The sequence below is a fragment of the Actinomadura napierensis genome (genome assembly GCF_039529375.1).
GTDB lineage: Bacteria > Actinomycetota > Actinomycetes > Streptosporangiales > Streptosporangiaceae > Spirillospora > Spirillospora napierensis.
Map to the genome: position 1 here is coordinate 1 of NZ_BAAAMR010000053.1, position 55,036 is coordinate 55,036.

The 55,036-nt window shown below is 70.8% G+C and carries 63 protein-coding genes (1 of these 63 cut by a window edge); 26 read left to right on the top strand and 37 right to left on the bottom strand.

The annotated features are described in order from the left end of the window. Positions 1–94: 94 nt before the first annotated feature. The 9 genes from ABD296_RS26645 (at position 95) to ABD296_RS26685 (ending at position 9,509) form a co-directional block, all read left to right on the top strand. On the top strand, positions 95–559 hold the full coding sequence (locus tag ABD296_RS26645) for a hypothetical protein (RefSeq protein WP_344272613.1): 465 nt from the start codon (positions 95–97) through the stop codon (positions 557–559). Positions 560–2,016: 1,457 nt separating this feature from the next. Then, entirely contained in the window at positions 2,017–3,213 is a 1,197-nt protein-coding gene (locus tag ABD296_RS26650; protein ID WP_344272616.1) for a S8 family serine peptidase, read from the top strand. Positions 3,214–3,283: 70 nt separating this feature from the next. Next, positions 3,284–3,823 carry a hypothetical protein gene (locus tag ABD296_RS26655; RefSeq protein WP_344272619.1) on the top strand — a complete coding sequence of 180 codons (540 nt, stop codon included), beginning with the start codon at positions 3,284–3,286 and terminating at the stop codon, positions 3,821–3,823. Next, complete coding sequence (locus tag ABD296_RS26660; RefSeq protein ID WP_344272622.1) at positions 3,820–4,179, top strand: DUF6317 family protein; 360 nt, start codon at positions 3,820–3,822, stop codon at positions 4,177–4,179. Before ABD296_RS26655 ends, ABD296_RS26660 begins: the two co-directional genes overlap by 4 nt. A 119-nt stretch (positions 4,180–4,298) precedes the next feature. Continuing rightward, a complete protein-coding gene (locus ABD296_RS26665; RefSeq protein WP_344272625.1) occupies positions 4,299–5,090 on the top strand; it encodes a WXG100 family type VII secretion target in 792 nt (263 codons plus the stop codon). 114 nt (positions 5,091–5,204) lie between these two features. Continuing rightward, positions 5,205–5,876 (top strand): hypothetical protein, encoded by a 672-nt coding sequence (locus ABD296_RS26670; protein WP_344272628.1) that lies wholly within the window; start codon positions 5,205–5,207, stop codon positions 5,874–5,876. A 539-nt stretch (positions 5,877–6,415) separates the two neighbouring features. After that, positions 6,416–6,703 (top strand): hypothetical protein, encoded by a 288-nt coding sequence (locus tag ABD296_RS26675; protein WP_344272631.1) that lies wholly within the window; start codon positions 6,416–6,418, stop codon positions 6,701–6,703. Between the two features lie 401 nt (positions 6,704–7,104). Continuing rightward, positions 7,105–8,235 (top strand): glycosyltransferase family 4 protein, encoded by a 1,131-nt coding sequence (locus tag ABD296_RS26680; protein WP_344272634.1) that lies wholly within the window; start codon positions 7,105–7,107, stop codon positions 8,233–8,235. Continuing rightward, positions 8,214–9,509, top strand: coding sequence for an MFS transporter (locus tag ABD296_RS26685; RefSeq protein WP_344272637.1), 1,296 nt, complete (start codon positions 8,214–8,216; stop codon positions 9,507–9,509). The genes ABD296_RS26680 and ABD296_RS26685 overlap by 22 nt, the downstream gene beginning before the upstream one ends. Here ABD296_RS26685 and ABD296_RS26690 read toward each other — a convergent pair. Further along, positions 9,502–10,974 carry an MFS transporter gene (locus ABD296_RS26690; RefSeq protein ID WP_344272640.1) on the bottom strand — a complete coding sequence of 491 codons (1,473 nt, stop codon included), beginning with the start codon at positions 10,972–10,974 and terminating at the stop codon, positions 9,502–9,504. The genes ABD296_RS26685 and ABD296_RS26690 overlap by 8 nt on opposite strands. Before the next feature lie 15 nt (positions 10,975–10,989). Beyond that, positions 10,990–11,646, bottom strand: a complete 657-nt coding sequence (locus ABD296_RS26695) for a hemerythrin domain-containing protein (protein WP_344272643.1) — start codon at positions 11,644–11,646, stop codon at positions 10,990–10,992. Between the two features lie 177 nt (positions 11,647–11,823). On the opposite strand from ABD296_RS26695, the gene sigJ reads away from it, so the two are divergent. Beyond that, on the top strand, positions 11,824–12,777 hold the full coding sequence (gene sigJ, locus ABD296_RS26700; protein ID WP_344272645.1) for an RNA polymerase sigma factor SigJ: 954 nt from the start codon (positions 11,824–11,826) through the stop codon (positions 12,775–12,777). A 70-nt stretch (positions 12,778–12,847) separates the two neighbouring features. On the opposite strand, the gene ABD296_RS26705 is transcribed toward sigJ, so the two are convergent. Continuing rightward, on the bottom strand, positions 12,848–14,197 hold the full coding sequence (locus ABD296_RS26705) for a hypothetical protein (RefSeq protein ID WP_344272648.1): 1,350 nt from the start codon (positions 14,195–14,197) through the stop codon (positions 12,848–12,850). A 220-nt stretch (positions 14,198–14,417) separates the two neighbouring features. On the opposite strand from ABD296_RS26705, the gene ABD296_RS26710 reads away from it, so the two are divergent. Then, the gene (locus tag ABD296_RS26710) at positions 14,418–15,293 is read left to right on the top strand and encodes a DMT family transporter (RefSeq protein ID WP_344272651.1); all 876 of its coding nucleotides are present in this window, start codon (positions 14,418–14,420) and stop codon (positions 15,291–15,293) included. 31 nt (positions 15,294–15,324) lie between these two features. Continuing rightward, complete coding sequence (locus ABD296_RS26715; RefSeq protein ID WP_344272654.1) at positions 15,325–16,221, top strand: DMT family transporter; 897 nt, start codon at positions 15,325–15,327, stop codon at positions 16,219–16,221. Here the strand turns inward: ABD296_RS26715 and ABD296_RS26720 are convergent. Then, positions 16,175–17,239, bottom strand: a complete 1,065-nt coding sequence (locus tag ABD296_RS26720) for an MGDG synthase family glycosyltransferase (RefSeq protein ID WP_344272657.1) — start codon at positions 17,237–17,239, stop codon at positions 16,175–16,177. The genes ABD296_RS26715 and ABD296_RS26720 overlap by 47 nt on opposite strands. A 64-nt stretch (positions 17,240–17,303) precedes the next feature. On the opposite strand from ABD296_RS26720, the gene ABD296_RS26725 reads away from it, so the two are divergent. The 3 genes from ABD296_RS26725 to ABD296_RS26735 all read left to right on the top strand — a co-directional run bounded on the left by ABD296_RS26725 (position 17,304) and on the right by ABD296_RS26735 (position 19,470). Continuing rightward, positions 17,304–18,050, top strand: a complete 747-nt coding sequence (locus ABD296_RS26725) for a polysaccharide deacetylase family protein (RefSeq protein WP_344272660.1) — start codon at positions 17,304–17,306, stop codon at positions 18,048–18,050. A gap of 196 nt (positions 18,051–18,246) precedes the next feature. Beyond that, entirely contained in the window at positions 18,247–19,131 is an 885-nt protein-coding gene (locus tag ABD296_RS26730) for an acetate uptake transporter family protein (protein WP_344272663.1), read from the top strand. Positions 19,132–19,278: 147 nt separating this feature from the next. Beyond that, positions 19,279–19,470 carry a hypothetical protein gene (locus ABD296_RS26735; RefSeq protein WP_344272666.1) on the top strand — a complete coding sequence of 64 codons (192 nt, stop codon included), beginning with the start codon at positions 19,279–19,281 and terminating at the stop codon, positions 19,468–19,470. A 13-nt stretch (positions 19,471–19,483) separates the two neighbouring features. On the opposite strand, the gene ABD296_RS26740 is transcribed toward ABD296_RS26735, so the two are convergent. The 5 genes from ABD296_RS26740 to ABD296_RS26760 all read right to left on the bottom strand — a co-directional run bounded on the left by ABD296_RS26740 (position 19,484) and on the right by ABD296_RS26760 (position 23,031). Continuing rightward, on the bottom strand, positions 19,484–20,470 hold the full coding sequence (locus tag ABD296_RS26740) for an NAD(P)-dependent alcohol dehydrogenase (RefSeq protein WP_344272668.1): 987 nt from the start codon (positions 20,468–20,470) through the stop codon (positions 19,484–19,486). Between the two features lie 110 nt (positions 20,471–20,580). Next, the gene (locus ABD296_RS26745; protein ID WP_344272671.1) at positions 20,581–21,288 is read right to left on the bottom strand and encodes a TetR/AcrR family transcriptional regulator C-terminal domain-containing protein; all 708 of its coding nucleotides are present in this window, start codon (positions 21,286–21,288) and stop codon (positions 20,581–20,583) included. Between the two features lie 60 nt (positions 21,289–21,348). Continuing rightward, positions 21,349–22,215 carry an alpha/beta fold hydrolase gene (locus tag ABD296_RS26750; RefSeq protein WP_344272674.1) on the bottom strand — a complete coding sequence of 289 codons (867 nt, stop codon included), beginning with the start codon at positions 22,213–22,215 and terminating at the stop codon, positions 21,349–21,351. Positions 22,216–22,304: 89 nt separating this feature from the next. Then, the gene (locus ABD296_RS26755; protein WP_344272677.1) at positions 22,305–22,778 is read right to left on the bottom strand and encodes a GNAT family N-acetyltransferase; all 474 of its coding nucleotides are present in this window, start codon (positions 22,776–22,778) and stop codon (positions 22,305–22,307) included. A 73-nt stretch (positions 22,779–22,851) separates the two neighbouring features. Next, positions 22,852–23,031, bottom strand: a complete 180-nt coding sequence (locus tag ABD296_RS26760; RefSeq protein ID WP_344272680.1) for a hypothetical protein — start codon at positions 23,029–23,031, stop codon at positions 22,852–22,854. Positions 23,032–23,216: 185 nt separating this feature from the next. Here ABD296_RS26760 and ABD296_RS26765 point away from each other — a divergent pair, with 185 nt between their 5' ends. From ABD296_RS26765 to ABD296_RS26780, 4 genes are all read left to right on the top strand, one after another. Then, positions 23,217–23,549, top strand: a complete 333-nt coding sequence (locus ABD296_RS26765; RefSeq protein WP_344272683.1) for a hypothetical protein — start codon at positions 23,217–23,219, stop codon at positions 23,547–23,549. Next, positions 23,549–25,153, top strand: a complete 1,605-nt coding sequence (locus ABD296_RS26770) for an alpha/beta hydrolase (RefSeq protein ID WP_344272686.1) — start codon at positions 23,549–23,551, stop codon at positions 25,151–25,153. The genes ABD296_RS26765 and ABD296_RS26770 overlap by 1 nt, the downstream gene beginning before the upstream one ends. 20 nt (positions 25,154–25,173) lie before the next feature. Next, entirely contained in the window at positions 25,174–25,674 is a 501-nt protein-coding gene (locus ABD296_RS26775; protein WP_344272689.1) for a hypothetical protein, read from the top strand. 107 nt (positions 25,675–25,781) lie between these two features. Next, complete coding sequence (locus ABD296_RS26780; protein ID WP_344272692.1) at positions 25,782–26,237, top strand: hypothetical protein; 456 nt, start codon at positions 25,782–25,784, stop codon at positions 26,235–26,237. Between the two features lie 312 nt (positions 26,238–26,549). Here ABD296_RS26780 and ABD296_RS26785 read toward each other — a convergent pair whose 3' ends face one another. Then, positions 26,550–26,756 carry a DUF397 domain-containing protein gene (locus ABD296_RS26785; RefSeq protein WP_344272695.1) on the bottom strand — a complete coding sequence of 69 codons (207 nt, stop codon included), beginning with the start codon at positions 26,754–26,756 and terminating at the stop codon, positions 26,550–26,552. Continuing rightward, a complete protein-coding gene (locus ABD296_RS26790; RefSeq protein ID WP_344272698.1) occupies positions 26,753–27,565 on the bottom strand; it encodes a helix-turn-helix domain-containing protein in 813 nt (270 codons plus the stop codon). The genes ABD296_RS26785 and ABD296_RS26790 overlap by 4 nt, the downstream gene beginning before the upstream one ends. A gap of 223 nt (positions 27,566–27,788) precedes the next feature. On the opposite strand from ABD296_RS26790, the gene ABD296_RS26795 reads away from it, so the two are divergent. From ABD296_RS26795 to ABD296_RS26810, 4 genes are all read left to right on the top strand, one after another. Further along, positions 27,789–27,923: a hypothetical protein gene (locus ABD296_RS26795; RefSeq protein WP_344272700.1), complete on the top strand. Its 135-nt coding sequence runs from the start codon at positions 27,789–27,791 to the stop codon at positions 27,921–27,923. After that, positions 27,920–28,201 (top strand): hypothetical protein, encoded by a 282-nt coding sequence (locus tag ABD296_RS26800; protein WP_344272703.1) that lies wholly within the window; start codon positions 27,920–27,922, stop codon positions 28,199–28,201. Before ABD296_RS26795 ends, ABD296_RS26800 begins: the two co-directional genes overlap by 4 nt. A 167-nt stretch (positions 28,202–28,368) precedes the next feature. Continuing rightward, the gene (locus tag ABD296_RS26805; RefSeq protein ID WP_344272706.1) at positions 28,369–29,187 is read left to right on the top strand and encodes a hypothetical protein; all 819 of its coding nucleotides are present in this window, start codon (positions 28,369–28,371) and stop codon (positions 29,185–29,187) included. Between the two features lie 468 nt (positions 29,188–29,655). Beyond that, positions 29,656–30,078, top strand: coding sequence for a hypothetical protein (locus ABD296_RS26810; RefSeq protein WP_344272709.1), 423 nt, complete (start codon positions 29,656–29,658; stop codon positions 30,076–30,078). A gap of 44 nt (positions 30,079–30,122) precedes the next feature. Here ABD296_RS26810 and ABD296_RS26815 read toward each other — a convergent pair whose 3' ends face one another. Next, on the bottom strand, positions 30,123–31,064 hold the full coding sequence (locus tag ABD296_RS26815) for a hypothetical protein (protein WP_344272712.1): 942 nt from the start codon (positions 31,062–31,064) through the stop codon (positions 30,123–30,125). Between the two features lie 38 nt (positions 31,065–31,102). Continuing rightward, positions 31,103–31,465, bottom strand: coding sequence for a hypothetical protein (locus ABD296_RS26820; protein WP_344272714.1), 363 nt, complete (start codon positions 31,463–31,465; stop codon positions 31,103–31,105). Positions 31,466–31,636: 171 nt separating this feature from the next. Between ABD296_RS26820 and ABD296_RS26825 the strand changes: the two genes are divergently transcribed. Next, entirely contained in the window at positions 31,637–32,080 is a 444-nt protein-coding gene (locus ABD296_RS26825) for a YbaB/EbfC family nucleoid-associated protein (protein ID WP_344272716.1), read from the top strand. Between the two features lie 20 nt (positions 32,081–32,100). On the opposite strand, the gene ABD296_RS26830 is transcribed toward ABD296_RS26825, so the two are convergent. Both ABD296_RS26830 and ABD296_RS26835 read right to left on the bottom strand, forming a co-directional pair. After that, positions 32,101–32,673 carry a TetR/AcrR family transcriptional regulator gene (locus ABD296_RS26830; protein WP_344272719.1) on the bottom strand — a complete coding sequence of 191 codons (573 nt, stop codon included), beginning with the start codon at positions 32,671–32,673 and terminating at the stop codon, positions 32,101–32,103. A 19-nt stretch (positions 32,674–32,692) separates the two neighbouring features. Continuing rightward, positions 32,693–34,228 carry a family 20 glycosylhydrolase gene (locus tag ABD296_RS26835; RefSeq protein ID WP_344272722.1) on the bottom strand — a complete coding sequence of 512 codons (1,536 nt, stop codon included), beginning with the start codon at positions 34,226–34,228 and terminating at the stop codon, positions 32,693–32,695. A gap of 118 nt (positions 34,229–34,346) precedes the next feature. On the opposite strand from ABD296_RS26835, the gene ABD296_RS26840 reads away from it, so the two are divergent. Further along, a complete protein-coding gene (locus tag ABD296_RS26840) occupies positions 34,347–35,534 on the top strand; it encodes a glycoside hydrolase family 1 protein (RefSeq protein ID WP_344272725.1) in 1,188 nt (395 codons plus the stop codon). A gap of 12 nt (positions 35,535–35,546) precedes the next feature. On the opposite strand, the gene ABD296_RS26845 is transcribed toward ABD296_RS26840, so the two are convergent. The 7 genes from ABD296_RS26845 to ABD296_RS26875 all read right to left on the bottom strand — a co-directional run bounded on the left by ABD296_RS26845 (position 35,547) and on the right by ABD296_RS26875 (position 42,835). Continuing rightward, entirely contained in the window at positions 35,547–36,206 is a 660-nt protein-coding gene (locus ABD296_RS26845) for a response regulator transcription factor (RefSeq protein WP_344272727.1), read from the bottom strand. 554 nt (positions 36,207–36,760) lie between these two features. Then, complete coding sequence (locus tag ABD296_RS26850; RefSeq protein WP_344272730.1) at positions 36,761–37,813, bottom strand: methyltransferase; 1,053 nt, start codon at positions 37,811–37,813, stop codon at positions 36,761–36,763. Between the two features lie 16 nt (positions 37,814–37,829). Continuing rightward, entirely contained in the window at positions 37,830–39,323 is a 1,494-nt protein-coding gene (locus ABD296_RS26855) for an MFS transporter (RefSeq protein WP_344272734.1), read from the bottom strand. After that, complete coding sequence (locus ABD296_RS26860) at positions 39,320–40,201, bottom strand: SDR family NAD(P)-dependent oxidoreductase (protein WP_344272737.1); 882 nt, start codon at positions 40,199–40,201, stop codon at positions 39,320–39,322. Before ABD296_RS26860 ends, ABD296_RS26855 begins: the two co-directional genes overlap by 4 nt. Before the next feature lie 14 nt (positions 40,202–40,215). Next, positions 40,216–41,043 carry an ABC transporter permease gene (locus ABD296_RS26865; RefSeq protein ID WP_344272740.1) on the bottom strand — a complete coding sequence of 276 codons (828 nt, stop codon included), beginning with the start codon at positions 41,041–41,043 and terminating at the stop codon, positions 40,216–40,218. Further along, positions 41,040–41,816 (bottom strand): ABC transporter permease, encoded by a 777-nt coding sequence (locus ABD296_RS26870; RefSeq protein ID WP_344272743.1) that lies wholly within the window; start codon positions 41,814–41,816, stop codon positions 41,040–41,042. The genes ABD296_RS26865 and ABD296_RS26870 overlap by 4 nt, the downstream gene beginning before the upstream one ends. Beyond that, positions 41,813–42,835 carry an ATP-binding cassette domain-containing protein gene (locus ABD296_RS26875; RefSeq protein ID WP_344272745.1) on the bottom strand — a complete coding sequence of 341 codons (1,023 nt, stop codon included), beginning with the start codon at positions 42,833–42,835 and terminating at the stop codon, positions 41,813–41,815. Before ABD296_RS26875 ends, ABD296_RS26870 begins: the two co-directional genes overlap by 4 nt. A gap of 124 nt (positions 42,836–42,959) precedes the next feature. Here ABD296_RS26875 and ABD296_RS26880 point away from each other — a divergent pair, with 124 nt between their 5' ends. Further along, a complete protein-coding gene (locus tag ABD296_RS26880; protein ID WP_344272747.1) occupies positions 42,960–43,418 on the top strand; it encodes a MarR family winged helix-turn-helix transcriptional regulator in 459 nt (152 codons plus the stop codon). 45 nt (positions 43,419–43,463) lie between these two features. Here the strand turns inward: ABD296_RS26880 and ABD296_RS26885 are convergent, their stop codons facing one another. From ABD296_RS26885 to ABD296_RS26955, 15 genes are all read right to left on the bottom strand, one after another. After that, the gene (locus tag ABD296_RS26885) at positions 43,464–44,627 is read right to left on the bottom strand and encodes an FAD-dependent monooxygenase (RefSeq protein WP_344272750.1); all 1,164 of its coding nucleotides are present in this window, start codon (positions 44,625–44,627) and stop codon (positions 43,464–43,466) included. Positions 44,628–44,727: 100 nt separating this feature from the next. Beyond that, on the bottom strand, positions 44,728–45,075 hold the full coding sequence (locus ABD296_RS26890) for an antibiotic biosynthesis monooxygenase family protein (protein WP_344272753.1): 348 nt from the start codon (positions 45,073–45,075) through the stop codon (positions 44,728–44,730). Further along, positions 45,072–46,037 (bottom strand): amidohydrolase family protein, encoded by a 966-nt coding sequence (locus tag ABD296_RS26895; RefSeq protein ID WP_344272755.1) that lies wholly within the window; start codon positions 46,035–46,037, stop codon positions 45,072–45,074. The genes ABD296_RS26890 and ABD296_RS26895 overlap by 4 nt, the downstream gene beginning before the upstream one ends. Further along, the gene (locus tag ABD296_RS26900) at positions 46,027–46,902 is read right to left on the bottom strand and encodes an NAD(P)-dependent oxidoreductase (protein ID WP_344272758.1); all 876 of its coding nucleotides are present in this window, start codon (positions 46,900–46,902) and stop codon (positions 46,027–46,029) included. Before ABD296_RS26900 ends, ABD296_RS26895 begins: the two co-directional genes overlap by 11 nt. Further along, positions 46,899–47,597 (bottom strand): SchA/CurD-like domain-containing protein, encoded by a 699-nt coding sequence (locus tag ABD296_RS26905; RefSeq protein WP_344272761.1) that lies wholly within the window; start codon positions 47,595–47,597, stop codon positions 46,899–46,901. The genes ABD296_RS26900 and ABD296_RS26905 overlap by 4 nt, the downstream gene beginning before the upstream one ends. After that, entirely contained in the window at positions 47,539–47,820 is a 282-nt protein-coding gene (locus ABD296_RS26910; protein WP_344272764.1) for a hypothetical protein, read from the bottom strand. Before ABD296_RS26910 ends, ABD296_RS26905 begins: the two co-directional genes overlap by 59 nt. Further along, complete coding sequence (locus tag ABD296_RS26915) at positions 47,817–49,043, bottom strand: beta-ketoacyl synthase N-terminal-like domain-containing protein (protein ID WP_344272767.1); 1,227 nt, start codon at positions 49,041–49,043, stop codon at positions 47,817–47,819. Before ABD296_RS26915 ends, ABD296_RS26910 begins: the two co-directional genes overlap by 4 nt. After that, positions 49,040–50,317 carry a beta-ketoacyl-[acyl-carrier-protein] synthase family protein gene (locus ABD296_RS26920; RefSeq protein WP_344272770.1) on the bottom strand — a complete coding sequence of 426 codons (1,278 nt, stop codon included), beginning with the start codon at positions 50,315–50,317 and terminating at the stop codon, positions 49,040–49,042. Before ABD296_RS26920 ends, ABD296_RS26915 begins: the two co-directional genes overlap by 4 nt. After that, a complete protein-coding gene (locus ABD296_RS26925) occupies positions 50,314–50,706 on the bottom strand; it encodes a cupin domain-containing protein (RefSeq protein ID WP_344272773.1) in 393 nt (130 codons plus the stop codon). The genes ABD296_RS26920 and ABD296_RS26925 overlap by 4 nt, the downstream gene beginning before the upstream one ends. A 22-nt stretch (positions 50,707–50,728) precedes the next feature. Then, on the bottom strand, positions 50,729–51,658 hold the full coding sequence (locus tag ABD296_RS26930; protein WP_344272776.1) for an ACP S-malonyltransferase: 930 nt from the start codon (positions 51,656–51,658) through the stop codon (positions 50,729–50,731). Further along, positions 51,655–52,119, bottom strand: coding sequence for an SRPBCC family protein (locus ABD296_RS26935; protein ID WP_344272779.1), 465 nt, complete (start codon positions 52,117–52,119; stop codon positions 51,655–51,657). Before ABD296_RS26935 ends, ABD296_RS26930 begins: the two co-directional genes overlap by 4 nt. Continuing rightward, positions 52,116–52,367: an acyl carrier protein gene (locus ABD296_RS26940; RefSeq protein ID WP_344272782.1), complete on the bottom strand. Its 252-nt coding sequence runs from the start codon at positions 52,365–52,367 to the stop codon at positions 52,116–52,118. Before ABD296_RS26940 ends, ABD296_RS26935 begins: the two co-directional genes overlap by 4 nt. Before the next feature lie 22 nt (positions 52,368–52,389). Then, a complete protein-coding gene (locus ABD296_RS26945) occupies positions 52,390–53,760 on the bottom strand; it encodes an acetyl-CoA carboxylase biotin carboxylase subunit (RefSeq protein WP_344272785.1) in 1,371 nt (456 codons plus the stop codon). A 1-nt stretch (position 53,761) separates the two neighbouring features. Then, positions 53,762–54,229 (bottom strand): acetyl-CoA carboxylase biotin carboxyl carrier protein, encoded by a 468-nt coding sequence (gene accB / locus ABD296_RS26950; RefSeq protein ID WP_344272788.1) that lies wholly within the window; start codon positions 54,227–54,229, stop codon positions 53,762–53,764. After that, on the bottom strand, positions 54,222–55,036 hold the final stretch of the coding sequence (locus tag ABD296_RS26955) for an acetyl-CoA carboxylase carboxyltransferase subunit alpha (protein WP_344272791.1). 862 nt of this gene lie beyond the right edge of the window; 815 of the gene's 1,677 nt are visible here — the last part of the coding sequence; the start codon falls outside the window, past its right edge; it ends in the stop codon at positions 54,222–54,224. Before ABD296_RS26955 ends, accB begins: the two co-directional genes overlap by 8 nt.

The following is a 55,036-nucleotide window of genomic DNA, read 5'->3' on the forward strand; positions in this document are numbered from 1 at the left end:
GCAAGGTCATCGGCGAATCCCACGACATCCACCTCGGCGCCGAACGCCAGAACACCGCCATGTGGGGCAGCTGAACCACACCGAAGGACCGCCCATGCCTCCCCAGGACCCGTCCAACGACCTGAACCAGCTCCTGTTCCCCAAGGGCTTCCCCACCGGAACGCCCGCCGCTCCCCCAAAACCCACTCCCCAACAACCCCCGACCCAGCCCACGGCCGGCACTCGCCCGTCCCGAGGAGCCGGCAAGTACGAGGTCCGCCGCCGCGAACTCCTCAAGGTCGCCGACGAGATGCGCAACGACATCAAGGCCGTGGAGCAGGCCGTCCAAGCCCTCAAGATCCAGGTCCACGAGGTCGGCGGCTGGGACGTGGCCCAACAACTCGCCTCCAAAGTCAACACCGCCCACACCAACATGCTCGACGTCCTCGACCAATACGTGCAGGTCGCCAAAGCGATAGCCAGCCGGGTCGAGAACTCCGCGAAGACCTACGGCAAGGCGGAAGAAGGAGCGAAGGCGGCTTCTCGGACCCCGACGCCGACGAACGTGGCTCCTTGGTAGCCGTGACACCGTATCGAGCGACCGCTGTAACGACAGGAGGCCGGCGGCTTTGACACTCCATCCGTACGAGCCTGGCATCCGGCCCGGCTCCCTCGGCCACGGTGACCCGGCACAGTACGACTACCTGACCATCAAGTCCTTCTTCGCGAACGCCAAACCGGCCGACCTCGAAGGGCTCCAGCAGGCGTACATCAGCCTGCAAAGCGCCCTCCAGGACCTCGAACAGCGCCTCGGCCAGCACACGAAACGTCTGAACCAGATCTGGGACGGGGACGCCCAGCAGGCCGGCACGTCCGAGGTCAAGCAGCTCACCGAGAACGCCGCCACACTCGCCAAGGCGAGCGGGCAGTTCGGAACCGCCATGTCCAGTGGCGCCGCCGCTCTCCGAAACCCGCCCCGGATCCCGCCGCCGACCGGCCCGGCAGCCTCCGTACCAGGCCTTCTCGGCGAGGCCGCAGCCACCCCCGCCGACAACAAGGCGGCTCAGGAAGCCTTGGCAAAGACCAACGCGTCCCTCGCCTCAGCCTTCGACCAGATCCCCTCCGCCCTCGCTCTCAGCCAGGATCTTGATCTCGGAGATACTCCCTACCTCAGCGGCGGATCCGGAACCGGAGCGCCCGGGATGACGTCGGCAGCCGGTGGGGGGAACGCCCGCGCTGGCGTCCCCGCCGGCGGCACATCGACATCTAGCAACGGAGGCAGCGCGTCTGCATCACCGTCGATGTCGAGCCCAGAGCGCCTCACAGACCCACGACCGATAAGACTGCTACCCGGAGACGGACCGAGAACACCGGTCCCGACTCCCTCGCATGGCAGCCCCACGAACTTGGCGGGCTCCATGCCTGGCGTTGGCCAGAACCCCGGAGTGGCCCCAGGAGCGCCCGCGACAACACCGCCCGTCGGCGACGGCGGCGCCGCACCAGGCCTGGGCCAGGTGCCTCCGGCCGGAGGGGGGCAGGCGGGGCCCCTGCCCAGCAAGGGCGCTCAGCCACGTCCGACTTCTGAAGCGCAAACCGGAGTAGGACGACCACGACTTTCCACACCCACGGATTCGCCAGAATCCCAGATAGGACGGCCAGTCCTGGGAGGAGCGAGCCGACTCTCGCCAGGCGGGGTCATAGGCGGTAAGGGTTTCAATGGGATGGGAGGTATCGGTCAGGAGTCGCTCGAACCATACGGCGCAGCAGGCGGGCCGAAACAAGTAGGGGCAGATGGAGTGCTTCGCAACAGCGCCCTGCGACCGGCCGCTGGGAGCGCCGGGATGCCAACGGCGGAGGCGCGACCGGGATCTGCCGGAACTGGATTTCCTATGACCGGAGGCATGGGAGGTGGAGCAAGAGAAGTTGAAAGGTCAAGAAACACTTCCATGCTGGAGGACGACGATCTCTGGAGGGACGAAACAGAGGTCTCGCCGAGAGTCCTCGGTAAATTCGATCAGTCCATGAGGAACCCGGAACATGGCAGTTGAATTCTCCGAACGCTTGCCTTCCCGAACAAGAACAGCTTCGGCCGCAGCGATGGCTTTCGCCCTGCTTCTTTCCCTCTGCCCTCCGGCATTGGCAGCACCGAGTCCACGTTCCGAAGAATGGTGGTTCGAAGCCTGGCAGATAACCCAAAAGGTATGGCCAGTCGCCCAGGGAGAGGGCATCACCATCGGATTAATCGATTCCGGCGTGGAGGCGAAACTTCCGGACCTCGCAGGTGTGGTGCTCTCGGGAGAGGGAGACGCTGGCTCAGCGAGCCGTGATGGCCGGGCCGACTCGGATACGAAGTTGGGCGGACACGGTACCGGAATGGCCGCCCTTATTGCAAGCCAAGGCTCGGGCACTGGCATGGTCGGAATCGCCCCAAGAAGTCACATTCTCCCTATTGTCGAACCACCCACTGATTTTAACAAATCGATTTACTATGCCGTGAATCACGGGGCGAAGGTGATCAACATCTCGCAGGGCGTGCCGGCCACCACATGCCCGGGCGACCTGCGGGCCGCAGTCCTCTACGCCGTCCACCATGACGTGATCATCGTTGCAGCAGCCGGGAACAAGCCCTTCTATGAGTCGTCATACGCACCCGCCAACTGTCCCGGGGTGCTTGCAGTAGGTGCACTTGACGCGCACTTGGCGCCATGGCAGAAATCAACTCCGGGAGCCAATGTCATGCTCGCCGCCCCGGGCGTCTCCGTAGGATCGATAGGTAAGGAAGGAATATTCACTCCTGGAGTCAATGGAACCAGTTCCGCAGCAGCGCTCACCTCAGGGGTGGTAGCCCTGATGAGATCCCGTTTCCCCAACATGTCCGGCCGCGAGGTCGTCCAACGCATGCTGGCCACGGCGAGGGACCTAGGCCCCAAGGGCTGGGACAAAAAGACCGGCTACGGCGCCCTAGTCCCCTACAAAGCCTTAACCGCTCGCGTGGCGAGTGACTTTCCGAATCCCGTGTACGACAAAGTAGGCATCGCCACATCAAGCAATGGCGACATTCGAGAAAGAAAGTCTTCAGCAAACAATACGCCGCCTGTAAATCGACCTAGAGTAACAGCACACGGGAACTCCGGGTCCACGGTTTGGAAAGCAACCGGGGCCGCAACTGCCTTTTTCGCACTCATCTTCGTCACAGCAGTCGGAATACTCGCCAAGAAGAGAAAGTCTACGTAAGCCTTACACTAGAATGTAATAGCGGACAGAATAATGACGAGTTCACCGAGACAGTGAGCCACGGGCCGCGGTGATCGTCCCCTTCAACATAGCCACTGGCAGCCATCAGTCGAGACGAGAGTTCGTTAAATTGCCAATCAACAATGAGCGGCCGCTACGAAAGCTCCTAAATGAAAGCACTCCTGCTGCGCCTGCCACCCCTGAGGAAGTGAAGGAACGCATGCATTCACTCGAGCCCGGGGAAGAACAAGACAGGATCAAGCGACAAGGAGATAGTCCGACGCGGGGACTCGCCGCGCCAATCACAAATAGCATTGGCCTGGACGTATTTGTCCCGATCGGCTCAGACGAAACAACACAAGCCGGCGACCAAGAGGTTTACTACGAAGTGCGCAGCCTTTCCGGGGGCGGGCCTGTACTGCCGATATACACTAGCGAATCTATACTTTCAACCACACTCGGCGAAGAACAGAGATTTGCGCAAACTGATATCATAGAACTCCTTCGACAAGTCGAAGGTCGCGTTCCATTGGTGGTAAATCCGGTCTTGGCTGCTCAGGTTAATTCACCGGACCTTCAGGCGGCACAGTACCGAGAGGATGGAAAATGACCGGTTACAATGTTCACGCCGATGCACTGATTTATGCCGGCGCCAATTTCAAACGCGTCGCCGTCGACTACAAGGGAGGTATGCCGCAAGAAGGATTGGGAAAGCCCAGCAGCGGCGGTGGTCAACTCGATGAAATAATGCATAACACGCTGCAGATGCTCACCTTGCTCCACGGACTGGTGGCGGACGCTACATGGCAACATGGCGCAAAGCTCCAGTGGGTGGCAGAGAACTACCAGGCCAAAGAGGCCGTCATGACAGAGCTCCTCCAGGTCGCCATAAGCGTTGTTGCCAAACCTGGAACTGTGCCTGTACCTGGAACTGCACCTGCACCTGGAGGGGGGCAAGGACATTGACGCCAAATCCGGATCCACGAGCCAAGCCGCTGGGGAACTTCCCTGAAGCGACCATTCCACAGGTGCGGCAATCACTTCCGCCTACTTGGATGCACTATATACGGGGCGATTATGCCGGTATGTACCAATTGGCGGGTCAGCTGTACGCGCTCGCGAAAGCCGGCAACCCAGCTGTGGCTCGGATCACGAAACAGGTCAATGACCTTATTGGCCAAGACCATGATAAGTGGTCGGGACAAGCAGCAGACGCTTTCAAGAACAGTTATGGACAGGACGCGGCGATCATGACCGCGGTCAACCGCATCGCAAGTGCAGTCGGAGGAGTGATGGACAATCTCGCGTGCAGACTCGCGGAGATCGAACATGGCATCGACCAACAACTGGAGATAGGTTTCGCGGCCGGCTACTTCGTCCAGGACGATGCCTTTCGGAGGACCAACTACCCCTCGCCTCCACCCGGGCCGAGCCAGTACACCGAGATGGCAAAAGCTTTTAATGACTACCTCGCAAAAGCATACAAGGACGCGGACGAAGCGCGAAAACTGGCTGCCACCGAATTGGCGACGTTGGCCGGCACCCTCGAGGAGGGACTCAAATATTACGAAGGGAAGTCGCCCCTCTCCGGGTCCCTGGACCCTGGCGGGCTCCTCAATCAAGGGGAGCATAATTGGTATAATCCGAAAATTGAAAAGGTAAGCAAAGCATATGACGAGCAGATGAAGAAGCTGAAGAGCTCGGGAACCGACCTGAAGTCGGCCATCAGCGACATGCAGAAGATTGGAGATGGCGCGCAACAGGTGGGGGACGTGATAAGTCAAATAAAGCCTATAGAAAAATACGGCACCACAATAAGTGAGATCGGCTCGATCATTTCACAGATAGGCGGATTTGCGAAGGTCCCCGCCAGTTGATGTACCGTTGCCGTTCTACGCTCGGCTTCATAGGAAGTTCTGATGACAAGTTTTGCTAGGATCTTCTGGCATAACAGAAGGCTCCGATACTCCCTGGTCGTTGGAATTCTGGTCTTGGCGATCTTTCTTGCCTTGATTCTAAATCGTAGGACGCCCTCCCATGAGTCAGACCTCAGTGCGCCACATCGGGCCAGTTCTCCGGCCCCGGTCATCGTTGATTCTGACGGACTTGTGACGCAACTTCCGGACGTCGGCCACATGCTTGACGAACATCTGCCCACGGGCGCGGCCGGCTTGAAGATGCAAGCTGACTTCTTCAATGACAGGAGTGATCAACTCAACTACAGTTGGCAATCATTCGACACGGGTGGGGGCCGCCTTCTATCCGTCCGAATACGTCGTTTGACGAATACGAAAGAGGCCAAAGAGGCCTTTTCCTCCAAGTTTCGCGATCTACAGAATAATCACTCTAAGGACAAAGACGACGGAGGGGCCGACACAGGCTCGGCCACGACTCTGTCAAACGCCGGGGACGCGGCTTTTTCTCTGCCGATAGCACAGAGATTGACCAGGTCCAACAGTTATGGCGTCCAGAAGTACAACGTCCATGGTGCCTATTCGTACTGCCGCTTCAAGAATGTTGTCATTGAGGTGTTCTGGGAGGGCTCACTATCCTCAGATAGAACCTCCTCACAAGGAGCGTCAAAAGTCGACACCTTCGGTTACGCTCAAACCTCTGGCGATGCACGGAACATCGTTGTTTCCGTCGTTTCCGCTTTAACGTGAATTTCGTGTAGCGCCAAGTTGGTGCCTGTCCCGACCAACAGGAAGCGGACAGCGCCGTGGCCTTCGATGTTGAGGGCGCCTTGACGTTTGAACACCGAGTAAGCGGCGAGTCGAGGCTGAGAAGGCGGCCTCATCCGGGCGGAGCACGGCAGTGCAGGCGCCCGGGTCCCACTAGGGGTTGGCCGGTCCGCTACAGGTTCGAGGACGTCGGCGGTGTTCAGGACGCAGAACAACGACAACACCGCCTACAGGGACGGGCGCTGGCCAACGCCGACGCAGAGCCTGACCACAGGTCAGTTCTGGCAAAGGTAACGGTCCCAAAGCCCTTGAGGTCTCAGCGGGTGATGGTCATCAGGAAAGCTCCCGCTGGATTCGCGCTCGGCGTCGCGTCGTCCGCGCTCGCCGTTTTTCTTGGCGAAGGTACGGTTGGATTATCCCAGCGCATACGTGCCGTCAATTTTTGACTTCCCTGCCGACTCCTCCGCTTCACGACACGACTCGCAGCCTCTGCGCCTTCCGGCGAGAGGGCGAGTACCACGGTGATCACGCTCAAGGTCGGCGGGGTCGCCGGCGCCCGCCTGCTTGAGCGCTACTACGAGACATCCACGTCGTCCTTCAGCCATGACGAGAGGACCGTCGGCGGAGCCCGGTGCGCGGATCCGTCCGTCTACATGCCCGAGCTCGTGTGTGCGAAGGGGCCGCTGTTGTTCTCCATCTCTGGCCGGAGCGGCGCGGTGTTCGAGGGGATGGACGCACCCTATCCATGGGTGTGGCGGGACCGGGTACTTCCGGAATTCGTGAAGCTGATCGCAGCGAAGATCGTCTGACATCGGTCACGGTGCGATGTAGGCGGAGCGCGGCAAGGTGGGCGGCTGAGCTCGTCGGCGGGTGGGTGGTTTTCTGGGTTGTCGGCGGGCTTTGCGGTGTGGCGTGATGGAGGGTGTCGGCGGGAAGTGGCCGGCGCGGCTTGTCGGGAAGGCAGCGTCGGGGCTTTGCGGGTTTGGGGTTGTGGTGCTGGCGGTGCGGGGCACCAGTAGGGCTTTCCGGGAGTGCTTGGGACGGCATGGCCGCCGAGGTCAGGGGCATTGGGGGCCGTGGGTGGGGGTTGCGGGGGGTCGGGGTGGAGGGGTGGGGGTTGGTTGGGGGGCGGGTTGGGGGGAATTCGGGGGGGATGGAGATGCCGCGGACTCTGGTTCTGAGTGGGCACTTTCCGCCGGAGTCGGGCGGTGTGCAGACGTTCACGTGGGAGCTGGTGCGGCGGCTGCCAGCCGACCGGGTGGTCGTCGTGGCGCCCGCGTCGCCGGGGGCGGCGGACTTCGATGCGGGGCTTGAGTTTCCGGTGGTGAGGCGGCGCGGGTACCTGTTGTTCCGGGGGTTGCGGCGGCTGGTGGCGCGGCAGGGGACGGAGGCGGCGTGGATCACGGCGGTGGCGCCGTTCGGGCTGTACGCGCCGCTGGTGCGGGCGGCGGGGGTGCGGCGGCTGGTCGGGTCGACGCACGGGCAGGAGCTCGGGTGGTTCCGGGCGCCGCCGACGCGGGCGGCGTTAAGGGCGGTGGTGCGGTCGTTCGACGTGGTCACTCATCTGAGCGCGGGCACGCTGCCGGAGTTGCAGGAGGCCGTGCGCGATCGGACGCGGTTGGTGCAGCTGGCGGGCGCGGTGGACACCGGCCGGTTCCGGCCAGGGTTGGACGGGGCGCAGGTCCGGCGGCGGCATGGGCTGGGCAGGGGGCCGGTGGTACTGAGCGTGGCGCGGCTGGTGCGCCGCAAGGGGCATGACGTGCTGCTGCGGGCGTGGGGGGACGTGGTGCGCAGGCATCCGGACGCGCGGCTGGTCATCGTCGGGGACGGCCCGATGCGGCGGCGGCTCGCCGAGCTGGCGGCGCAGGCGCCGCCGGGCACGGTCACGCTGGCCGGTCCCATAACGCCCGCCGACCTGCCGTACTACTATGCGGCGGCCGACGTCTTCACGCTGCCGTGCCGGGACGATCGGTGCGGCCTGCAGACGGAGGGGCTCGGGCTGTCGGTGCTGGAGGCGTCCGCGACGGGGGTGCCGGTGGTGGTCGGCCGGTCCGGCGGCAGCCCGGAGGCTCTCATGGACGGGCGGACGGGCCTGCTCGTCGACGCAGGCGGCCCGGACGAGCTGGCTTTGGCGTTGCATCGGCTGCTGGCAGATCCCGGACGGGCCGCGGCGATGGGCGCGGCCGGGCGGGCGTGGGCCCGGGAGCGGTGGAGCTGGGACGCCGCGGCGGTCCGGCTGGCGGCGCTGCTCAGCGGAAATGATCGTCCCAGCGGCACTCCCCTCGGCGCGCGGCGCCGGACACCGTGGATGGAACCTGTATGGCCCTCAAGGAGCAGCTGACCCAGCCGGATTTCCGGCGGCTCATCATCGGGCAGACGGTGTCGGCGCTCGGCGACTGGATGGGCACGCTCGCGCTGATGTACTTCGTGCTGGAGCTGAGCGGTTCCACCACGGCGGTCGGCGGGGTGCTGGTGCTGCGGCTGCTGCCGTCCGCGCTGGGCGCCCCGGTGGCGGCGCGGGTGGTGACCCGGTGGCGGCGGCGGAGCGTGATGCTGACGTCCGACCTGATCAGGGTGGGCATGGCGCTGGCGCTGCCGATCGTGCCGTGGCTGTGGTGGGTGTACGTCTGGGCGTTCATGATCGAGGTGGTCGGGCTGATGTTCCTGCCCGCCCGGGACGCGGCGATCCCGTTCCTGATCGGCGACGACCGGGAGGAGGGCAAGGACGACCACGACACCGGGACGCTGGAGATGGCGAACGGGATCACGATGGCCACCTCGTACGGGATGATCCCGCTGGGCGCGGGGGCGTTCGGGCTGATCCTGTGGCTGTCGAACCAGGCCGGCTGGGAGGGCCACTGGCGGTACGTGGTGGTGTTCTGGCTGGACGCGCTGACGTATCTCGGGTCGTGGCTGGCGGTGCGGGCGATCCCGGATCTCGGTCCGGGGCCGGGCGAGAAGCTGGCCATGGAGCGCGACGAGCAGGAGGCCGGGGAGAAGCACGGGTTCATCAACGCGCTGAAGCTGCGGGTGGTGCGGGGTGTGCTGCCGGGGATCGCGGTGGTGGCGCTGGGTCTCGGCGCGCTGTTCTCGCTGGGCGTGGTGTTCGTGAAGAGCGTGATCAATGCGGGGCAGATCGGGTTCGGGGCGCTGGTGGTGTGCTTCGGCGTGGGCGCGATCGTGGGGCTGTTGGTGCTGCACCGCAAGACCGGGAGCCTGCTGACGCAGGTGCGGATCGCGACCGCCGTGCAGGGCGTGGTGATCGCGTCGATGGGCGGGCTCGCGTCCAAGCCGTGGTCGTTCGTCGGCGCGGTCCTGTTCGGTGCCGCCGCGACGAGCGCGCTGGTCGGCGGGATCACCTACCTGCAGGAGAGCCTCGGCGGGGTCGACCGCAACCTGGCGCTCACCGCGTTCCACTCGGTGCTGCGGTTCGGGCTGGCGCTGGCGGCGCTGCTGGCGGGCGGCGCCGCCGACCTCCTGAAGGAGGCCGGCGGCGAGCCGCTGGGCATGGCTCCCGCCCAGTTCGTCCTGATGATGTCGGGTCTGGTGGTGCTGGCCGGCACCTTCCTGATCCGGTCGCCCCGCGGGGGGCGGCCGGAGCCCGCGCCTACCTGACCGGGACGGCCTCGGCCGGCGCCGCGTCCGCGGGCTGTTCGGCCTCGCCGCGGGTGTTGGCGGCGCGCAGCGCGACGATCGCCGCGGCGGCGATGAAGATGCTGCCGGTCAGCAGGGCCCGGGAGAACCCGGAGGTGAGCGCCTCGTTCCTGGGCTTGTGCTCGGCCAACAGGTCGTTGGCGTGGGCGGTGGACACGGCCGAAAGGATGGCCAGGCCGAGTGCGCCGCCGAGTTGCTGCGAGGCGTTGAGCAGCGCCGCCGCGATGCCCGCCCTGTCCGGCGGGACGTTGGCGTTGGCGGCGGCGGTGATCGACACGAACGCCAGGCCGAGCCCGAATGAGGTGACCATCAGGCCGGGCAGGAGGTCGGTGAGGTACTCGCCGTCCACCGGGATGCGCGAGAGCCAGAAGATGCCCACGGCCGCCAGCAGCAGCCCGACGACCATCAGCGGCCGGGACCCGGTCCTGGGCAGCAGCTTGGAGGCGATCCCGGCGGCCATCCCGACGCCGAAGCACAGCGGCAGGTACGCCGAGCCGGTCTGCATCGGCGAGTATCCGAGGACGTTCTCCATGTACAGGCTGAGGAAGTAGAACATCGACAGGAAGCCGGCGAGGGCGACGAGCTGGGTGACGTCCGCGGCGGCGAGCCCGCGGATCCGCAGCAGCGACAGCGGCATCAGCGCGTGGCGGCTGCGCTGCTCGTTCACCAGGAACGCCAGCAGGATCACCGCGGCGCCGGCGAGGCCGCCGACGGTGCGGGCCGCGCCCCAGCCGACGTCCGGCGCCTTGACGATCGTGTAGACGAGCAGCAGCATCCCGCCGGTGACGAGGATCGCGCCGAGGGCGTCGAAGTTCGCCAGCTTCGCGCTCCGCCGGTCGCCCTCGACCAGCAGGAACAGCCCGGCGATCACGATGAGGCAGACGGGGGCGTTCACCAGCATCACCCAGCGCCAGCCGGGCCCGTCGGTGAGCAGTCCGCCGAGCAGCACCCCGGCGGCGGACGCGCCGCCGGCGACGCCGCCCCACACGCCGAGCGCCTTGCCGCGGTCGCCGCCCTCCTTGAACGTCGTGGTGAGGATGGACAGGGTGCCGGGCAGCATCAGCGAGGCGCCGATGCCCTGCGCGAACCGGGCGCCGACCAGCATCCCGGAGCTCTGGGCGAGGCCGCCGGCGATCGACGACAGCGAGAACAGGACGGTGCCCGCGAGGACGACGCGGCGGCGGCCGAGCAGGTCGGCGAGCCGCCCGCCGAGCAGCATGAACCCGCCGTAGGTGAGCAGGTATCCGGACGGCACCCACTGCAGGTCCTGGACGGAGAAGTCCAGGTCCTTGCGCATCGCGGGCAGTGCCACGTTGACGATCGAGGCGTCGATGAAGTCCAGGAACGCGATCGCGCACAGCAGCGTCAGGGTGATCTTGCCGCGGCCGGTCGCGAGGAAGGACGCCGGGGCGTCCGGGGTTGCCATGATCTGTCTCCCGATTCAGGCGCTCGCCGGCATCTGCCAGCGGGGCGCGCGTTCGTAGCGGGGCCGCCAGACGGCCCGGTACAGCAGCCGGACGGGCGGCGGGACGATGCCGAGGACCGTGCGGCGCGTGGCGTCCTCCGCGCCGTCCAGCAGCCAGGGGAAGAAGGACGCGGCGCCGCTCATGCCGAGCTTGCTGCGCTGCTCGTTGCCGAAGGCGTTCCACTCCTTGCGGGTCAGCAGCTTCTGGACCAGCGGGAGCGCCAGCTCCTCCTCGTTGTCGCAGTGCTCGGTGAGGCCCTGCGCCAGTTCGCCGGCGCGGGCGGCGAGGACGTTCGCCGGGCCGGGGATCGCCGTCTCGACGGCGTCGAGCAGGTGGTCGAGGGCGTTGTGCTCGGCCTCCATCCGGTCGAGGACGGCGGTGTCGGAGACCCGGCCGCGCAGGACGGGCCACAGGTGCGTGTCCTCGGCGGTGTGGTGGACGGCGATGAACGTGGTGAACCGGTCCCAGCCGGCGCGGAGCGCGGGGCCGGAGACGTCCCCGGCGTCGGCCATGGCGATCAGCCGGTCGAGGTCGCGCTGGAAGGCGTCGTGGACGGCGTACATGAACGAGACGTCGACCCGGTCCGTCGCGCCGGTGGGCGCGCCGGTGCCGGGCTCCGTGGTGCGGCTCATGGAGGACCCCCTTGTGTCGAGCCGGGATTGCCCCGTTTTCGCGACCAAAGAGGGGCGGCGGGCCGGCGAGTGTGACACCGCGCCGCCGGGGTGAGGCGCACATCACATCCGGCGGCGGGATGTCACACTTCGGGTGGGCGCGGCCCTCTAGGGGGTGAGCGCACAGGAGGTCGACCCATGCCCGAAGGCACCGCCGAGGACACCGCGACGCGGGTGTTCGCCGATCACCGGGAGCTGCTGTTCTCGGTCGTCTACAACATGCTCGGCAGCGTCGCCGACACCGAGGACGTCCTGCAGGACGCGTGGCTGGCGTGGGCCGCCCGGCACGGCGCGGGCGGCGCGGAGGAGATCGGGAACCCGCGGGCGTACCTGGTGCGGATCGCGGTGAACACCGCGCTCGCCCGGCAGGCGGTGATCAACCGCCGCCGGGAGACGTACGTGGGGCCGTGGCTGCCCGAGCCGCTGGTCAGCGATGCCGGGGCGGACGAGTCGGCGGAGCGGACCGAGGCGGTGTCGATGGCGCTGCTGGTCGTCCTGGAGACGCTGACGCCGCTGGAGCGGGCCGTGTTCGTGCTGCACGAGGTGTTCGGGTACGCGCACACCGAGATCGCGGCGATCCTGGACCGCAGCCCGTCCGCGGTCCGGCAGCTGGCGCACCGGGCCCGCGAGCACGTGCACGCGCGCCGTCCCCGCTACCAGGCGGACCCGAAGGTGCAGCGGCAGGTCACCGAGCGGTTCCTGCGGGCGGCGCTGGGCGGCGACATCCAGGACCTGATGGAGATGCTGGCGCCGGACGTGACGCTGTGGACCGACGGCGGCGGCAAGGCGCGGCCGGCGGCGCTGCGCCCGATCCACGGCGCCGACCGGGTGGCGCGCACGATCACCGGCGGCGTCGGGAGGGAGCGGTGGCCGCTGGACGTCCGGTACCGCACGGTCAACGGCGACCCGTCCGCGCTGCTCTTCGACAACGACGACGCCCCGTTCGGCGTCATGGTCCTCGACCTGGCCCCGGACGGCGACCGGATCCGCGGCATCTACGCGGTGACCAATCCGGACAAGCTCACCCACATCGACGAGGTCCGCCCAGAAGAGCCGCGCCCAGAGGAGCCGCGCCAGGAGCAGGCGCGCTGACGGGACGCCCGCGCCGGGCCGTCGTCGCGGGGGCCGGGCGACGACGGCCCGACGCGGGCCGGTAGCGGGGTCAGCGGGCGGGGCAGGGCGGGAACAGGCGGCGGGTGCCGGTGCCGGCGGCGTAGGCGGCGGGGTCGCTGAACCGGCACCCGTAGTCGGGACGGGCGACCACGGACGGCTTCGTCGTGACGTCGCCGGCGGGGCGCCGGCCGGTGCCGATCCAGCGGATCAGGTCGTCCCAGGCGGCGCCGGCCTCGGCGTCGGAGAACTCGCAGTGCTGGACGGTGCGGACGGCCCGCTGGACGAGCAGCCCCGACCGGTGGTTCCGGGCGGTCTCGGCGGCGTAGGCCTCCTCCATGGAGAACGGGACGAACATGTCGCCGAGCCCGTGCAGGGACAGGACGGGGACGTTCGGGCGCCCGTCGATCAGCGGGACCTGCGACAGCCGGTGCGAGAGCCGGGCGGCCGGGTTCGCCACGGGCACCCGCTGGACGGTGCCGTTGACGTCGACCGGGGTGTTCGGCGTGTAGCGGGTGAACCGGTTGGTGGCGAGCTGCCCCGGGTCCTCCGCGAGCGTGGCGCCGGGCGCGGGCGGGGTGGCGAGGGTGAAGGGGAAGTCCTTCCAGTACGCGAACGCCTGCTCGGCGCCGGGCCGCGCGCCGCCGGTCCGGCCGATCAGGATCGAGCGGAACTGCTTGCCGCGCGCGTTGGTGGTGTCGGGGCCGCCCGGGGTCAGCCCGGTGAGGCCGAGGGCCTGCTCGATCTTCGGCACGGTCGTGGTCTGGTAGCCGGCGGTCACGGGGTACTCGCGGATGCCGGACAGGTCCTGCGCGACGACGTTGTAGTCGAGGAAGTAGTCGAACAGGGCGTCGTCGCCGAGGACGCCGCACATCGGCAGCGCGCCCGCGTAGTAGCCGGGGTACTGCTCGATCGAGCGGCCGACGATGTGCCCGCCCATGGAGGCGCCGACGATGATCCGCTGCCGGGGCCGTCCGACCTTGGCGGCGAACAGGTCGGCGAGGTCGCGGGTGCCGACCACGCCCGCCCGCACGTCGTAGCCGTTGTCGTAGTAGGACGAGGCGGCCCACGCGTAGCCCTGGTCGAGCATCCGCTGGCGCAGTCCGAACGGCGGCGGGCCGACCGCCAGCACCTTGCCCTGCCCCGCGTAGCCGTGCGCGAACATCGCCAGCCGGCCGTTCCAGTGCGGCGGCACCTCGATGTCGTAGGCGGCGTGCCGGTACACGCCCTGCATGACGCGGGACGGGGCGCCGTGCACCTGGACGGGCGCGAGCGGCGGGTTCTGGATGCTGTAGCCGGGCAGCGGCTGGTCGCCGGGCGTCGTGTCGGCGCGGGTCGTACCGGCGGGCAGCAGTGTGGCGAGCGCGGTCGCGGTGAGGGCGGCGAGGGCACGGATGCGCATGGGACTCCCACGGTCGAACGTGCCGGTAGTACATACCGGCCGGTCGGTTTGTGGAATGGCCGTGACCGGATCCGGCCGGGCCGCGGGCCCGGCCGGTGCCCCGCGGCACGCGCCGAAGAATCCGATTCGTGCAGGCCGGCGTGGGTAGGGGGTCCATCGTGATCTTCGCGGCCCGGAGCCGCCGGGCGCGGATCTACCGATCCTTATGAGCCTTTTCGGGATGATCTTCGCCGTGGCGGCGGCCGCGTTCACCGGACTCGGCTTCGTCGCCCAGCAGCATGCCGCCTACCGCGAGCCGCTGGAGGAGATGCTGCACCCCCGGCTGCTGCTGCACCTGCTGCGCAGCCGGCTCTGGCTGGCCGGCATCGGCACGATGATCATCGGGCAGGTGCTGTTCGCGGTGGCGCTGAACATGGCCGACATCGCCGAGGTCGAACCGCTGCTGGCGAGCAACCTGATCTTCGCGCTGGTCGCCGCGCACCTGATCTACCGGGAGCGGCTCGGCCGCGCCGAGTGGCAGGGCGCGGTGCTGTTCACCGCGGGCGTCGCGCTGTTCCTGACGATCGGCGAGCCGCACGGGGGCATCGAGCCGAGCACGACGTCGCCGCGCTGGATCGCGGGCGCGGTCGTACTCGGCCTCGTCGGCCTGCTGACGATCGCCGGCCAGCACCGCGACCTGCGGGTCCGCGCGATCACGCTGGCCAGCGCCGCCGGGCTGCTGTACGGGCTGCAGGACGGCCTGACCCGCAGCGTGCTGCTGCTGTTCGACCACGGCCTGAAGCGCGCCCTCATGGACTGGCAGCCCTACAGCCTGGTGCTGATCGGGGCGCTCGCGCTGCTGTTCTCGCAGAGCGCGTTCGACGCGGCGCCGCTGCGGATCTCGCTGCCCGCGACCACGGCGGCCGAGCCGCTGACCGGCATCGCGCTCAGCATCGTGATCTTCGGGGAGCGGCTGCGGCTGTCGATCGGCAGCCTGGCGCTGGAGGCGCTCGGGCTGGCGGCGATGGTCGCCGGGATCGTCGTGCTGGGCCGGTCGCCGTACCTGGGTAAACCGGGTGAGCGGGAGGACGCGCGCACGAACGGGGTGGAGTGCTGAACGGAGTGGGTGCCAACGGGGTGGGGTGCTGATGCTCTCGGTGCTGTTCGCGGTCCTGGCCGCCGCCGCCAACGCGCTGGCCTCGGTGCTGCAGCGGCAGGTCGCCAAGGGCGCGCCCGACGAGCACACGTTCCGGCCCTCGCTGATCGCCGACCTGCTGCGCAAGCCGGAGTGGCTCGGCGGGATCGCCGCGCTGATCGCCGCGTTCCTGCTGCAGGCCGCCGCGCTGGACCGGGCGGGGCTGGCGCTGGTCCAGCCGCTGCTGGCGGCCGAGCTGCCGTTCACCATGCTGCTGCTCGGCTGGCTGGTGCCCGGCGCGTTCGGCAGGGTGCCGTGGCCGGCGGTCGGCGCGCTCACCGCCGGGCTGGCCGCGCTGCTCGTCGCCGCCAGCCCGTCGGAGGGCCCGGGCAGGCCGGGCCCGCTCGGATGGACGATCGCCAGCTCCGTGACGGTGGGTCTCGGCGCCGGGCTGATCCTGGCGGCGTGGGCCGTCAGCGGCCCGCTGCGCGCCGTGTTGCTGGGCGTGACGACGTCGCTGGGGTTCGCGCTGACCGCCGCGTACATGAAGACGGCGACGCAGATCATCACCGACAGCGGGCTCGGCGCCGCCTTCACGTCCTGGGAGCTCTACGCGATGGTCGCGACGGGCATCGCCAGCCTGGTGCTGCTGCAGATGGCGCTGGCCAGCGGCACCCTGGTCGTCGTGCAGCCCGCGCTCACGGTGACCGACCCCGTGGCGAGCATCTGCCTCGGCGTCGGCCTGTTCGACGAGCACGTCCGGGGCGGCGGGTGGATCGCGATGGAGCTGGTCGGCGTCGCGTTGATCCTGGTCGGCAGCATCGGGATCGCCCGCTCCCCCGTGCTGCACGAGCAGCACACCGTCAGCCGATCGCCGCACACACCGCGCTCTCGGCGGGTTCGGCGCTGAACAACGCGTCCACCCGGGCGGCGCGGGTGCGGCGCAGCGCGTCGTCCTTGAGCCGGTCCAGCGCCTGGACGAGCTCGGCGGGCGAGTGCGCGTAGACGCTGAGGCCGCCGCGCGCCATGGCCCGCGCGCCGTCGCGCCCGTGCCCGGGGATCGGCCGGTAGGAGATGACCGGCAGCCCGCACGCGAACGCCTCCCGACAGGTCATCCCGGCCGCGTTGTCGACCAGCGCGTACGCGCCCGCCATCAGCTGCGCCACGTCGTCGCGCCAGCCGAGGGCCGGGGCGAGGCCGGTGCCGAGGATCCGCGCGCGCAGCCGCCCGTTGCGGCCGCAGAGCACGACCGGCCGGTACCGGCCGGAGGCCGACAGCACGCCCGCCGCCTCCACCACCCGCCCGACGCCCCACGCGCCCGCCGAGATCAGCACGACCCGCTCGTCCGGCCCGGCCCCGACCACCTTGCGCAGCCGGGCGCCGTCGTCCGGGCCGCCGGGGCGGCGGAACCGCGGCGGGACCAGGGGCGCGCACCGGACGGCGGGACGGCCCGTCGCGGCCGTCACGGTCCGCGCGGCCGTCTCGTCCGGGCACAGGTACCGGTCGTTTCCGGGATGCAGCCACATCCGGTGGACGGCGAAGTCGGTGACCAGCACCAGGGACGGCGCGTCCAGCCGGCCGGCCCCGCGCAGCCTCCCGGCGGCCTGGGCGGCGACGTGGAAGGTCGACACGACCGCGTCCGGCGGCAGCTCCCGGACGCGCCGCTCCAGCCGCGCCGCGATCAGCGCGGTCAGCGGCGAGGGCGGCGGCGGGTGGGGCGGCCCCGGCCGCCGGGAGACGAAGAACGCCCGGTAGACCGCCGCGTACAGCCAGGGCGCGGACCTCATCGTCCCCGCATAGGCGCGGCGCAGCGCGTGCCCGAGCCGCAGCGGCACGAGGTCCAGCACGTCCACCACGGAGACCTCCACCCCGTGCGGCGCCACCCGCCGTTCCAGCTCGCCGGCGACCGCGTCATGCCCCGCCCCCATGCCCGCCGTGAGAATTAAGAGTCGCTTGCCCATGAGATGGGACCCCCCTGTGCAAAATGGTCATGTGGACACACGTATCCGGGCACGTCGCGTCCCCGCCGTCGCGCTGGGCGGAACCGCCGCCGCGCTGGGCGTCGCGCTGGCGCACACCCTTCCCGCGGCGACCTGGCTGGCCCCGGTCCGCCGCCGGACGCCCCGGATCGCCGGGCGCGGCTTCACCGACCACGTCGCGCTGACGCTGGACGACGGCCCGGACGGCGCGTCCACGCCGCTGTTCCTCGACGAACTCGACCGGCTCGGCTGCCGCGCGACGTTCTTCGTGCTCGGCTCGATGCTGAGCCGGCACCCGGACGTCGGCCGGCGCATCGCCGCCGACGGCCACGAGATCGCGGTGCACGGCTGGCACCACGACAACGCCCTGCTCACCCGTCCGGGACGGGTCTGCGCCGAGCTCGCCCGGACCGTCCGGCTCGTCGAGGACGTGTGCGGCGTGCGGCCCCGCTGGTACCGGCCCCCGTACGGGGCACTGAGCGCGGAGGCGCTGGTGGCGGCCCGCCGCAACGGGCTGCGGCCGATCCTGTGGACGGCATGGGGCCGGGACTGGACGGCGTCCGCCACCCCCGAGTCGGTGCTGTCGGCGCTGTCGCCCGGCATCGAGGGCGGCGCGACCCTGCTGCTGCACGACAGCGACGTGACGTCCGCGCCGGGCGCGTGGAAGTCGACGCTGGGCGCGCTGCCCGCCGTCGTGGCGTCGTGCCGGGACGCCGGTCTCGCGGTGGGAGCGCTGCGCGATCACGGGATCGGCCACTGACGTCCGTCCCCCGCTCCCCGCGCCCCCGCCGGGGCGGGCGCCTGCGCCGCTGTCACACGAACTCTTCTGCCCCCTGCGCGCCGCAGGTATGTGGACGGCGTCACCCGCCGTCACCGGTTGCCCGTTTTGTGCGTTTCACCTGCTGATTCGCGGTTACAAGGGGGTGAGGAGATTCTCCTATCGGGGAGGAGATGTCATGAGGGATCGAAGAAGGTCCGAAGGAAGGGCTTCGCCGGTTCCCGGCGAGGGCACGCCGATGGCGGGCACCGGGCACGACATGCCCGCGCATGACATGCCCGCGCACGATATGCCAGCGGGGCGGGGCGCTCCGGCCGCGTCCGCGGCGCCGAGGAGCGGCGCCGCCGAACCGGAGATGCACGCCCTCTGGGAGGACCGTACGCGGATCTCCCTGACGCCGATCGCGGCGCCGTCGATCCTGGGACTGTTCGGGTTCGCGGGCGCCACGATGATGGTGGGCGCCTGGCAGGCGAACTGGTACGGGTCGGCGCTCACGCCGCTCGTGCTGTTCCCGTTCGTCATCATGTTCGGCGGCCTGGCCCAGTTCCTGGCCGGGATGTGGTCCTACCGCGCGCGCGACGGCCTCGCCACCGCGATGCACGGCATGTGGGGCGCGTTCTGGCTCGGCTGGGGCCTGCTGTTCATGCTCGTCGCCATCGGGGTCTACCCGCTGGCGCTGAGTCCGCGGATCGGGGCGGTCAGCCAGGGCTTCGCGTTCTGGTTCATCCCGCTGTGCGTGATCACCGGGCTGGGGGCGCTGGCCGCGATGGGCAAGAACCTGGCGATGTCGGCGGTCCTGTGGCCCCTTGCGGTCGGAGCCGGCTTCACCGCCGCGGGATTCTGGGCGGGCTCGACCTGGCCGCTGCGCATCGGCGGCTGGCTGTTCGTGATCTCCGCGGGGATCGCCGTCTACACGGCGGCCGCGATGATGATGGAGAACACCTACGGCCGGACGATCCTGCCGCTGTTCGCGTTCCGGAAGAACCAGAACGTCCCGGGACGCCGCGCCAGCAGGCCGCTCGAGTACCGCTACGGCGAGCCGGGAGTCAAGATCGGTCAGTGACGCCCGGCACTCCGTGCCGCGCCCCGTCCCCGTGCCACTGGGGCCGGGGCACGGACATGGGGCCAGGTTTTACCTAGTTCATGCAGGTTTTACCCTTTTGCTCCCTCTATTCTGGGCGTCAATCCATCGGCGCTAGGAGGGAGCGGGATGCGATCGCTGTTCCGGAGAACATGGCGGCGGGCCGCCCAGGCCTACCACCTGGCCTGCGCGCGGGACGACGCCGCCAAGCGCAAGATCATCATTCCGAGCGGGGTCTGGGTCTGCGACCACTGCGAACAGGCCGTGCTGGAACTCGCCGCCCTCCGCGAGCACATCCGCACCCAGCACGCCTACATCTGAGGCTCCCCCGCCGTCAGACCGTGATGACGACCTTCCCCCGGCAACGGCCGCCCTCCTGGTAGGCGATGGCCGCCGGAACGTCCTCGAAGGGGTAGCCGCGGTCGATGACCGGCGCGACCTTCCCCTCTTCGATGAGGCCGGTCAGCGCCAGCAGGCCCTGCTTGTGCCCGGTCCATCCGTACACGTCGGCCGGGACGATCCGCTGGGACACGAAGGGCGAGAGCGCGACCGACGCCAAGACGTGACCGGCCGGCTGGATCCACCGACCCGTCGGCCCGCCGACGACCACGCACGTCCCCTTTGAGGTCAGCGCTCGCCGGCACGTCCGCGCCGGACGGTTTCCGGCGACGTCCAGCAGCAGGTCGTAGTGCCGCCCGTGCCGGGTGAAGTCCTGCGCGGTGTAGTCGATGACCTCGTCCGCCCCGATCGAGCGGACGAGGTCCGCGTTCCGGGTGCTGCAGACACCGGTCACCTCGGCGCCGAGCGCCTTCGCGATCTGCACGGCGAACGTCCCGACGCCGCCGGACGCCCCGTTGACCAGGACGTGCTGGCCGGGCTTCACCTGTCCTTGATCGCGTAGACCGTACAGCGCGGTGAGGGCCGCGAGCGGTACCGCCGCCGCCTGCTCGTAGGACAGGTTCGCCGGCATCGGCGCCAACCGGTCTTCCCGGACGCACACGTACTCGGTGAAGCCGCCCTGTTCGAGCAGTGCGAACACCGCGTCACCGGGCCTGAACGCGGTCACGTTCCCGCCGACCGCCTCCACCTCGCCCGCCACGTCGGCGCCCAGGACCGCGATCTTCGGCCCCCGCAGGCCGAGCGTGCCCGGCATCAGGCGGGCGACGTACGGCTCGCCTCTCATGTGGTGCCAGTCGTAGGGCTGCACCGATGTGGCCCGGACGCGGACCAGCACCTCGCCGTCCGCGGGCTCGGGCCTTTCGACATCGGTGAGTTCGAGAACATCGGGTGCACCGTACGAGCGCACGACGAACGCCTTCATTCAGCCCCCTCCGGGCCGGCACGCACGAGGGTTTCGTACGTTGTAAGTCGTACGTCGTAAGGTAGTTCTTACGGCGTAAGACGACAAGACGGGCCAGTGGCCGGGAACGGTCAGAAGGTCGCGCGCAGCCTGTCGAGGCCGTCGAGGATCACGTCGAGCCCGAACTCGAACTCGAACTGGTCGTCGCACCAGCCCAGCGTCGAATCGGGATCGTCGTGCACGACCTCCATCAGCATCCCGGCGAGGTGCGGCAGCTCGCCGGCCATGCTCTCCAGCGCGGCCGCGGCGTCGTCGTCACCGCCGCCCGCGCCGTCGCCCGGATCGAACAGCTCCTGGGTGAAGCCCAGGGCGCGGCTCCCCAGGGCGTGCAGCGCGTGGTGGCACAGGTCGTTCGAGAAACCGCCGTCGCGCATGAGCCCGATCAGGCCGTCGTGATACCGCAGCACCGCAAGGCCCGTCGCGGTGCGGGTCTCGAACACGCCGGGCGCCCAGGGATGGCGGAGCAGAACCTCACGGGCCGCCAGGATCCGCCGCCGCACCGCGGCCTTCCAGGCGTCTCCCTCGGAGGGCATGTCGATCCGGCCGACGACGTCGTTGATCTCCGCGACGACGGCATCGGCGATGCCGTCCAGGACCTCTTCCTTGTTGGCCACGTGGTAGTACAGCGACATCGCCTCGGCCCCGACCTCTTCGGCGAGCCGGCGCATCGTCAGCGCCCGGACCCCGCCCTCGTCGGCGATCCTCACCGCGGCCCGCAGCACCCGCTCCCGGCTCAGCGGGACCCTCGGCTCGTTGCCTGCCTTGCTTCGGGCGACCACCTGCTGCCACACCCCTTCCCCGCCCAGATCGTACAGAGCGACCCGAACGGCCGCCGCCTCTCATCCGGCGGTGAGGAATCCGGTGATCGCATCGGCCACCGCGGCGGGCGCCTCCTCGGCCATGTGGTGCCCGGAGTCGACGGCGTGGCCGCGAACATCGCCGGCCCAGTCCCGCCAGATCCGCACCGGGTCGCCGTAAAGGTCCTCCAGGTCGTCCTTGGACGACCACAGCACCAGCGTGGGGCACTGGACGCGGCGGCCGGCACTCCGGTCCTCCTCGTCGTGCCGCCGGTCGATGCCCACTCCGGCCCGGTAGTCCTCCAGCATGGCGTGCACCGTCTCCGGGTCGTGGATCGCGTTCTGGTAGTCGGCCCACGCTTCGGGCGCCATGTGCTCGTCGGTGGCGGTGTACCAGGCGTCGGGGTCGGCGTTGATGACGCGTTCGGCGGGCTTGTCGGTCTGGGCGAAGAACCACCAGTGCCACCAGGCCGCCGCGAAACGGGCGTCGCAGCGTTCCAGGTGCTCGACCACCGGCAGCCCGTCCATGGCCACCAGACCGGTGACCGCGGACGGATGGTCCATCGCGACCCGGAACGCCACGAGCGCGCCGCGGTCATGACCGGCGACCGTGAAACGGGTGTGCCCGAGCGCGCGCATCAGACTCACCAGGTCACGCGCCATCGCACGCTTGGAGTACGGCGCGTGTTCCGCATCGGTCGGCGGCTTGGACGACTCTCCGTAGCCACGCAGGTCCGGGCACACGACACTGAACCGCTCGGCGAGAAGGGGCGCGACCTTGTGCCAGGTGGCATGAGTGCGGGGATGGCCGTGCAGCAACAGCACCGGCGGCCCGGAACCGCCATGCCGCACCCGCAGCGTCACCTCACCGACATCGACCCGATCCAGCGCGAACCCCTCAAAGAACATCCCCGCGCACTACCCCCGCCCGGCCTCCCCATAACCCCACCGCCCACGGCATGAGACGCGTCCAACCGCATCGTCAGCCAGTCGCGCGCTCAGGTGCTGCTATTCGCTCCGAGAGCTCTTGTCATGAAGACGCTGTTGGGGTCGGGACGGTAGTCCGCGAAAGGCTCGCAGTATTCGAAGCCGAACCGCTCGTAGAGCCTCCTGGCCGGGAGGAAGAAGTCGTCCGAGCCGGTCTCCAGGCTGATCCACCCGAAACCCATGCGCTCGGCCTCGGCAAGGATGTGCCCGAGCAACCTTGAGGCGATGCCGCTGCGCTTGCGCGCGGTGGACGTGCGCATCGACTTCAACTCGGCATGCGACGCGTCCAGCCGCTTGATCGCCCCGCAGCCCACGACGACACCGCCGTCCACCACCGACCAGAACGTGACATCGGGCGCGCGCAGCCCGTCGAGGTCAAGAGCGTGCTTGCTCTCCAACGGCGTAATGGACCGCATCTCCCGCACATGCTCGTCCAGGAACGCAGCGATCTCCGGCCCGGACAAGTCGTCCACAACGATCCGCATCACACACACTCACCGATCAGGGCATACCAGAACATCAAACGCGCCACCCTAACCCGGCGCCCCAGGTGGGGGGTCAACCCGCTTCAGAGCCGCCGTCAAGGTACTGAGCGAGGCGGCGCATGAAGGCGTGCAGGCCGATGGCCTCCCCGTCGGACGGGTCGGCCCCGGTGTCGAACACGGCTGGGACGCCGGCTTCCTCGATCGCCGCGGTCGTGCGGACTTTGCGGAGGAACCGTTCGCGGCGGGTCTCCACGCCTTCGCCGGAGCCGGGAGCGCCCGGCCAGGGCCTACGGTGCCCGCAAGCTACGAGGACTCTCATCGCACACGCATCGGCTCATGGCCGCTCTAGGCCATACAGCGCATTACCTTGACCGCTTTCACAACACTTCGACACGATTTTGGTCGATCCGTGACGTCAGATGATCCGAGAGAGGGCCGATGACGCAGCCTGGCGGAAGCGGCGCCTCCGCGGTGGACAGCGGCGCGCTCCTCGCCGCCGGCAAGACGGCCCCGGAGGTCGAGGCGCCCATCAGGGCGGGAGCCGGGGCATTCGGCCGGCCGACCGACCAGGCCGCCGCCGCGCTCGGCCACGGCTGGGCGACGGCCACCGCGATGACGCAACTGGCCACGCAGTGGCACCGGGCCGTGAGCCGGCTGGCGGACGAGATCGACTATCTGGGTTCGGCCGTGGAGAAGTCCGCTCGCAATCACGCCTGGGCCGAGCAGGAGACCACGCGGAGGGTCCACCAGATCCGGACGGGGAGACCTTAGTGGTCTCGTTCAGCGGCCTCCGGGACGCCAAGCCCGGGGAGCTCGACGCGGCATGGCGGTCCTGGCGGGTGCTCGTCGAACGGCTCGAGCAGGCCGAGGACGCCTACCGCACCCGGCTTCTGGGCGGCGTCCGGAACTCGAAGTGGCAGGGCCGCGACGCCGAGGCCGCGATGCGCAACCTCGTCCCGGTTCAGGAACGGATCAGGGTGTCGGCGACCGAGGCGTCCGCGGTCGCGAGCGTGCTCGACACGGCCGGGCAGCGTTTCCGACTGGCGCAGCTCAAGCTCAACGCCGCGATCTCCGAGGCGGAGGCCGCCTACCTCAAGGTCGGTGACGACGGCTCGCTGACCTTCCCCGACGCCCTCCCGCCGCGCTTCTCCACCTGGGACGAGTACAAGCTCGCGGCGTACCGGATCCAGGGCAGGATGAAGATCGCCCTGGACGACGCCACCAACGCCGACACCGAGATCGCCGCCGCGCTGCGCAGCCTCGACGCGGGCATCCTCGACCGCCGCAACCCGCTGGCCGAACTCCGCAAGGACGCGGGCCTGGCGACGCGGCTCGCCGGCTTCAAACCGGACGACATCCCGCCCAAGGGCAAGAAGACGCCCGCCGAGATCGCACAATGGTGGCGGAGCCTTCCCGAAGAGCAACGCCACCTGCTGATGAACGCCTATCCCAGCAAGATCGGCTGGTTGAACGGCATTCCGTCCGAGGACCGCGACGAGGCGAACCGCACCGACCTGCAGAGCCGCATCGCCGACATCGAGGCCAGGGGTGGTCCCAAGACCGACGAAGAGCGCCGTTTAGTGAAACTCCAGGGGGTGCTCGGTCTCTACGAGAAGGGCGGGACCGACAGGGGACGGACCGTGGCTCCGCGCGATGTCTACCTTCTGGGGCTGCGCAACGACAAGGACGGGCAGGCCATCGTCGCCTTCGGCAACCCCGACACCGCTCCCCACACGTCCGTCTTCGTCCCGGGGACCGGGGACGACCTGAACAAGGTCGATGGGATATTGCGGAGGAATGAGCGCATCTGGGCAGAGAGCCAGAAGTATGCGCACGGCCAGGTCGCGTCCGTCATGTGGCTGGGCTATGACACACCCGATGGGCTCCACAACGCGGCCAACGCGAGTTACGCCGACCAGGGCGCACCGGCCCTCGACGGTTTCGTCGACGGCGTGCGCCAGACGCAGGGCGACGCCGGTCAGCACGGTCATGTGACCGTGATCGGGCACAGCTACGGGACACGACTCATCGGCGAGGCGGCAGCCCATGGCAATGGGCTGAACGTGGATGACATGGTCGCGGTGGGCAGCCCCGGGATGGGCGTCGACAACGTGAAGCAACTCCACATCGACCAGCGGCACTTCTGGTCGGAGTCGGCGCCCGGCGACCTGACCGGCTATGCCGGACCGATCCTCGGCGGCAGGGGAGGATTCGTCCCCGGAGACGAGGAGTTCGGCGGCAACGCAATGACGACCGACACGGAAGGGCACAGCGGCTACTGGGATATCGGGAAGGGAAGCCTGAGGAACCAGGCACTGGTCGTCGTAGGAGATTACGGACGGGTCGGCCTCGACTCCGGCAAGCCACCGTCATGAAACGCCTACGGACCTTTCTGGTGATCATCGCGCTGTTCGCCGTCACCGCCTCCGGGTGCAGCCACCATGGAAAGGAAGACGAGGTGAAGGTCGCCGACGAGAAGAAGCTCTCGCAAGGGCTCGACGCCTTCTTCTACAAGATCATTCATGCCCTGGACGCGGGCAAGGAGGCCACGGCGCCCACCGGGGGCTCCGCGCCCTGCGACCAGTTCGACGTTCATTATTTCAAGGACGGAGAGTTCAGCCCGTACAACATCGCTTCCTTCTCCAGCATCGAGGACATGCCACCGGACAGATCGGTTCCGGCGATCATGCGGTTGAAGGCGTACGCAGAGCGCGTCGGATGGAAGATCACGAAGTTCGTGCCCGCCGACGACCCTCGCAAAGGCCCGGAACTGGCGGGTCACGACCCGGCCGGCGGCTATGACTTCAGCGTCGAGGCACTCTTGGACGACCGGAAGCGCATCGTCATCAGCGTGGGGTCGGAGTGCGTCCGAGACCCCAGGGACCACCGTCGCTGATGCAGCGTGCAACGTCCTGCCGAACCGGCCGGCCGACGGCTTTCCTGGCCCTCCTGCTGATGTGCGCCACCGCGTCCGGATGCACCCATCCCAGCAAGGGGGAGCATGTGAAAGTCGGGGACGAGAAGAAACTGTCAGATGGACTCGACACCTTCTTCTACAAGATCATCCACACTCTGGATGCAGGTAAGGACGCCACTGCTCCCAACGGAGGATCCGCACCCTGCGACCAATTCGACGTCATGTACTTCAAGGACGGAGAATTGAGCCCGTACAACATCGCGTCTTTCTCCAGCATCGATGGCATACCACCGGACAAGTCGGTCCCAGCGGTCATGCGTTTGAAGGCCTACGCGGAACGTTCCGGATGGGAGATCTCCTCCTTTCGGCCCGCGACGGGCACTAGAACGATCACAGAACTCGCGGGTCACGATGTCGGCAGCGGCTACGGCTTCAGGGTCGAGGCGCTGCATGACGTGAACCGCATCGTCATCAGCGTGGGATCGGAATGCGTCCGAGACCCCAGGGACCACCGCCGTGAGGTCCCGGACTCGCCTTACTAAACCGGCTCGGCGCGGGCTCAGGCGCCGGCTCTCATCCCCGGCGGTCTCGTCATGAAGACGCTGTGCCGGTCGGGGCGGTACGCGGCGAAGGGCTCGCAGTAGCCGAAGCCGGACTTCTCGCAGAGCCTCCTGGCCGGAAGGCTTCGCAGCCCACGGCGGCCCCGCGTTAATTGCCGATCAGAACGGCATCTTTACTCGCTCATTCTCAGGCGCATCCGAGCGCCTACGGCCCCGCCCGACCTTGCCCATCTCACGACAGCCCGCTGCGACGACAGGGGCCGGGATGCCTCCACGCCGCCCGGCCCGTTTCGCCTACCGGTCGTACCGCCCCGCGCGGATCTCACTCACCAACGCCCCGAACGCGCCCCGCCCGAACGCCAGCTTCGGCCCGCCCGGATCCTTCGAGTCCCGCAGAGCCACCCCCGAAGTCGTCTCCCCCACCTCGACGCAGTCTCCCCCTGACGAGTCGCTGTGAGAACTCTTACGCCAGTGCGAGAACGACAGACCCACTGTGCTCACGTGCTCTCCATGATCGTACGGATCAGATCTTCGGACTCTCTGGCCGACAACGCGGCAGACCTGATCATATTGAACAGTACGGTCAATCTGCGCACGGACGCAGCTTCCGTGATCATTTGCCCGTGAGCGCCAGCCCCATCCACGTAGACAACATCCGGACCCTCGTCAAACGAGAGGACCTGGAAGCCACTCCCTTGGAAAACGTGAGCCCCCACAGGAATAAGCTGAATCGACACGTTCGGTTCACCGAGTACATCAAGAAGTCTCCTGCACTGCCCTTTCTTGATCTCTGCATGAAGATCTCTAATGACCGCCTCGCGGATGAGGACGAACATCAGCGGCGGTTCCGCTTTAGCGAAGATCGCTTGCCGCTCCATACGGACGACTAGGAGTTCTTCCGCCTTATCTGCTCGCTGTTCAGCTCCGAACACCATGCGGGCGTGTTCCTCCGTCTGGAGCAGCCCGGGCATCAGCAAAGGCGCGAAAATGCTGAACTGCGAAGCTTCGGGCTCCGCTTCGGCCAGCGGGCGAAAGCCACTCGGGATGAGGCCGCGCTTCCGGGCCTCCGCGTGCTTCTCCCAGGTGCGGCGAAACATACCGCCCGCATGGAAGTAGGTGTCGAGGTCGTCTGCAAGACCTTCGGACGGAGGCTTCTCAAAGCTCTCGACCTTACCGAGCCACTGAGGGGTGCAGCCGAGCGCCACAGCGAGTTTGCTGCGGGAGAGCTTGGCCGCCTCACGCCTGGCCCGCAACTCGCTGACGAACGTCTCCTGATGGACGGACGGGTTGGTGTCGCGCGTGGGTGCCATCGGGTGTCTCCCGGGTGCTTCGGGGGTGTCATGCCGTCTGGTCGGGGTGCCGACTGGGGGGTAGTCGGTTCGTAGCTGAGCGTAACTTCAGGCTGCCACGCTCGTCCGACGAAATCCGGACCGAGCACAGGAAGCCCCTTCCATGAACGAGCAGGAACGCGCACGTCTTCAGGAGCAGCACCCCGCCTGGCACATCCGCCGGCCACGGGGAATGGGGTGCCTTGTGGCAACGCGCCTCGGCCGCCCGCTCACCGAGAAGGAGATCTACTACGGCCTTTGCGCCACCCTCGTCGAGGACACCTACGACTTGCTCGGCGAGGCCCTGGCCGAACAGCGCGAGATCGAGGACGCGCTGTGATCTTCGCGCTCGCCATCACCGGCGTCGCGCTCATCGCGATCTTCGCCGGTTGGATGTTCGTCCTCTTCGTCAGCATGGCCTTCGCCGACAAGGGCTACGTCGGCAAGCACCGCGGCCTGCCCGACTCTCCGCCAAAACGGGCACGGCAGGACCGCCGCACCCCCTACACCCCGCGCTCCTACCACCGGACGCTCGGCGGGCGACACCCTACGACACCCGGCCGTCGTCCCAGCACTCGGGAAAACGATCGAAACCGGCAGGCTCACATGACCGCATAACGCGCGCAGCGGGTCGCCATACCACGAGTTCCCGGGCGATACCAGGAGCGCAGTGGACACCACTAAATTGCGCCTGCTGAGGCCACTGTCGGCCGTTGCGGCGGAAGAATTGAGCGTGTTCTACTGAACGCACTCGCTTCCGAACAATGGGCAACCGGGGGTACGCCATGCCTTTGAAGCAGAATTCGGATCCGGTCGATCACGGCGGGATGCTGCAGGACGCAGGGCTCGACCGGGCGAGCGGCTTCATGCCCGATGTCGGGTCTACCAGCAATCCCGACAACGCGCTGGCCCCGGTCTACGAGATCGGTTACAGCCCGGCCGACGACCAGGTCAAGGCCGAGGTCGTGATCAAACAACGGGCGTCCGAGGGCACGAACACTTCGATCTATCTGCGGGCCGGCATCTTCGAGACCAATGCCACTCTTGCGGTAAGCGATCTGGAAGCGGATCGCCGGAGGAAGTCCGAGGCCAGGATCGGCAGCTATCTGACGAAGTTCAAGAACGACTCGAAGAACCGGGTCTATCTCGTCATGCCCGCCGACCTGGCCGAGCGCAACCGGCGCGCCGAGGTGGAGCACTGCGACGATCTCGTCTACGCCTACCAGCAGACGCTCGGGGCCCTGGACGCCGCGCTGGTGTCGGTCAAGCCGGTCACCGCCGCGACGAAGGGCCAGGCCGGCGAGCAGATCGCCGCTGCGATACAGGCCGCACTTCCTCCACATCAGGCTCATCTCGGGCCCGATCCCGCGGCCTGGCGTCAGGAATACGAGCGCCTGAGCGGCCTCACCCGTCACCGCGACGAGGAGGGATGGCACGACTTCGGCCTCGAACTCGTCGATTCCGGGGCCGTTCCCGGCCGCGCCAACCCGACCTACCTGACCGGCGCGAGCCGCGACCCCGCCGGCTTCAAGGTCTGCTATCTGCGCTTCACCGCGGGAACCACCGAGATCGGTACCCACCCCACCGCACAGGTGATCGTCTGACCACCGACCTCTGAGATCGGCGACGGCTGGGCGGCCCGGACGAAGCAACACCGGCCACCCAGCCGCGAGGCCAACTCGCAAGCCCCCACGGTCAGCCGTCCTAGAGCAGGGTGAGCAGCAAGATGGCTCGCCCTGAACGCGCAGATCGCGCTCGCTCACCTGGCGCAGACCCTCGCCAGGCACGGTGTCGAGGTCGAGGTGGTCGCGATTCCGCGCCAGGGGTGGGCGGAGGCACTTTGCTCGGAGACTGACAGGGGCGGGGCGGCGGAGTCGTTCACACCGATTCCAAGCCCGTGCCGCTCGATGGTGCGTCCGGCGCCATCCGTCAAGATCATTCTTTTACCGATCTCCCCGAACCGGCGGAACTCGGTCACATCTCGCCGGTGGTGTGGACGTGGTCACGGCAGGCCGCCGCAGGACGGAGCCGGGCCGCGGGATGAGCACACGGCTGCGAGCTGAAGGGTCAGCGTGTCCGAGAGCGTTTCCGCCGAACTGCCGGCCGACCTGGAGGAGATGATCGACAGGCACATGGAACGGCTGCGGGAGGCCAACCGGTGGTCGTCGGCGGCGGCCGCGCGGGTCGCGGGCGACGGGATCCTCGCCGCCATCCTGGACCCGGGCGCGGTGGCGGGGAACGCGGCGCGGCTCCCGGACGGGGCCGGGGCGCCGAGGCCGGCCGGCGCGGCGCCGGAGTGGGACGCCGACGTCGCCCGCGAGGCGATCAGGCGTTCCAACGAGCTGCACGCCGAACTGCGCCGGGAGGCGGAGGGACTGCTCGCGCGGATGGACGCGCTCCTGCTGACGGACCTGTCCGCCGAGCACCGAGCGGCGGTCTTCGACGCGCGCCACTGGTGGATCGGTTATGTGGACGACCTCGCGAAGCTGGACTAGCGCGGCGGGCCGTCGCCATGGCGACGGCCCGCCGCGAGCCGCGCTCAGCCGCCGTACGGGCTCGGCGAGGTGCGCCGGGGCTCCTTGTACGTCGACGGCGGCGACCAGTCGATCTTCGCGTCCTTGAACGCGATGGCCGAGGCGCCGGACGGCTTCAGGTTCCGCAACTGCAGCACCGCTCCGCCCGCGAGCAGCGTGGACATGATGTTCTTGGCCGCGCTCAGGAACTGCGTCAGGCCGTACACCAGGTTGCCGACGGCGGCGATGACGCCGAGCGCCAGCGCGGTCGCCGCGATCCGCGCGCCGATGCTCGTCGGCGGGTACGGCACCCGCTGCAGCGCCCACAGTGTCAGGAAGGCGGGCAGGATGGCGACGGCCATGTCGCCGAGCGCCGTCCAGTACGACGTGTACGCCTTGGCGACGCTCTCCACCGCCCCGCCGCACGCTTCGGCGTACTTGCGGCAGGTCTCCAGCTGGCGGACGAAGTCGTCCACGGCCCGGGCGAAGGCCTCCTGGTCGTCGGCGATCCAGTCCTTGCCGGAGTCGGTCTGGAGACCGCGCATCGTCTGGTTGGCCGGCTTGTCGAGGTCGCCGGAGATCCTCGCGCGCCAGTTCGACGCCGCCTGGTACATGCCGGGGACGTTCGCGACGCCCACCGCCGCCGCGACGATCGCGATGACGATGAGCGGCTCCTTGCGGGCCACCTGCCGCCAGCTCTTGAGCGCGTCCTCGACCAGCGCGGTCGCACCGGCCGGCGGGGGCTTGGCCGCCGTCGCCGCCGCGGGCGGGACCGTCGGACGCGGCGGGAAGGCGGGCCTGGGCGGGACGGGCCTCGGCGGGGCGGCCGGACGGAACGGAGCGGCCGGGCGCGGCGGCACGGACGGGCGGGGCGGGGCCGCCGGGCTCGGCGCGTTCTGCGGTGCCGGCGTTCCCGGGGGACGGCCCCAGGCGATGCGCGGGTCCGGCGGCTGGTTGGGAGTGGTCATCTCATTCTTCCTTCATCCGGCAGGACGCGTCGCCCGGCTCATTGGTAGACGGCGGGGCCGGTGATCCTCACGTCCCGGCCGCCCGGTCCCTCGACGACCGTCGGGGTGCTGTAGTCCTCGGCCGCACGCCATACGCGCTTGATTCCTTCGAGGGCTTCATCCCATTCGTCCATCACCTCCATGGCGTCATTCATGAAACGCCGCATGTCGTTCTGCACCGCCGCGTAGGCGTCCGCAAGGAACGCCAGCCCGACCACGCCGAACGCGACGCCGCCGACGTCGGTGTCGTCCACCTCGTCCCGGATCCCGCGGAACAGGGGCTTGGCCTCGGTCAGCACCTGCCGCCGAGTCCTCTCGATGCCCTGGGAAGTGACGTACTTTTCCTGCCCACCAGGTGCCATGTCCCCTTTGCTACCGCACCGCGGCGACGATCGACAAGAAATTCCACGACCCCGATGATCTTTCCTTCCGGCGTCGGTCGATCAACATGAATAATTGGCTGTTCATTCTCCCGCCCGACATCTTCGATTGCTCGGATTGCCGTACCGACGGCACCTGGCGAAAGGAATCCGATGTTCGACTTCGACCCCGCGCGTTTCCGCCCCGAGGACGTGGAGCGGCTGGCCGCGCAGGCCGACGACGCCCTCGGCCGGCTCTCCGCGTCGACGGAGGAGATGGCGTCCCTGACGGCCACCGGCGAGGCCGCCGACGGGCTGGTGAAGGCGGCGGTCGACTCGTCCGGCCGGATCAAGCGGATCGCGCTCAACCCGCGGGTGATGCGGATGGACAGCGAGTCCCTCGCCGAGGCGCTGATCGAGGCGATCGGCGCCGCGCAGGACGACGCGCGGGACCGCGTGCAGGAGATGGTGGCCGAGCTGATGGCCGCGACCGGGCTGCCCGCGAAGGTGGACACCGAGGCGGTGCTGGAGAAGGTCGACGCGATCGGCGACGCGACACGGCGCCGGTTCGACGAGCACCACGACGACCTCAACGAGGTCCGCCGCACCTTTCCCTGAGCCCGCCGGCCCCTGAGCGGTCAGCCGGGGATGCGGAGGAGGTTCAGGACGTCGGCGAGGGGTCGCTGCATGTCGACGGTGCGGTCCGCGAGCCATTGCAGCTGGATGCCGTCCGCGACGGCGAGGAGCAGGACGGCGAGGCGTTCGGCGGGGATGTCGGTGCGCATCGCGCCCTCGTCCATGGCCTTCTGGATGTGCTCGACGGCGGCCTTGCGCAGGATCTCGTAGCGGCGGGGGAAGAAGTCGTGGGCGGGGTGGTCGGGGTCGCCCGCCGAGGCGGCCATGGAGACGAACAGCTCGACGAGGCCGGGGGTGCGCATGCCCTGGCGCATGACGTCGAGGGTGTCCTCGACCAGGTCGAACTCGGGGTGGCGGGCGCGCTCGGTCTCGTCGCGGACGCGCAGGACCTGGGTGAGCAGGTCCTCCTTCGACTCGAAGTAGTGCATGATCCCGGGCAGGCTCAGGTCGCAGCGGGCGGCGACCTTGCGCAGGGACGTGCCCCGGTAGCCCTCGTCGGCGAAGATCTCCAGCGCGGCCTGGAGGATCTCGGCCCGTTTCGCCTCGCCCTTGCGGTAGGGGCCGCGTTTCGCCATGGTCCTTACCTTACCGAGGTCAGCGCCAGTCGATCTCGGTCGAGCGCAGGGCCGTCAGGCCGCGCTCCCGCCACAGGACGGACTGGACGGCGAGGCGGTCCCGGTAGTCCTCCCAGGACGGCGGCGACGGCGACCAGGCGGCCTCGGCGACGCCGGGCAGGCGCGGGAGGAGAAGGGCCGTGTGGTCGTCGAACCCCTGGAACTGCTCGGCGAACAGGGTGGCCTCGACGCCCATGATCTGGTCGGGGGCGAGGCCGTAGGCGGACGGGTCCCACGACGCGGCGTACCGGACGTCGCGGGGCCGGTACGCGAAGCCGAGGCGCGCGGCGAACTCGGCCTGGTCCGCCGGGACGATCGACGGGTCGTAGGGCCGGTCCAGGTAGAGGTGCGACTGCGGCGACAGCAGGACCCGCCCGCCGCCGCGGACGATCCGGTCGAGGTCGCCGTCGGTCGGCGCGAAGAACCTGGTCAGGGCCTTGGTGCGGGCGAGGGTGTGGCCGGCGGCGAGGAGGTCGGGGCGCGCGTCCAACTCCTCCTGGGTCTGCGGGAGGTCCATCATCGGGACGTCCACCCAGAACTGCGCGAGGTCGCCGGGCCCGATGCCGGCGCGGGACGACTCCTGCCAGCCGATGGGCCGCTTGCCGGCGACGCGCAGCGCCTCGCGGGCGAGGCGGACGGCCTCGGTGAACGACGCCCCGTCCGCGCCGAGCGCCTCGTCCCCGCCGAAGTGGACGAACGGGCCGGTGGTGAGCCGGGCCGTCTCCGCCAGCACGTCCACGATGAACGCGCGGGTGTGCGGGTCGTGCGGGTCGAGGGGCGCCGGGAAGGGCGCGTCGGCCGGGTACCAGGACGGACGGGGCAGCGTGCCGAGGCCGGGGTAGGCGCGCAGGGCGGCGGCGCTGTGGCCGGGCAGGTCGATCTCGGGGACGACGGTGACGTGCCGCGCGGCGGCGTACTCCTGGAGCGCGGCGTACTCGGCGGCGCTGTAGTGCGGGGCCCCGGCGGTGAGGGCGGGACGGGTCGCGATGTGCAGCCGCCAGCCCTCGTTGTCGGTCAGGTGCAGGTGCAGGACGTTCAGCTTGTAGAGCGCGGCGAGGTCGATGAGGCGGCGCAGGTCGTCCGGCGCGATGAAGTGGCGGGCCGGGTCGACCATGAGCCCACGCCAGGCGTGGCGGGGGGCGTCGTCGATGACGCGGCACGGCGTTTCCGGTGTTTCCGCGAGGATCTGCAGCACGCCGGCGGCCGCGCGGGCGATGCCCTGCGGGGTGCGGGCCGTGCAGGTGATGCGGTCGGGCTCGACGGTGAGGCGGTAGCACTCGTCGGCGTCGCCGGACGGCTGGACGCCGATGGCGGCGGGCTTCAGCGGGACGTCGCCCAGGGCGAGGACGATCTCGCCGGCGCCGGCGCCGGCGCCGGCACCGGCACCGGCGCGCAGGTGCGGGGCCAGGACCTGCGCCGTGGCGTCCAGGGACGGGTCGTCCGCTCGGACCTGCCAGGGGCGGTCCGTCCGGCACACGCCTTCCGCCGCCGCCTGGCGGACGGGCGCTGGGATCAACGCTGCCTCCTCGGCCGGGTTCTTCGGACGCGTCGGACGCTACCATGAATTCCGATCGATGTATGGTTTTCGCGTCACGCCCCCCGAACGAGTCACGCCCCCGAACGAAAGGCCGAGCATGCCGGCAGACGTATTCGCCCTCCCCCGCGGCTTCCTGATGGGCGCCTCGACGGCCGCCCACCAGGTCGAGGGCGGCAACACCGCGAGCGACTGGTGGGCGTTCGAGCACGCGTCCGGCACCCGGGTCCGCGAGCCCAGCGGCGACGCCGCCGACAGCTACCACCGCTGGCGGGAGGACATGGACCTGCTCGCCGGGCTCGGGTTCAACGCCTACCGGTTCAGCGTCGAGTGGGCCCGGATCGAACCGGCGCGCGGCGAGATCTCCCACGCCGCGCTCGCGCACTACCGGCGGATGATCGAGGGGGCCCGGGAGCGCGGCCTCGAACCCGTCGTCACGCTGCACCACTTCACGTCCCCGGCGTGGTTCGCCAAGTCCGGCGGCTGGACGGCGCCCGACGCGACCGACCTGTTCGTCCGGTATGTGGAGGCGGTCGCGCCGATCCTGGACGGCCACGTCCGGCACGCCGTGACCATCAACGAGCCGAACATGCTGGCGCTCATGCACGCGGTCCGCCGCGACTTCGACGCCGACTACGCCCGGCTGGAGCCCGACGAGGCCGTGGGCGACGGCCTGATCGCGGCGCACCACGCGGCCCGCGACGTCCTGCACCGCCTGCTCCCCGGCACTCGCATCGGCTGGACGATCGCGAACCAGGTGTACCAGCCGGCGGAACCGGGCGCGGAGGACGCCTGCCGCGCCCACGCCTGGCCCCGCGAGGACCGCTACATCGAGGCGGCGCGCGGCGACGACTGGATCGGCGTCCAGTCCTACAGCCGCACGCGGGTCGGCAAGGACGGCCCGCTGCCGGTCCCGGACGACGCCGAGAAGACGATCCCCGGCTGGGAGTACTACCCGGAGTCGCTCGGCGAGGCCGTCCGGCACACCGCCGGGATCGTCGGGCCGTCCGTCCCGATCATCGTCACCGAGAACGGCATCGCCACCGCCGACGACGCGCGCCGCGTCGACTACACCACCGGCGCGCTGCGGGGACTCGCCGCCGCCATGCGCGACGGCGTCGACGTGCGCGGCTACCTGCACTGGAGCGCCCTGGACAACTACGAGTGGGGCTCCTACGAGCCGACGTTCGGGCTGATCGCGGTCGACCGCCGCACGTTCGCCCGCACGCCGAAGCCGTCCGCCCGCTGGCTCGGCGGCCTGGCCCGCTCCGGCGGGATCCCCGCCTGACGGGCCGGGCCGTCAGGCGAGCCGCTCCAGCTCCCGGTCGTCCGCCCCGGGCACCGAGATGGTCACCAGGCCCTCCCTCCAGGCGAAGATCGCCAGCTGCGTGCGGTCGCGCAGGTCGAGCGCCCGGAGCAGGGCCGAGACGTGGGTCTTGATCGTGGGGAGGCTGAGCTGCAGCCGGTCGGCGATCTCGGTGTTGGCCAGGCCCTGGCCGATGTGCGCCAGGATCTCGGTCTGCCGGGGGGTCAGCGTCTCCGCCCACACGGACGCGCGGAACGCCCGGACGCCGGCGGCGTTGCCGCGGAGCCGCTGGACCATCCAGTGGGCGACCATGGGCGGCAGGACCCCGCCCCCGCCCGAGACGGCGCGCAGCGCTTCCAGCAGCTGCGCCTTCGAGCTCCGCTTGAGCATGATGCCGCCGGCGCCGGCGTGCAGCGCCTCCATCGCGAAGGCGACGTCCTCGGACGCCGTCATGGCGAGCACCGCGCAGCGCGCCTTCGCCCGCGCGCGCCTGATCATCGACAGGACGTCGCACCCCGCCATGTCGAGGTCGATCACGAGGATGTCCGCGCGCATCCGCATGAAGCAGCCGGCGGGGCCGTTCCCCGACATCTCCCCGACGATCTCGACGCCGTCGACCGACGACAGCAGCGCGACCACTCCCGACTGGAACACGTCCCCCTCCCCCCAGAAGATCACCCTGGTCGCGGGCGTCCGGTCCGCGTTCTCGTCCCCCTGTGAGAGATCACTCCGTTCTGAATGCCGGTCTGCGGAAAAGGCGTTTTCAACGTCCGAATGGAACGTTCGCTCAATCCCCAGAGAGTGTGCCATGGGAGCCCCCGTATAACGGCAGTACTTTCCAGAAAACCATGGAACTCGTTCATGCTAGGTCTTACAGACATGGATGTCTATTAGACTCTGCGAGTGACACATGTCACAAAAGCGGTGAATGGGCCGCACAAAGCAGTGATCACCTGCGGGGTCCCGCCGGTGGCCTACTCCGGACAGAACAAACCCGGTCGGCCCGGAAAGCGAACGGGACGACTTCCAGGCCTGACGCGACAATCATTCCGGCGGCCTTTGGGATATCAGGAAAGCGATTCCGTGGAACACGCCGCCGGCCGGCCGGGTCCGATGCCGCGTGCGGCCCCGGACCCGGCCGGCCGGCGGTGGACGACGACCGTCCCCGGATCGGGGACGCGGCGGCGGCGGGGTGGGTCGGTTCTCGGTCAGACGGCGCGGGCCTCGATCACCCCCATGTCCCGCGGCCCGTCCGCGCTCCGCACGACCTCCAGCCCCGCGCCTTCGAGCAGCGACGCGTACTCGTGCAGGGTGCGCTCGCGACCCCCGAGCACCACGAGCATGACCAGGTCGAACAGTGCGCCGATGTGCTCGGACGCCGCGTCCGGAAGGAGCCGTTCGAAGACGAGCAGCCGGCTCCCCGGCCGCATCGCGGCGCGGACGTTGCGCAGGATCCTGCCGGCGTCCGCGTCGTTCCAGTTGTGCAGGACGCGGGAGAGCAGGTAGACGTCCCCGCCCTCGGGCACCTCGTCGAAGAAGCTCCCGGTGACGATCGAGCAGCGTTCCGAGAACGGCCCGGTGATGGCCGCCTCGGGCTCGGCGACCGCCTCCGGGAGGTCGAAGAGCGTGCCGGTGAGGCCCGGCTCCCACGAGAGAACCGCGGCGAGCAGCGCGCCCGAGCCGCCTCCCACGTCCACCACGTGCCGGTGGCCCGTGAAGTCGAACGAGCGCGCCACCGGGGGGACCATTCCGCCGGCGCCCATGGTCCGGTTGAAGGACTCCGCGACCTTCTCGTGGCGGTCGAGGTACTCGTAGAACGACGAACCGTAGACGGCCGGAAAGGCCGGTTCTCCGGTCCGGACGGAATGCAGCACCTCCGCCCAGGAACGGAACGTCTCCGCGCCGAAAAGCAGAGCGGAGTACTTCTGCGTCCCCGGAACGTCGGACCGGAGGAATTCTCCGAGCTCTCCGAGCGCGAACACGCCCGGCTCCGGCTCCTCGAACACGCCGGGCGGGACCAGCGCGCGCATGACACGGAACAGGGCACCCGCGTCGGCGCCCGCCTCCGCCGCGAGATCGGCGACGGCGCGCGGCCCGGCGGCGAGCCGGTCGGCGACGTCCAGCTCCGCGACGGCGTGCACCGACTGCGCGATCCAGGTGCCGGTGAGCAGGCGCAGCAGCCGGAGGGAGCCCGGCGGGGGCGGCCCGCCCGGCCCTGCGGGCGGCGGTGCGGGTGCGGAATCGACGGCTTCGGTGGTCACGGCGGCCTCTCTCCGGTCAGTTGCGGACTTCGACGTCGTCCTGGTCCTCCAGGACGACCATGGGCGGCACGGACGCCGGTTTCAGCCGGCCGATCAGCAGGGCGGTCAGGACGGCGCCGACGACCAGGACGGTTCCGCCGACGCCGAACGCGAGATGGATCCCGTCGAGCTGCGCGAGCCTGGGCGCCGTCCCGGAGTGCAGCCGCCCGGCCGTCCGGTCGGAGGCGAGGGTCACCAGGACGGCCAGGCCGATCGCCCCGCCGAGCTGCTGGCTCGCGTTGAGCACGCCGGAGGCCAGCCCCGCCTCCCGCTCGGGCACGTCGCTGACGCCCGCGATGTTGATGGTGAAGGAGCTCCACGCGATCCCGAGGGCCATCACCACGAAGCCCGGGAACAGGTTCGCCCAGTAGTGCCCGTCGGCCGGCGCGTTCGCGAACCAGTACATCCCGGCGGCGATGCAGCCGAGTCCGCCCACCATGATCGGGCGGACCCCGATGCGCGGCACCAGCGGGGCCGCGGTGCCGAATCCGAGGAAGATGCCGACGAAGAAGCCCGCATAGCTCAGCCCCGCGCGCATCGGCGAGTAGGCGAGCACCTGCTGGATGTAGAGGGTCAGGAGCAGGAACGTCCCGAAGTTGGCCGAGGACATCAGGATCTGCGCGATGTTGGCGGTCATCGGCCTGCGCCGCCGGAAGAACCCGAGCGGCACCAGCGGGTCGCGGGCGGTTGCCTCCCTCACCACGAACGCCGCCAGCAGGACGGCCGCGGCGGCCAGCGCGACCAGGCAGCGCGCCGAGCGCCAGCCGTGCTCGGGGGTGTTGAGCAGGCCGTAGCTCAGCGCGGACGAGCCCGCGGTGACCGTCACCGCGCCGAGCAGGTCGAACCTGCGCACGCCGGCCCGGCGGCTCTCCGGCGCCAGCCGCGGCACCAGCAGCAGCGGGAGGGCGGCGACCGGCAGGTTGACGAAGAAGATCCACCGCCAGCTCACCAGGTCGGTCAGCACGCCGCTGAGGACGACGCCGGTCGCGCCGCCGAGGCCGGTGAGCGCTCCCCAGACGCCGAGCGCCCGGGTCCGCTCCTTGGGGTCGGTGAACAGCACGGCCACCATCGACAGCGCGGCGGGGGCGGCGAGCGCGCCGCCGAGCCCCTGGACGGCGCGCGAGGCGACCAGCGTGGCCGGATTCTGCGCCAGCCCGTTCGCCAGCGACGCGGCCGCGAAGACGGCGGTGCCGATCAGGAACACCCGGCGGCGGCCGAGGGTGTCGGCGAGCCGGCCTCCGAGCAGCAGGAACCCGCCGAACGCCACCACGTAGGCGTTGACGACCCAGGTGAGGCCGGCCAGCGAGAAGCCGAGGTCCGTGCGGATCGAGGGCAGCGCGACGTTCACGACCGTGTCGTCGAGCAGGAGCATGAACTGCATGCAGCAGAGCAGGACGAGGATGCTCCAGCGCCGCGGGTTCGCGGTGCGTCCGCCGACGCCGGGGCCCGGCTTCGGAACGGTTTCGGTCATGGGTTCCTCTCTTGGGTACTCGGACGGGTCGAGCCGGTCAGCTCCACGCTGAGGCGCTCCAGCCGCGCCTGCGTCTCCGGGGCGCGGGTCGCCTCCGCCGCGGTCGCCTGCTTGGCCCGGCGGAAGTACGCGCCGGTCACGGAGGCGAGCTCGGGGTCGCAGGCCAGGCGGACGCAGTGCCGCGCCGCCTCGTCGGCCGTGGGGGCGAACCTGAGGAAGCGGCGGACCAGCCTGAACGCGCCGACGCCGGCGTCGTCCAGCAGCGCGGTCCGGGTCAGGCCGGGTTCCACCGCGTTGACCGTCACGCCGGTGCCGGCCAGCCGCCGGCCCAGCGCGGCCGTGTGGGCGATGACCGCGAACTTGGACCGCGCGTACGCCTGGAACGCGTTGTAGGAGCGCGGCGCGGCGAGGTCGTCCCAGTCCATGCGGGCGCGGCCGTGCACCCCGGAGGCCACGTTGACGATCCGGGCCGGGGCGTTGCGCGCGAGGGTGCCGGTGAGCAGCGAGGAGAGCAGGTACACCGCGAGGTAGTTGGTGGCGAACTGGAGCTCGATGCCGTCCTCGCCGGTCCGCAGGTCCCGGGACACCAGTCCCGCGTTGTTGACCAGGACGCCGAGCTCCGGCAGCCGCGCCTCGACCTCCGCCGCCACCCGCCGGACGTCCCGCTGGGAGGACAGGTCGGCCAGGAAGAGGCGGAGGCGCGCCTGCGGCAGCCCGTCGCGGATGCTCCGCATGGCCGCCTCGCCGCGCGGCGCGGACCGGCAGACCATGCCGACCACGGCGCCCCGCGCCGCGAGAGCGCGCGCCGTCTCCAGGCCGATGCCCGAGCTGGCGCCGGTCACCACGCACGTCCTGCCGTGCAGAGAGTGTTCGTCCACAACGTGTTCCCTTCTCAGGAGGCGCCCGCGGCGCGGGCCCGGCGCAGTCCGAGCACCGCCCACAGGTAGAGCAGGAGCAGCAGCCCGGCCGTCGCGGCCGCCGTCGCGCCCAGCCGGACGAGGTCGCCCTGCATCAGGCCGCGGCCGGACTCCAGCAGGGCGGTGAACGGGTTGAGGCGCGCGACGGCGCGCAGCCACGGGCTGAGCAGCCCCACGGGCGCGAAGACGGGCGAGAGGTAGACGGTCAGGAAGGCGAAGATCTGCATCAGCGGGGCGGCCTGCACGGTCCGCAGCCGGAGGGCGATGCCGCACGCCCACAGGGCGCCCATGGCCGCCAGGCATTCGCTGATCGCGAAGAGCAGGAGGAGCTGGAGCGGGTCCGCGGTCACCTTCATCCCGGCCGCGAGCCCGATGAGGAACAGGGCGACGGTCACCACGGGCGCCCGTCCGAGGGCGGTCAGGACGTAGCCGCCGACGATGGCCCGGTGGTGGCGGACGCCGACGAGGAGCCGGCGCGCGACGCCGCTCTCGAAGTCGCGGGCCAGGGTCAGGCCGCTGAAGATGCCCGCGAAGACGGCGCCCTGAAGGGCCGCGAAGACGAACTCGAACGACAGGTACCCGTTCCGGTAGGCGAATCCGGGGACGTGCGCGAGGACCGACAGCCCGCCGGAGAAGGCGGTGAAGAAGACCAGCGGGGCGACGATCGGCGGCAGCAGGAGCGACGGCGTCGTGAACGCGGTGCGCAGGTTCCGGCCGGCGATTCCGAGGGCCGCCCTGGTGCCCGCGGCCCTGGCGCTGCTCGCCCGGGGCATCGCCGGCGGCGCGGCGGTCACGGCGCTCATGCCATCACCGTCCGCGAACGCAGGGCCAGGGTGGTGAGTCCGAGGCCGGCCGCGGCGAGCACCGCGGCGACGGCGAACCCGGTCGCGACGGCGTGCGCCGTGTCGCCGCCGATCAGCAGCGAGCGGACCGCCTCGATGAGGTAGGAGACCGGGTTCCCGGTCGCCAGCGACCGGAACCAGTGCGCCTCCATCAGCGGGCGGGGCATGAAGAACGAGCTGAACAGCAGGAGCACGAAGGTGAGCGGGAAGGTCGCGAGCACGGCCTCGCTGGAGCGGGTGCGCAGCGCCAGCAGCGCCCCGCAGGAGCTGAAGGCCAGGCTCATCGTCATGGTCAGCGCCACGATGACCAGCGCCCCGCCGGCGCCGCCGGCCGGCCGGACGCCCGCCGCCAGGCCCACGAGCAGGCAGACGGCGGCCTGCACGACCGCCAGCGCGGCGGACCCGCACAGCTGGGCCGCCACGATGAGCCCCCGGTTCATCGGCGCGGTCAGCAGCCGGCCGAGGAACCCCGTCTGGATGTCGGTCGCCAGGTCGACGCCGCTGTTGACGCCCCCCACGAGGGCCGCCTGGACGAACCCGCCGGCCAGCAGGAACGAGAAGTAGGAGCCGGTCGGGAACCCGTGCAGCCGGGTCGACAGGTCGAGCCCGCCGGAGAAGAGCGTGAGCAGGAGCACCGGATAGGCCACGGCGGGGAAGAAGGCCGCCGGGCGGCGGAGCGTCCGCAGCACCGAGCGGCGCGCGAGCCATCCGGTCTGGAGCAGGGTCGCGTTCACGGCGCCGCCTCCGCGAGGGGCTCGTCCGCCGCCCGCCCGCCGTCTGCATCGCCGGCGTCGTGCCCGTCGTGCCCGGTGAGGGTGCGGAAGACGTCGTTGAGGCTGGGCGAGCGCACCTCGATGTGGTCGGCGAGGATGTCGCCGGCCGACAGGGCGGTCGCGATCTCGGGCAGTTCGCGGGCGGCGGCCTTGACCCGCGCGGCGACCGCGCCGTCCCGGACCGCGGTGGCCGGCGACCCGAACCGGGCGAGCAGCGCGGCGACCGCGGGCCGGTGGGCCGGGTCGGCCGGCAGGATCTCGATCGTGGGCTCGCCCAGCCGGTCCTTCAGCTCGTCGGGCGTCGCCTCGGCGATCATGCGGCCGTGGTCGATGATCCCGACCCGGTCGGAGAGCACGTCGATCTCCTCCAGGTACTGGGAGGTGAGCAGGACCGTCACCCCGTCCTCGCGCGCCAGCCGCCGGACCTGCTTCCACAGCGCCTCGCGGCTCGGGACGTCCAGCCCGTTCGTGGGCTCGTCGAGGAAGAGCACGGCGGGCCGGTGCAGCAGCGCCAGGGCGAGGTCGAGCCGGCGCTTCATGCCGCCGGAGTAGGTGCCGACCTTGTCGCCCGCGACGTCGGCGAGGTTCACCGCGGCGATCAGCTCGGCGCCGCGCTCGTGCCGTTCGCGGCGGCCGAGCCCGTGCAGGGCGGCCTGCAGCCGGACGTGCTCCCAGGCCGAGAGCACGGGATCGAGGGCGACGTCCTGCATGGCCACCCCGATGTGCCGCCTGACCCGGCCGGGCTGGGCGGCGACGTCGTGCCCCGCCACCTGAGCCCGTCCGCCCGTGAGCGGGAGCAGCGTGGTCAGGACGTGGACGGTCGTGGACTTGCCGGCCCCGTTCGGGCCGAGCAGCCCGTAGATCTCCCCGCGCTCGATCCGCAGGTCGAGCCCGTCGATGGCGCGCCGGCCACCGCGGAACTCCCGGACGAGGCCGGCCGCCTCGACGGCCGGCCCGGTGGTGCCTGAACCGATGTTCATGTGCAGTCCTTCGAGGCATCGCTCAACCCGCGGGATGAACGTACCGGTCAATAGTTGAGTGAGTCAATTGAGTAATTCAAATATTGAGGCCCTGCTACTCTCGGATCATGAGAGGGAGACGGACATGACACCGGCGCACCGCTCGCTGTCGGAGGAGGTCGCCGGCCTGCTCCTGGAGCTCAACACCGGCCTGCGGGCCCACTTCGCCGCGAGCGCCGAGCGGCTCGGCCTCAGCCCCGCGCAGGCCAAGGTCCTCGGCATCCTGGAGTCGCCCCGGCCGCAGCGCGAGATCGCCCGCACCCTCGACGTCGACGCCTCCTACGTCACCGCCATCGTCGACCAGCTCGGCGGCCTCTCCCTCGTCGAGCGCCGGCCCGACCCGGGCGACCGGCGGGTGAAGTGGATCCACCTCACCGCCCGGGGCCGCCGCGCCAAGGCCCGCTTCGAGGAGCTGCTCTACAGCGACCTGCCCGGCGCCGCCGGGATGGACGACGGCGAGCTCGCCGTGCTGCGCGACCACCTCCGGCGGATGCTCGACCGGATGCGCACCACCTCCCAGGTAGTTGACCCAGTAAACATTTGATTCACCCCATCATTAGGAGACGCTTCCGGCCGGGCGGACGTTCGGTCAGAAGGCCAGGCGCGTCTCCATCCGCCGGTTCCACGTCCGGGCGGGGGTCCCCCACAGCGACAGGTCCCGGCCCAGCACGGCGAGCCGGTTCGAGAAGTGGTGCATGCGGGCGATGAACCACGCCTCGTTGGTGATCTCCGTGGTGACCGGCATCCGGCGCCGCTGGTAGGCCGCGAAGGCGGCGGCCGCCCGCTCGGCGAAGGGGCCGCCTCCCGTCCTCGCGAGCTCGTCCCCCAGCACGTGGGCGTCGATGATCGCCTGCCCGCCGCCCTGGCCCGTCACCGGCGTGGTGGGGTGCGCGGCGTCCCCGAGCAGGACCACGCGGCCGGAGCTCCACGAGTCCACGGGCACCCGGTCGCTCACCGCGTTGCGCAGGACGGTGTCGTCCGGCGTGGCCTCGATCAGCTTCCGGATCGGGGCGTGGGCGCTCCCGAAGCGCGCCAGCACATGCGCCTTGCGGCGCGCGGGCGGGACGTCCAGGCCCTCCGGCTCCTTGATCGTGGCGACCCAGTAGACGCGGCCCCCCGGAAGGTGCCACATCCCGAAGCTGCAGCCCGCGCCCAGCGTCTGCCGCGCGTGGCCGACGGGGAACTCCGCCGTGGAGAACTCCGTCACCGCGCGGTAGGCCGCCCAGCCCGAGTACCGGGGCTCGCCGTCGCCGACCAGCTCGGCCCGGACCAGCGACCGCAGGCCGTCGGCGCCGACGAGCATCGAGCCGCGCACTTCGGAGCCGTCCGCCAGGCCGACCGTGACACCGCCGGCGTCCTGCTCGAACCCGGTCGCCTTCTGGCCGAGCCGCACTCCGGGCGCCGCCCGGGCGAGGACCTGCTGCAGCTGCGCGCGGTGCACCACCACCGTCGGCTCGCCGAGCGCCCGGCCGATGTCCCCCTGCGACCAGCGGACCAGCCTGCGCCCCCGCCACGAGTGGTATTCGTAGAACTCGATGGGCACGCCCTGCTCGATCACCTGCTCGGCCAGGCCCAGATGCCGCAGCGCGCGGACCGCGTTGGTCTGCACCCCGATCGCGGCCCCGATCTCCCGCAGCTCGCCGGCCTGCTCCAGGACCGCGACGTCGAATCCGGCGCGGTCCAGGGCGACGGCGGCGGCCAGCCCGCCGATGCCGCCGCCGACGATGATCGCCCGCTCTTTCCGCACTGCCATGATCAGTCCCTCGGACGGTTCGGATCGGTCCGCCGCGCCGGACGCGCGCCGGACGGGGCGAGGCCGGCGGGCACGACGGCGTCCGGCGTGTACGGGCCCGTCATGACCGCTCGCCCTTCGCCGTCTCGGCCACGACGGTGAACTTCAGCGAGCGCGCCTCGGTGAAGCACTCCCGCATGGGACGCACCAGGTCGCGGTGCTCCGCGGTGGCCTCCCACGCCCGGAACGCCTCCAGCCGGTCCCACTCGCTGGTGATCAGCCACTGCTCGGGGTCGTCCGCCGACCGGCACACCTGGTCCCGCAGATGACCGGGGACCCCGTCCGCGACGAGATGGCGGATCTCCTCGTAGGCGCGCAGGAAGGCGGCCTGCCTGTCCTCGGGCACCCGGATCAGGAAGACGACCCGGCCCGTGCCCTCCGGTTCCGCCGGGCTCATGTCCGCGCTCACGTCCGTCCTCCCGTCCGTACCGGGGCGAGCCCGAAGAGCGAGGCCGCGTTGCCGCCGAGGATCGCCGCCTGCTCCGCCGGCCCGATCGGCAGGTCCCTGATCCGCGCGACGGCTCGGGCGGGCGGGACCGGCACGGGCGGCGAGTCCGTCCCGAGCAGCATGTGTCCCGCGCCGAAGACCGCCAGGTTCATCGCGGTCAGCGCGTCGCTCGGCGCGGCGGTGTCCACGTACATCCGGCGGATGGCCGCGCCCGGTGACGCACTCACCGCCGGCGCCTCGGCGCCGCCGGGCAGGCCGAACGGCCTTGGCCGCGCCGCGAGGTCGAGCTTGTCGGTGAGCGCCGCGACGCCGCCGCCCCCGGTCGCGCCGATCAGCGCCAGGTCCGGGTACCGGTCCGGCCAGCCGGCGAAGGCGATCATCGCCAGCCCGGACGCGACGTCCGCGAACCGGCTCACCTGCTCGACGAAGCGCAGGTCAGCGACATCCCGCGCGCCCGCGGGCTCGGCCGGCGGATGCACGAACACCGGCAGGCGCCGCTCGGCGGCCAGCGCGAAGAATCCGTCGGCGGCGGGGTCGTCCAGGAACCGGCCCCGGACGCTGGAGTTGATGACGAAGCCGACGAACGCCGGGTCCCGCACGGTCTCGTCCGCCGCCCGCAGCTCGGCCTCGGACCCGAGCGGGTTGACGTAGGCGTAGGCGCGCAGCCGCTCGGGGAACCGGGCGACCAGCGCGGCGGTCCAGTCGTGCAGGGCCCGCAGCCGGTCGGCGGGCTGCCGGTAGTTGTCGACGCCGGGGACCCGCATCATCGCGCCCGCGCCGACCGGGCTGCCGATGACCGTGAGGTCGATGCCCGCCTCGCTCCTGGCGTCGAGCATGGCGTCCACGTCCGTCAGCGACGGCGGCATCGGGTAACGCCGCGCCGATTCCGGCGGCGAGAGGTGCGCGTGCACGTCAATGATCACCGGGACCTCCCCCGTCCAGCGCGGCGGCGATCGCCGCGCAGTCGTGGTCGCCCCAGCCGTCCGCGCAGGCCGCCTCGTGGGACCGCAGGGCCGCGCCGGTCATCGGCAGTGCCGGCCCGGCGGCGTCCGCCGCGGCGGCGGCGAGCCCGAGGTCCTTGGTCATCAGCGCGAGCCGGAAGTCGGGGTCCCCGTACCGGCCGGCGGCCATCCGCGTCCCCTTGAACCGCATGACGGGCGAGGCGAAGCCGCTGCCGCCGACGATCTCCAGGACGCTCCGCCGGTCGAGCCCGAGCCGCCCGGCGAGCGCCGCGACCTCGGCGAGCGCCTGCATCTCCAGGCCCATGAGCAGGTTGAGCGCCAGTTTGAGGTCCATCCCGGCGCCGAGCGGTCCCACGTGCCGGACGTCCTTGCCGAGGTCGTCGAGCAGCGGCCGGGCCGCCTCCACCCGGTCCGCGTCCCCGCCGACGTAGAGTCGCAGGTCGCCCGTGCGGGCGTGCATCGGGTTGCCCAGCATGCCGACGTCGAGCAGCGGCACGCGGGTGGCGAGGTCCCGGACGGTCGCGGAGGCGACGGTGCCGAGGGCGAGGACCAGCGGCGGCCGGTCCGCCTCGGCCACCGCGCCGGCCACGACGCCGACGACCTCGCGGAGGGCCCGGTCGTCGCTCAGCACCAGCAGCACGTGGTCCGCGCCGGCCAGCGCCTTCTCCGGGGTCTCGCACGGCTCCGCCCCCGGGTGGCCGACGTCCGCGCGTCCGGCCGTCCGGTTCCAGGTGCGGACCGCGCGGCCCGCCTCGGCGAGCCGGACGGCGATCCCGCTGCCCATCGCGCCGGTCCCGAGGACCGCGGCGCCGCCGCGGCCGCTCACGCGCCGGCCCGCCGATCCGTCACGGTGGCCATCAGGTTGTCGGTGAAGAACTTCTCCAGGCCCGCGGCGGTGGTGAAGTCGTAGGCGCCGTCGAACAGGCCGGCCATCCGCCGGCCCACCTCGTGCACCTCGACGGCCTGCGCCAGCCCGGCGACCAGCTCGCCGACGTCCCCGTCGATCTCGAAGACCCGCACCAGGACGTCGCCCTTCCGGAACACCGAGGTGCTGCACAGGGTGGTCGCCCCGGCCTGCAGCGGCGGGTCCTCCGCGGCGGCGAGGACCCTGGCGGCGACGTCCGCCATGCCCGGCTTGACCGGGTACAGCAGGGCGTGCCGCGCGCCCTTGCCCTCGTTGGCCGAGCCGCGGTGCGCCAGCCGCTCGGTGAGCCTGCGGGCGAAGAACTCCCGCCGCTGCACGGCGTCCGCCGGGTCGTAGGAGTCGGCCAGGTACGGGATCAGCCCCCGCTCCACCTCCCGGATCACCGGGTCCGCCGACAGGTGCCGCGCCACCGTGCCGAGGTCGCCCTCGAACTCCATCACCCGGACGACGAGGTCGCCGTGCAGGAAGACGGCCGTGCCGAGGAGCCTCGTGCCGTCGTCGGCCTCCAGGGCGGGGGCCCGGTAGCCGGAGAGCAGATCACGCACCTGGTCCTGGGTCCCGGGCTTGATCCGGAAAGCGAGCGCATGCCGTTCCATCGTTCATGTCCTTCCTGTAGGCGTAGAGGTGCGGGGGTGTCAGGGGTGAGAAGCCGATGTAGGCGCTCAGAAAGCGCTGCAGCCGGTCGATGCGCCGCAGCCGCCGGTTCGCGCGGGACACGATCTCCGCCAGCAGCGAGTCGATGTGCCCGGTGGGGTCGCCCTGCCCGGTGGGGTCGCCCTGCCCGGCGGGGTCGTCCGGGCCGGTGCCGGTGCCCCTCACGGGGCGGCTCCGCGCAGCACCAGCACGCTGTTGAAGCCCCCGTGGCCGCGGCTCACCACCATGGCCGTGCCGATCGGCAGGTGCCGCGGCTCGGTGACGAGGTCGAGCCCGTGGCGGGGATCGGGCTCGTCCAGGTTGCCGACGGCCGGCGCCACCCCGTCGCGCATCGCGAGCAGGGCGGTCACGACGCTCAGCGCGGAGCCGCCCGCGACCAGCCGTCCGACGAGCCCCTGCGGCGCCGTGACGGGAACGCCGCCCGGCCCGAACACCCCGCGCAGCGCGGCGGCCTCCGCCGCGTCCTGGTCGGGCCGCCCGGCCGCGTCCGCCACGACGAGGTCCACCTCGTCCGCCGTGATCCCGGCGTCGGTGAGGGCGCGCGCCATCGCCCGGCCAAGCTGGTGCCCGTCGACGGCGGGGTCCTGGTAGTGGTGGGCGTCGTGGGTCGCCGCGTACCCGGCCACCTCACCGTAGATGTGCGGTACTCCCCTTGCCCGTGCGGACGCGGCGTCCTCGACGAGGAGGACGGCGCCGCCCTCGCCCGGCACATGGCCGTTGGCGTCCACGTCGAAGGGCTTGTAGGCGCGCCGGGCGTCGCCGGCCGTCGACAGCAGCCCCGAGGCGCACTGGCAGGTCAGCGCGTACGGGGAGATGGGCGCCTCGGTGCCGCCGGCGATGACCGCGGCGGCGCCGCGGCGCAGCACCCGACGGGCCCATCCCAGGCTGTCGATGCCCCCGGCGGCGTCGGACACCACGACGCCCGACGGCCCCTTCGTCCCGTGCTTGATCGAGACCTGGCCCGTGCTCGCCGCGTAGAACCACGCGATGGACTGGTACGCCCCCACCGCCCGGCGCCCGCGGCTCCACAGAGCCTGGATCTCGCGCTGCCCGAACTCGTTGCCGCCGGAGCCGCTCCCGAGGATCACCGACGTGCGGTACGGATCGTGGGCGGACGGGTCGTACCCGGCATCGTCGAGCGCCTGCGCGGCCGACGCCAGCGCGGTCCAGGTCCACAGGTCCGTCTGGACGCGGAGCCGCTCGTCCACGTGCTCCTCGGGCCGGAACCCGGTGAGCTGGCCGGCCAGCGTGGTGGAGTAGCGCGCCGGGTCGAAGCGCTCGATGCGGCGCACGCGGAGCTCGCCGGCCAGCGTGGACCGCCAGTGCTCGGCGACGGAGTTCCCGCTCGGCGCGACCACGCCGAGCCCGGTGACGACGGCGCGCGTCATGCCGCCATCCCAGGCCGGGACAGCACGATCGCCGACTGGAAGCCGCCGAACCCGCTGCCGACCGACAGCGCCACGTCGACGCGGTGCTCCCGCGCCGTCTTGGGCACGTAGTCCAGGTCGCACTCGGGGTCGCGCTTCTCCCAGTTCGCCGTCGGCGGCACCACGCCGTGCCTGATCGCCAGCGCGCACGCGGCCACCTCGATGGAGCCGATGGCCCCGAGCGAGTGCCCCACCATCGACTTGATGGAGCTCACCGGCACCGCGTACGCGTGCTCCCCGAGGCTGCGCTTGAACGCCGCGGTCTCGTGGACGTCGTTCTGCCTCGTGCCGGAGCCGTGCGCGTTGACGTAGCTCACCGCGGCCGGGTCGACCCGAGCCTGGTCCAGCGCGTCGTCGATCGCCCGCGACATCTCGGCGCCGTCCGGGCGCAGACCCGTCATGTGGAAGGCGTTGCAGCGGTTGGCGTAGCCGGCGACCTCGGCGTAGACGGGCGCGCCGCGCCGGAGGGCGTGCCCGTACTCCTCCAGGACGAGCACGGCCGCGCCCTCGCCCATCACGAAGCCGTCCCTGGTCGCGTCGAACGGCCGGGAGGCGTGCTCGGGATCGTCGTTGCGGGCGCTGGTGGCCCGGATCGCGTCGAAGCAGGCGACCGAGATCGGGGAGATCGGCGCGTCGGCGGCCCCGGCCAGGACGACGTCCGCCTCGTCGTCCTGGATCAGCTGCTGCGCGTGGCCGACCGCGTCGATCCCGGACGTGCAGCCGGTGGAGACCACCGTCGCCGGCCCGTGCGCGCGGAACCGGCAGGCGATCTCGCTCGCCACGCTGCTCGGGACGAGCGCGTTGTACAGGAACCGGGACGCGTACCCGGGGTCGACCAGCCAGTCCCGGCCGCCGTCGCTCACCAGCGCGTACTCGTCCTCCAGCCGGGTGGTGGCACCGACCGCGCTGCCGAGGCAGACGGCGAGCCGGTCGTGGTCGAGCCGGGACTCCCGCTCGCCGAGCCCGCTGTCGGCCACGGCCTCGTCCGCCGCGACCATGGCGAACTGCGCGAACCGGTCGTTGCGGAAGACCTCCTGCCGGGTGAGGCCGAGGGCGAGCGGGTCGAAGTCGCACTCGGCCGCGATCTGCGACCGGAACTGCTCCGGGTCGAACAGCGTGATCCTGCGGGTCGCGGTGCGGCCCTCGGTCAGCAGCTCCCAGAAGGCCCGGCGTCCGGTCCCGCCGGGGGCCACCACGCCGATCCCGGTCAGCACGACGCGCCGCGGGCCGCTCATCCGACGACCTCGGTCAGCGGCTCGGTGTCGACGTGGCCGAGTTCCGGCCGGGGCGCGAGCGGGCCGAGCTGGAAGACGAAGAACGCCGGCCCGGTCCCCTCGTTGACGAGCCGGTGCCGCACCCCGATCGGGACGAGCAGCCCCTGCCGGGCCGCCAGCCGCCGCCGCTCGCCGTCCAGCCTGATCGCGACGGCGCCGCTGACGCAGAAGAGGAACTCCTCCGAGTAGGGGTGCCAGTGCTCTCGGACCACCTCGCCGGGGGCGAGGGTCAGGGTGCCGAGGAAACCGGAGGTCGCCCCGGCGGTGGTGGGCGACAGGAGGGTCCGGATGTCCCCGCCGCGTTTCCGGTTGGCGGGCACGTCGTCCATGGAGATGGTTGCGATGTCCACTGTTGGTCCTCTTGAGGTTCGGTCAGGCCACGGGCTGGAGTGCTTCGGCGGTCGTCCGGACGGCCTCGGGCGAGTACGCGAGGCGGTAGGAGGCCGCGAGGCCGCAGCCGCGGAGCAGCGCCGTCAGGACCGGTTTCGGGCCGCATTCCACGACCCGCCCGGTCCCGAGCCGGATCAGGGCCCCGGCGGTGCGGGCCCACTGCACGGGCGAGAGCAGGTGCCGGCCGAGCAGCTCCGCCAGCAGCCCGTGATCGCGGGTCGGCTCGCCGGTGACGTTGGGGATCACCCAGCAGTCCGGGGCGTGCCAGGTCAGGCCGGCGAGCGCGCCCGCGAGGGCGTGCGACGCCGGTTCCATGAGGGCCGAATGGAACGCGCCCTCGACCTTCAGCCGCACGGCCCGGCCGCCCCGGCCCCGGATCGCCGCCTCGGCGCGCGCCACGGCGGTCTCGGTGCCCGACAGCACGACCTGCTGGGGCCCGTTGCGGTTCGCCACCACCAGCGTCTCGCCCGGCTCGCACAGGGCGCACGCGGCGGCGGCCAGCTCCACCGCGTCCGGGCCGACGACCGCGCACATCGCGCCCGGTGCCGCGGCGCAGGCCGCGGACATCGCGGCCGCCCGCCGGGCGACCACGGCCAGCGCCTCCTCGAAGTCCAGCGCGCCGGCCGCGACGAGCGCGGCGAACTCGCCGAGGCTGTGGCCCGCCACCGCCCCGGGCCGCACGCCGTGCTCGCCGAGCGCCCGGTGGGCCGCCACCCCGCAGACGAACAGCAGCGGCTGCGCCACCTCGGTGCGGCCGAGGCCGCCGGGGGCGGACGCGGCGGCGGCCAGGTCGTGCCCGAGGACGTCCGACGCCGCCGCGAACAGCCGCGCCGCCGCCGGATCGTCCGCCCAGGCCTCGGCCATGCCCGCGCGCTGCGCACCCTGGCCGCTGAACACGAAGGCCGTCGTCACCGCGCGCCCCCGGCGGGGACGGCCGCTTCGATGCGCCGCTTGATGGCCTCCATCTGGAGCGGGGTGTTGGCGTTGATCCGGTCGGTCATCGCCGCGGTGCCGACGGGCGCGTCCGGGCGCATGCGGAAGTCCTGGATCCAGCGCATCCAGGTCCCCGTCCCCTCCGCGGCGTAGGTCCACAGGATGTCCATGTACTCGAAGGGCCCCGGCTCGACCCGGCGCGCACGGACCTCCAGCGCGTCCCGGTCGGGCGTCCGCTCCGACACCCAGCTCCACGCCACGCCGTTGTCGTCCGGATGCATGGCGAGCCGGAAGGTGACGGTGCGGCCGGCGCGCCCGAGGATCTCGACCGCCGCGTACTCGGTGAACAGGCCGGGCCACGACTCCAGGTCGTTGGTCATCTCCCAGACCAGGTCGAGGGGCGCGGCGATGAGGACCGAGTTGTCGGTGTGCCCGCTCACACCGCCTCCCGGCGGGACAGGTTCTCGTTGATCCGCTCGACCATCCGCGCGAACGCGTCGTCGGGGCGCGCGTCCTCCAGCTCGAAGCCGTAGCGGTCGGCGATCTCGGCCTGCAACTGCAGGAAGGCGAGCGAGTCCAGGCCGACGTCGGTGAGCGTCGCGGAGCCGTCGGTGCTGACGGCGTCGCGCGGCAGCCCCGCCTTCTCAGTGAGGATCTCCATCAGGTCGGGCAGCGTGAATGCGTTCATGGTCGTTCGGTCCTCCCGATGTTCAGGAAACGAGCGCGCCGTCGTGCGGGCTCGTGAACTGGCGAATGAAATTCAGGTCGTGGTCGCCCGCCCGGAAGACGGGGTCGTTGACGATCGCGCGGTGCAGGCCCACCGTGGTCGCGACGCCCTCGATCCGGAATTCCTCCAGGGCCCGGTCCATGCGTGCGAGCGCGGTGTCGCGATCGGGCGCCCAGGCGATCAGCTTGGCGACCAGCGAGTCGTAATAGGGGCTGACGCGCATCCCCGACCGGTAGCCCGAATCCACCCTGACCCCCGGGCCGCTCGGCGGCTCGAAGATTTCCAGCATTCCGGGTGACGGGGCGAAATCGCGGGCGGGGTCCTCGGCGTTGATCCGGCACTCGACCGCCGCGCCGCCGATCGACACATCACCCTGGTCGAGTTCGAACGGAACGCCGGCGGCGATGAGGATCTGCTCGCGGACGAGGTCGATTCCCGTCACCATCTCCGTCACCGGATGCTCGACCTGGATCCGCGCGTTCACTTCCATGAAATAGAAATTGCCGGCGTCGTCGAGCAGGAATTCGACGGTCCCGGCCCCGGTGTAGCCGACCGAGAGCGCACCGCGCAGTGCGGCCGCGCCGATCTCCTCGCGCAGATTCCGGTCCAGCCGGGTCGACGGGGCCTCCTCGATGAGTTTCTGGTGGCGGCGCTGAATGGAGCAGTCGCGTTCTCCGAGATGGACTCCCGTGCCCTCACCTCCGCAGAGGATCTGCACCTCGATATGGCGCGCGCCGGACAGGTAGCGCTCGACGTAGACGGTCGGATCCCGGAAGACGGCGTGCGCGACGGCGACGGTCGACCGGAACGCCTCCGGGAGGTCCGCCGGGTCGTGCACGACGGTCATCCCCCGCCCGCCGCCGCCCGCCGCGGCCTTGATGATCACCGGGTAGCCGATCCGCTCGGCGACGCGCGCGGCCTCCAGCACGTCCGACACCGGTTCCAGCGTCCCCGGCAGCAGCGGGAGCCCCGCCTCCGTCATGAGCGCGCGGGCCACGGCCTTGTTGCCGAGCCGCTTCATCACGGGCGGGCGCGGCCCCACGAAGGTGAGCCCCTCCAGCGCGCAGATCTCCGCGAAGTCGGCGTCCTCCGACAGGAACCCGTAGCCGGGGTGGACGGCGTCGGCACCGGTGATCCGGGCGGCCTCGATCACCGCGGGGATGTTCAGGTAGCTGTCGGCCGCGGCGGGCGGGCCGATCCGGACGGCGTCGTCGGCCAGCCGCACGACGGGGGAGTCGGCGTCGGCGCTGGAGTGCACCGCCACCACCTCGATGCCGAGCTCCCGGCACGTCCGGGCGACGCGGAGCGCGATCTCGCCGCGGTTGGCGATGAGCAGCCTCTTGAACACGGTCACCTCACGCTGCCTCGCCGGCGCCGGCCGGCTCGATCCTCATCAGGGGCTGGTCGAACTCGACGGGCGCGGCGTCGTCCACGCAGATCTCGGCCACGCGTCCGGCGACGTCGGCGCCGATGGTGTTCATGAGCTTCATCGCCTCGACGATCGCCACGGTCTGCCCGGCGTCGACCAGGTCGCCCACCTCGACGAAGGGGGCCGCGCCCGGCTGCGGCGAGCGGTAGAAGGTGCCGACCAGCGGAGCCGTGACAGCATGGCCCGGGTCCGCCGGCTCGATCGGTTCGGCCGGCGACGCGACGGCCGTCGGACCTGGCGTCTGCTCGGGCCGCGCCTGCGCGGGCACGGCCGGCTCGGCCCACTCGATCTCGAGTTCGTGGTCGGCGGAGCGCACCAGGACCCGCCGCACCGGCCCCGGAAGCTCCGCCACCAGTTCGGCCATGTCGCCGAGCAGTGCCCTGATCTCAGTCATGGGTCCCCGTCCCCGTCGGTACGGCCGGGAGGCTCCCGATCCGCCGGAAGCGCTCGTGGCGGGCGGCGACCAGTTCGTCCGGGTCCGTCCCGTCGAACCGCGCCAGCGTGCTCAGCACCGCGTGGCGCAGGATGCCCGCCATCGCCAGCGGCTCGGCCCCCGCGCCCCCCGGGGGCTCGGCGACCACACCGTCGGCGACGCCGAGTTCCAGCAGGTCGCCGGCGGTGATCCGCAGCGCCCTGGCCGCCTGCGGCGCGGCCTGCGGCGACCGCCACAGGATCGCCGCGCAGCCCTCCGGGCTGATCACCGAGTAGAAGCTCCGCTCCAGCATCAGCAGCCGGTCCCCCGTGGCCAGCGCCAGCGCGCCGCCGCTGCCGCCCTCGCCGGTCACCACCGACACGATCGGGACGGGCAGCCGGCTCGACCGCATGATGAGCTCGGCGATCGCGGCGGACTGCCCGCGCTCCTCGGCCTCGACGCCGGGGAAGGCGCCGGCGGTGTCGATGAGCGTGACGACCGGCAGGCGGTACCGGGCCGCGTGGTCGAGCATGCGCAGCGCCTTCCGGTAGCCCTCCGGATGGGGCATGCCGAAGTTGCGCGCGATGAGCTCCCTGGTGTCATGGCCCTTCTGGTGGCCGATGACGACGACAGGCCTGCCCTCGATGCGGGCCACCCCCGCCACGATCGCCGGGTCGTCGGCGAAGGCGCGGTCCCCGTGGAGCTCCACGAAGTCGTCGAAGGCGTCCCGGAGGTAGTCGAGCGCCGTCGGGCGGGCGCCGTCCCGCGCCTCCTGGACGACCTGCCACG

Bases quoted from the DNA above. Each gene is read 5' to 3' on its own strand.
- ABD296_RS26905 (WP_344272761.1), bottom strand. From the start codon at position 47,597: ATGGAACGGCATGCGCTCGCTTTCCGGATCAAGCCCGGGACCCAGGAC.
- ABD296_RS26685 (WP_344272637.1), top strand. From the start codon at position 8,214: ATGGCCCTCAAGGAGCAGCTGACCCAGCCGGATTTCCGGCGGCTCATC.
- ABD296_RS26735 (WP_344272666.1), top strand. From the start codon at position 19,279: ATGCGATCGCTGTTCCGGAGAACATGGCGGCGGGCCGCCCAGGCCTAC.
- ABD296_RS26790 (WP_344272698.1), bottom strand. From the start codon at position 27,565: ATGGCACCCACGCGCGACACCAACCCGTCCGTCCATCAGGAGACGTTC.
- ABD296_RS26855 (WP_344272734.1), bottom strand. From the start codon at position 39,323: ATGACCGAAACCGTTCCGAAGCCGGGCCCCGGCGTCGGCGGACGCACC.
- ABD296_RS26710 (WP_344272651.1), top strand. From the start codon at position 14,418: ATGATCTTCGCCGTGGCGGCGGCCGCGTTCACCGGACTCGGCTTCGTC.
- ABD296_RS26715 (WP_344272654.1), top strand. From the start codon at position 15,325: ATGCTCTCGGTGCTGTTCGCGGTCCTGGCCGCCGCCGCCAACGCGCTG.
- ABD296_RS26875 (WP_344272745.1), bottom strand. From the start codon at position 42,835: ATGAACATCGGTTCAGGCACCACCGGGCCGGCCGTCGAGGCGGCCGGC.
- ABD296_RS26705 (WP_344272648.1), bottom strand. From the start codon at position 14,197: ATGCGCATCCGTGCCCTCGCCGCCCTCACCGCGACCGCGCTCGCCACA.
- ABD296_RS26815 (WP_344272712.1), bottom strand. From the start codon at position 31,064: ATGACCACTCCCAACCAGCCGCCGGACCCGCGCATCGCCTGGGGCCGT.
- ABD296_RS26825 (WP_344272716.1), top strand. From the start codon at position 31,637: ATGTTCGACTTCGACCCCGCGCGTTTCCGCCCCGAGGACGTGGAGCGG.
- ABD296_RS26840 (WP_344272725.1), top strand. From the start codon at position 34,347: ATGCCGGCAGACGTATTCGCCCTCCCCCGCGGCTTCCTGATGGGCGCC.
- ABD296_RS26820 (WP_344272714.1), bottom strand. From the start codon at position 31,465: ATGGCACCTGGTGGGCAGGAAAAGTACGTCACTTCCCAGGGCATCGAG.
- ABD296_RS26690 (WP_344272640.1), bottom strand. From the start codon at position 10,974: ATGGCAACCCCGGACGCCCCGGCGTCCTTCCTCGCGACCGGCCGCGGC.
- sigJ (WP_344272645.1), top strand. From the start codon at position 11,824: ATGCCCGAAGGCACCGCCGAGGACACCGCGACGCGGGTGTTCGCCGAT.
- ABD296_RS26730 (WP_344272663.1), top strand. From the start codon at position 18,247: ATGAGGGATCGAAGAAGGTCCGAAGGAAGGGCTTCGCCGGTTCCCGGC.
- accB (WP_344272788.1), bottom strand. From the start codon at position 54,229: ATGACTGAGATCAGGGCACTGCTCGGCGACATGGCCGAACTGGTGGCG.
- ABD296_RS26865 (WP_344272740.1), bottom strand. From the start codon at position 41,043: ATGAGCGCCGTGACCGCCGCGCCGCCGGCGATGCCCCGGGCGAGCAGC.
- ABD296_RS26830 (WP_344272719.1), bottom strand. From the start codon at position 32,673: ATGGCGAAACGCGGCCCCTACCGCAAGGGCGAGGCGAAACGGGCCGAG.
- ABD296_RS26645 (WP_344272613.1), top strand. From the start codon at position 95: ATGCCTCCCCAGGACCCGTCCAACGACCTGAACCAGCTCCTGTTCCCC.
- ABD296_RS26805 (WP_344272706.1), top strand. From the start codon at position 28,369: ATGCCTTTGAAGCAGAATTCGGATCCGGTCGATCACGGCGGGATGCTG.
- ABD296_RS26940 (WP_344272782.1), bottom strand. From the start codon at position 52,367: ATGAACGCATTCACGCTGCCCGACCTGATGGAGATCCTCACTGAGAAG.
- ABD296_RS26660 (WP_344272622.1), top strand. From the start codon at position 3,820: ATGACCGGTTACAATGTTCACGCCGATGCACTGATTTATGCCGGCGCC.
- ABD296_RS26665 (WP_344272625.1), top strand. From the start codon at position 4,299: ATGTACCAATTGGCGGGTCAGCTGTACGCGCTCGCGAAAGCCGGCAAC.
- ABD296_RS26695 (WP_344272643.1), bottom strand. From the start codon at position 11,646: ATGAGCCGCACCACGGAGCCCGGCACCGGCGCGCCCACCGGCGCGACG.
- ABD296_RS26880 (WP_344272747.1), top strand. From the start codon at position 42,960: ATGACACCGGCGCACCGCTCGCTGTCGGAGGAGGTCGCCGGCCTGCTC.
- ABD296_RS26720 (WP_344272657.1), bottom strand. From the start codon at position 17,239: ATGGGGGCGGGGCATGACGCGGTCGCCGGCGAGCTGGAACGGCGGGTG.
- ABD296_RS26650 (WP_344272616.1), top strand. From the start codon at position 2,017: ATGGCAGTTGAATTCTCCGAACGCTTGCCTTCCCGAACAAGAACAGCT.
- ABD296_RS26750 (WP_344272674.1), bottom strand. From the start codon at position 22,215: ATGTTCTTTGAGGGGTTCGCGCTGGATCGGGTCGATGTCGGTGAGGTG.
- ABD296_RS26885 (WP_344272750.1), bottom strand. From the start codon at position 44,627: ATGGCAGTGCGGAAAGAGCGGGCGATCATCGTCGGCGGCGGCATCGGC.
- ABD296_RS26920 (WP_344272770.1), bottom strand. From the start codon at position 50,317: ATGAGCGGCCCGCGGCGCGTCGTGCTGACCGGGATCGGCGTGGTGGCC.
- ABD296_RS26755 (WP_344272677.1), bottom strand. From the start codon at position 22,778: ATGCGGATCGTTGTGGACGACTTGTCCGGGCCGGAGATCGCTGCGTTC.
- ABD296_RS26915 (WP_344272767.1), bottom strand. From the start codon at position 49,043: ATGACGCGCGCCGTCGTCACCGGGCTCGGCGTGGTCGCGCCGAGCGGG.
- ABD296_RS26740 (WP_344272668.1), bottom strand. From the start codon at position 20,470: ATGAAGGCGTTCGTCGTGCGCTCGTACGGTGCACCCGATGTTCTCGAA.
- ABD296_RS26765 (WP_344272683.1), top strand. From the start codon at position 23,217: ATGACGCAGCCTGGCGGAAGCGGCGCCTCCGCGGTGGACAGCGGCGCG.